This is a genomic window from Laspinema palackyanum D2c, from assembly GCF_025370875.1.
In the GTDB taxonomy this organism is placed as follows: Bacteria; Cyanobacteriota; Cyanobacteriia; order Cyanobacteriales; family Laspinemataceae; genus Laspinema; species Laspinema palackyanum.
In genome coordinates this window covers 57,672-115,342 of record NZ_JAMXFD010000010.1, presented here as the reverse complement: position 1 = coordinate 115,342, position 57,671 = coordinate 57,672, and the positions used below count along the sequence as shown (strand labels likewise).

Annotated in this window: 39 protein-coding genes, 1 tRNA gene and 1 CRISPR repeat array (1 of these 41 only partly in view); of the genes, 25 read left to right on the top strand and 15 right to left on the bottom strand. The window is 48.5% G+C overall.

The annotated features are described in order from the left end of the window. From NG795_RS14130 to NG795_RS14120, 3 genes are all read left to right on the top strand, one after another. On the top strand, nucleotides 1-1,150 hold the end of the coding sequence (locus tag NG795_RS14130; RefSeq protein ID WP_367289307.1) for a DUF3769 domain-containing protein. It extends 1,313 nt beyond the left edge of the window; 1,150 of the gene's 2,463 nt are visible here — the last part of the coding sequence; its start codon lies off the left edge, out of view; the stop codon is at nucleotides 1,148-1,150. 409 nt (nucleotides 1,151-1,559) lie between these two features. After that, entirely contained in the window at nucleotides 1,560-4,715 is a 3,156-nt protein-coding gene (locus NG795_RS14125; RefSeq protein ID WP_367289306.1) for a diguanylate cyclase, read from the top strand. Between the two features lie 195 nt (nucleotides 4,716-4,910). Beyond that, on the top strand, nucleotides 4,911-5,819 hold the full coding sequence (locus NG795_RS14120) for a hypothetical protein (RefSeq protein ID WP_367289305.1): 909 nt from the start codon (nucleotides 4,911-4,913) through the stop codon (nucleotides 5,817-5,819). 385 nt (nucleotides 5,820-6,204) lie between these two features. On the opposite strand, the gene NG795_RS14115 is transcribed toward NG795_RS14120, so the two are convergent. From NG795_RS14115 to NG795_RS14105, 3 genes are all read right to left on the bottom strand, one after another. Continuing rightward, nucleotides 6,205-11,382, bottom strand: a complete 5,178-nt coding sequence (locus NG795_RS14115; RefSeq protein WP_367289304.1) for a nitric oxide synthase oxygenase — start codon at nucleotides 11,380-11,382, stop codon at nucleotides 6,205-6,207. A gap of 464 nt (nucleotides 11,383-11,846) precedes the next feature. Then, nucleotides 11,847-11,966, bottom strand: coding sequence for an HHL1-like protein (locus tag NG795_RS14110; RefSeq protein ID WP_367289303.1), 120 nt, complete (start codon nucleotides 11,964-11,966; stop codon nucleotides 11,847-11,849). 563 nt (nucleotides 11,967-12,529) lie between these two features. After that, a complete protein-coding gene (locus NG795_RS14105) occupies nucleotides 12,530-13,063 on the bottom strand; it encodes a phycobiliprotein lyase (protein WP_367289302.1) in 534 nt (177 codons plus the stop codon). Between the two features lie 430 nt (nucleotides 13,064-13,493). Between NG795_RS14105 and NG795_RS14100 the strand changes: the two genes are divergently transcribed. The 3 genes from NG795_RS14100 to NG795_RS14090 all read left to right on the top strand — a co-directional run bounded on the left by NG795_RS14100 (nucleotide 13,494) and on the right by NG795_RS14090 (nucleotide 15,698). Next, the gene (locus NG795_RS14100; RefSeq protein ID WP_367289301.1) at nucleotides 13,494-14,003 is read left to right on the top strand and encodes a hypothetical protein; all 510 of its coding nucleotides are present in this window, start codon (nucleotides 13,494-13,496) and stop codon (nucleotides 14,001-14,003) included. Between the two features lie 101 nt (nucleotides 14,004-14,104). Next, nucleotides 14,105-14,992 (top strand): hypothetical protein, encoded by an 888-nt coding sequence (locus NG795_RS14095; protein WP_261251356.1) that lies wholly within the window; start codon nucleotides 14,105-14,107, stop codon nucleotides 14,990-14,992. Nucleotides 14,993-15,005: 13 nt separating this feature from the next. Next, nucleotides 15,006-15,698 carry a DUF2996 domain-containing protein gene (locus tag NG795_RS14090; RefSeq protein WP_367289300.1) on the top strand — a complete coding sequence of 231 codons (693 nt, stop codon included), beginning with the start codon at nucleotides 15,006-15,008 and terminating at the stop codon, nucleotides 15,696-15,698. 3 nt (nucleotides 15,699-15,701) lie between these two features. On the opposite strand, the gene NG795_RS14085 is transcribed toward NG795_RS14090, so the two are convergent. Continuing rightward, a complete protein-coding gene (locus tag NG795_RS14085; RefSeq protein WP_367289299.1) occupies nucleotides 15,702-17,150 on the bottom strand; it encodes a protein kinase domain-containing protein in 1,449 nt (482 codons plus the stop codon). Between the two features lie 694 nt (nucleotides 17,151-17,844). Here NG795_RS14085 and acsF point away from each other — a divergent pair. Further along, nucleotides 17,845-18,921 carry a magnesium-protoporphyrin IX monomethyl ester (oxidative) cyclase gene (gene acsF, locus NG795_RS14080; protein ID WP_367289298.1) on the top strand — a complete coding sequence of 359 codons (1,077 nt, stop codon included), beginning with the start codon at nucleotides 17,845-17,847 and terminating at the stop codon, nucleotides 18,919-18,921. A 120-nt stretch (nucleotides 18,922-19,041) separates the two neighbouring features. Here acsF and NG795_RS14075 read toward each other — a convergent pair whose 3' ends face one another. Continuing rightward, complete coding sequence (locus tag NG795_RS14075) at nucleotides 19,042-19,311, bottom strand: hypothetical protein (RefSeq protein WP_367289297.1); 270 nt, start codon at nucleotides 19,309-19,311, stop codon at nucleotides 19,042-19,044. A 22-nt stretch (nucleotides 19,312-19,333) separates the two neighbouring features. Further along, a CRISPR array of direct repeats spans nucleotides 19,334-21,699; the repeat unit is 37 nt; unit sequence GTTTCAATCCCTGAAAGGGATTTAGGGCCATTGAGAC. Between the two features lie 822 nt (nucleotides 21,700-22,521). Between NG795_RS14075 and NG795_RS14070 the strand changes: the two genes are divergently transcribed. Then, nucleotides 22,522-23,424, top strand: a complete 903-nt coding sequence (locus tag NG795_RS14070) for a hypothetical protein (RefSeq protein ID WP_367289296.1) — start codon at nucleotides 22,522-22,524, stop codon at nucleotides 23,422-23,424. Nucleotides 23,425-23,512: 88 nt separating this feature from the next. Here NG795_RS14070 and NG795_RS14065 read toward each other — a convergent pair. After that, nucleotides 23,513-23,583 (bottom strand) — tRNA-Cys (locus NG795_RS14065). A gap of 167 nt (nucleotides 23,584-23,750) precedes the next feature. Between NG795_RS14065 and cpdA the strand changes: the two genes are divergently transcribed. Further along, the gene (cpdA, locus tag NG795_RS14060) at nucleotides 23,751-24,548 is read left to right on the top strand and encodes a 3',5'-cyclic-AMP phosphodiesterase (protein WP_367289295.1); all 798 of its coding nucleotides are present in this window, start codon (nucleotides 23,751-23,753) and stop codon (nucleotides 24,546-24,548) included. Between the two features lie 206 nt (nucleotides 24,549-24,754). On the opposite strand, the gene cofG is transcribed toward cpdA, so the two are convergent. Continuing rightward, a complete protein-coding gene (cofG, locus tag NG795_RS14055) occupies nucleotides 24,755-25,717 on the bottom strand; it encodes a 7,8-didemethyl-8-hydroxy-5-deazariboflavin synthase subunit CofG (protein ID WP_367289294.1) in 963 nt (320 codons plus the stop codon). A 148-nt stretch (nucleotides 25,718-25,865) separates the two neighbouring features. On the opposite strand from cofG, the gene psbA reads away from it, so the two are divergent. From psbA to NG795_RS14030, 5 genes are all read left to right on the top strand, one after another. Beyond that, complete coding sequence (gene psbA, locus NG795_RS14050) at nucleotides 25,866-26,948, top strand: photosystem II q(b) protein (RefSeq protein ID WP_015149763.1); 1,083 nt, start codon at nucleotides 25,866-25,868, stop codon at nucleotides 26,946-26,948. A 193-nt stretch (nucleotides 26,949-27,141) separates the two neighbouring features. Continuing rightward, nucleotides 27,142-30,921, top strand: coding sequence for a PAS domain S-box protein (locus tag NG795_RS14045; protein WP_367289293.1), 3,780 nt, complete (start codon nucleotides 27,142-27,144; stop codon nucleotides 30,919-30,921). A 221-nt stretch (nucleotides 30,922-31,142) separates the two neighbouring features. Beyond that, nucleotides 31,143-32,255 carry a chorismate synthase gene (gene aroC, locus NG795_RS14040; protein WP_367289292.1) on the top strand — a complete coding sequence of 371 codons (1,113 nt, stop codon included), beginning with the start codon at nucleotides 31,143-31,145 and terminating at the stop codon, nucleotides 32,253-32,255. A 130-nt stretch (nucleotides 32,256-32,385) separates the two neighbouring features. After that, nucleotides 32,386-33,258, top strand: coding sequence for an MBL fold metallo-hydrolase (locus NG795_RS14035; RefSeq protein WP_367289291.1), 873 nt, complete (start codon nucleotides 32,386-32,388; stop codon nucleotides 33,256-33,258). A gap of 451 nt (nucleotides 33,259-33,709) precedes the next feature. Then, entirely contained in the window at nucleotides 33,710-35,599 is a 1,890-nt protein-coding gene (locus tag NG795_RS14030) for a M48 family metalloprotease (RefSeq protein WP_367289290.1), read from the top strand. Nucleotides 35,600-36,031: 432 nt separating this feature from the next. On the opposite strand, the gene NG795_RS14025 is transcribed toward NG795_RS14030, so the two are convergent. The 3 genes from NG795_RS14025 to NG795_RS14015 all read right to left on the bottom strand — a co-directional run bounded on the left by NG795_RS14025 (nucleotide 36,032) and on the right by NG795_RS14015 (nucleotide 38,390). Beyond that, nucleotides 36,032-36,568 (bottom strand): hypothetical protein, encoded by a 537-nt coding sequence (locus tag NG795_RS14025; RefSeq protein WP_367289289.1) that lies wholly within the window; start codon nucleotides 36,566-36,568, stop codon nucleotides 36,032-36,034. 232 nt (nucleotides 36,569-36,800) lie between these two features. Next, nucleotides 36,801-37,493: an ATP-dependent Zn protease gene (locus NG795_RS14020; RefSeq protein ID WP_367289288.1), complete on the bottom strand. Its 693-nt coding sequence runs from the start codon at nucleotides 37,491-37,493 to the stop codon at nucleotides 36,801-36,803. A 63-nt stretch (nucleotides 37,494-37,556) separates the two neighbouring features. Next, nucleotides 37,557-38,390 (bottom strand): M15 family metallopeptidase, encoded by an 834-nt coding sequence (locus tag NG795_RS14015; RefSeq protein WP_367289362.1) that lies wholly within the window; start codon nucleotides 38,388-38,390, stop codon nucleotides 37,557-37,559. A gap of 502 nt (nucleotides 38,391-38,892) precedes the next feature. Here NG795_RS14015 and NG795_RS14010 point away from each other — a divergent pair. Continuing rightward, complete coding sequence (locus tag NG795_RS14010; protein ID WP_367289287.1) at nucleotides 38,893-39,864, top strand: AEC family transporter; 972 nt, start codon at nucleotides 38,893-38,895, stop codon at nucleotides 39,862-39,864. Nucleotides 39,865-39,991: 127 nt separating this feature from the next. Here NG795_RS14010 and NG795_RS14005 read toward each other — a convergent pair whose 3' ends face one another. After that, the gene (locus NG795_RS14005) at nucleotides 39,992-40,513 is read right to left on the bottom strand and encodes a phosphoribosyltransferase (protein WP_367289286.1); all 522 of its coding nucleotides are present in this window, start codon (nucleotides 40,511-40,513) and stop codon (nucleotides 39,992-39,994) included. 199 nt (nucleotides 40,514-40,712) lie between these two features. On the opposite strand from NG795_RS14005, the gene NG795_RS14000 reads away from it, so the two are divergent. Together NG795_RS14000 and NG795_RS13995 are read left to right on the top strand one after the other, a co-directional pair. Next, nucleotides 40,713-42,146: an MFS transporter gene (locus NG795_RS14000; protein ID WP_367289285.1), complete on the top strand. Its 1,434-nt coding sequence runs from the start codon at nucleotides 40,713-40,715 to the stop codon at nucleotides 42,144-42,146. Nucleotides 42,147-42,270: 124 nt separating this feature from the next. Further along, nucleotides 42,271-42,948, top strand: coding sequence for a HEAT repeat domain-containing protein (locus NG795_RS13995; RefSeq protein ID WP_367289284.1), 678 nt, complete (start codon nucleotides 42,271-42,273; stop codon nucleotides 42,946-42,948). Nucleotides 42,949-43,080: 132 nt separating this feature from the next. On the opposite strand, the gene NG795_RS13990 is transcribed toward NG795_RS13995, so the two are convergent. Further along, nucleotides 43,081-44,247: a hypothetical protein gene (locus NG795_RS13990; RefSeq protein ID WP_367289283.1), complete on the bottom strand. Its 1,167-nt coding sequence runs from the start codon at nucleotides 44,245-44,247 to the stop codon at nucleotides 43,081-43,083. Nucleotides 44,248-44,628: 381 nt separating this feature from the next. Between NG795_RS13990 and NG795_RS13985 the strand changes: the two genes are divergently transcribed. Together NG795_RS13985 and NG795_RS13980 are read left to right on the top strand one after the other, a co-directional pair. Further along, entirely contained in the window at nucleotides 44,629-44,808 is a 180-nt protein-coding gene (locus NG795_RS13985) for a ribbon-helix-helix domain-containing protein (RefSeq protein WP_367289282.1), read from the top strand. 671 nt (nucleotides 44,809-45,479) lie between these two features. Then, entirely contained in the window at nucleotides 45,480-47,528 is a 2,049-nt protein-coding gene (locus NG795_RS13980) for a DICT sensory domain-containing protein (RefSeq protein ID WP_367289281.1), read from the top strand. 80 nt (nucleotides 47,529-47,608) lie between these two features. Here the strand turns inward: NG795_RS13980 and NG795_RS13975 are convergent, their stop codons facing one another. After that, a complete protein-coding gene (locus NG795_RS13975; protein WP_367289280.1) occupies nucleotides 47,609-47,764 on the bottom strand; it encodes a hypothetical protein in 156 nt (51 codons plus the stop codon). Between the two features lie 218 nt (nucleotides 47,765-47,982). Between NG795_RS13975 and NG795_RS13970 the strand changes: the two genes are divergently transcribed. Together NG795_RS13970 and trpE are read left to right on the top strand one after the other, a co-directional pair. Next, nucleotides 47,983-48,411, top strand: coding sequence for a photosystem I reaction center subunit II PsaD (locus NG795_RS13970; RefSeq protein ID WP_367289279.1), 429 nt, complete (start codon nucleotides 47,983-47,985; stop codon nucleotides 48,409-48,411). A 446-nt stretch (nucleotides 48,412-48,857) separates the two neighbouring features. Then, nucleotides 48,858-50,405 carry an anthranilate synthase component I gene (gene trpE / locus NG795_RS13965; RefSeq protein WP_367289278.1) on the top strand — a complete coding sequence of 516 codons (1,548 nt, stop codon included), beginning with the start codon at nucleotides 48,858-48,860 and terminating at the stop codon, nucleotides 50,403-50,405. Nucleotides 50,406-50,583: 178 nt separating this feature from the next. Here trpE and NG795_RS13960 read toward each other — a convergent pair whose 3' ends face one another. Next, nucleotides 50,584-51,951 (bottom strand): septal ring lytic transglycosylase RlpA family protein, encoded by a 1,368-nt coding sequence (locus tag NG795_RS13960; protein WP_367289277.1) that lies wholly within the window; start codon nucleotides 51,949-51,951, stop codon nucleotides 50,584-50,586. A gap of 188 nt (nucleotides 51,952-52,139) precedes the next feature. Between NG795_RS13960 and NG795_RS13955 the strand changes: the two genes are divergently transcribed. Further along, nucleotides 52,140-53,018 (top strand): PhzF family phenazine biosynthesis protein, encoded by an 879-nt coding sequence (locus NG795_RS13955; protein ID WP_367289361.1) that lies wholly within the window; start codon nucleotides 52,140-52,142, stop codon nucleotides 53,016-53,018. A gap of 133 nt (nucleotides 53,019-53,151) precedes the next feature. Then, nucleotides 53,152-53,400, top strand: coding sequence for a hypothetical protein (locus NG795_RS13950; protein WP_367289276.1), 249 nt, complete (start codon nucleotides 53,152-53,154; stop codon nucleotides 53,398-53,400). 159 nt (nucleotides 53,401-53,559) lie between these two features. Here NG795_RS13950 and NG795_RS13945 read toward each other — a convergent pair whose 3' ends face one another. Next, nucleotides 53,560-53,991, bottom strand: coding sequence for a nuclease A inhibitor family protein (locus tag NG795_RS13945; protein ID WP_367289275.1), 432 nt, complete (start codon nucleotides 53,989-53,991; stop codon nucleotides 53,560-53,562). 864 nt (nucleotides 53,992-54,855) lie between these two features. Here NG795_RS13945 and NG795_RS13940 point away from each other — a divergent pair. After that, nucleotides 54,856-56,073 (top strand): ATP-dependent 6-phosphofructokinase, encoded by a 1,218-nt coding sequence (locus NG795_RS13940; RefSeq protein ID WP_367289274.1) that lies wholly within the window; start codon nucleotides 54,856-54,858, stop codon nucleotides 56,071-56,073. 345 nt (nucleotides 56,074-56,418) lie between these two features. Continuing rightward, nucleotides 56,419-57,525, top strand: coding sequence for a hydrogenase formation protein HypD (hypD, locus tag NG795_RS13935; protein ID WP_367289273.1), 1,107 nt, complete (start codon nucleotides 56,419-56,421; stop codon nucleotides 57,523-57,525). Nucleotides 57,526-57,671 lie beyond the last annotated feature (146 nt).

Below are 57,671 nucleotides of genomic sequence, written 5' to 3'. Positions count from 1 at the left end.
GATTCCTTTATTAAGAGAACGAATCATTCTCGATCGCAGTGATCAAGACCCCTCCTTAGTTCGCTTCGGCTATGATCAAGAAGACCGAGGCGGCGTTTATGCCGAAACCACCGTGATTCCCCTCGGAGGCAGCGGACCCGTTCAAATTAATTTAATTCCGCAATATTATATTCAACGGACCTTGACCGATGGCATTGGCACCCCCTCCCGCTTATTTGGACTCAAAGCGCGGTTGGCGGCGAATCCGACTCCGACGACTTCCATTGTGGGAGAGGCCAGGTTTACGGATTTTGATTTTAATGACGAAGAGGAGAATTTGCGGGGGACATTGCGGGTCCGGCAGATGGTGGGAACTCATGCGGTATCGGGAGAATATAATTATCGCGATCGCCTGTTTAATGGGTCCTTGGGATATCAAACCGTGCATCAAAATGTCGGATTAGTGGTGACTTCTCCCGCCATTGCCCTAGGGGGAACCGGCATCAATTTGAGCTATCAAGCCAGTGCACAATATATTAATGCCGATAGCGATCGCCCGGACCTTCTCCCCCTAGTTCGGGATAACAATCGCCTTGACTCTAGCCGATTTCAAGCCTCTGCTGCCGTTTCTCGGGGCTTTTTACTCTGGCAAGGAAAAGCCTTACCCCGGACAAGGACTGAAGGATTGCGTTATACTCCTGCACCCGTGGTTCCCTACGTCCGACTCTTTGGCGGATTAACAGGAGTTGCTAGTATTTATGGTTCCGATGATACTCAAAATGCCCTCACCGGAAGCATTGGCATTCAAGGGCAATTTGGGCATTTTTCCCGGCGCTGGCTGGACTACACCGGGTTTAATGTGAGTTTGTCGCGCATTTGGAAAGATGGGGAATCGCCCTTTTTATTCGACCGAATTGCGGATTCCAAGGTCCTCACGGCAGGGATCACTCAACAAGTCTATGGACCGTTTAGAGTGGGGGTACAAACCTCGTTTAATTTGGATACTGGGGAACGAATTAATACGGATTTATCGATGGAATATAGTCGCCGGACTTATGCGGTGAATCTGCGGTTTAGTCCAGAACGAGAAGTGGGTTCAGTGAGTCTGCAACTGAATAATTTTAGTTGGTTCGGGAGTGGGAATCAATTTTCCCCAACGGGCGATCGCTAACTCAATTAAAAGGTAGTCATAACGAGTTCGCAATCGCCGCTATGAGCGATCGGTGGAGGGGATGTCTCCGCAACCGGACTACAAAAATGTTAATAAGTAGCAACAAAAATGGGCCAGATACTCCCTTTCTGGTCCTAGGGATTTAATACTGCACTGGCGTCCTAGAGGCTTGATCCAATCGCGATCGGGCCTCCAGTCGGTCATGGTCCTTGCGGTTTTCGGGCAATATTTCACTTCAAACTTCCCTCTGAGGAGGGATGTCGTTTTTTGCGGTCCTAGAGAATAATTATTAGGGGTAGGTGGTTCAAGTGCATTCAAGGGTATTCTCGCTATAAGTAGTGTAGCATTTCTCTCTGATATTTTGTAAAAATATCCCGTATTTCCAACCCTAATTTATTATTTATTTTATATGTCTACTTTAAAACAAATTGCTATGGAGCTTAAAGATTTACCCATTTCCTCTTTATCCCCCGAAACGGCTATTGAGAGAAAAGTAGTAACTGTTTCTCCAGAGACCCCCTTAGACCAGGCCCTCGGGTTGATGCTGCCAGAAAAAACAGCCTGTCCCTTGCCCCCCGCACCTTGGGTAGACTCCAAAACCCGAGAAGACGTCGGGCCCATCTGTTTGTTGGTCATTGAAAATGAGCAACTGGTGGGCCTATTAACTGAATGGGATTTTGTCAGACTAGGCGCTGAAAAAGCCGAGTTAAAATACACCACCGTTCGGGATGTAATGACTCAAAATATTGTTACCATTAAAGAATCAGATTTTAGTGATATTTTTAGTGTTTTAAAGATATTTAGGAGCCATAAAATTCGGCATCTTCCCCTCTTGAACGACGGGGGAAATGTCCGAGGAATCGTCACCCTAGATAGCATTCGTAAAGTGCTAAAACCGGCGGATTTACTCAAGGGAAAACGAGTGGAAGAAGTGATGGCAACCGATCTAATTCATGTGCCACCCACCACCTCCGTTTTCCAAGCGGCTCATTTGATGTCTGAGTATCGACTCGCCGCGATTATTGTCACCGAAAATAGAGAACCGGCCCCAGAGCAAGAGGACCCGAATTCCCCATCATTTTCCTTGCCGGTGGGGGTGATTACGGAACGAGATATTTTGCATTTTATGGCGTTAGAACTCGACCTAGAGAAGATCCAAGTGGGAGATGTGATGAGCGAACCCCTGTTGTGTTTAAACCATCAGGAATCCGTTTGGACTGCTCATCAACAAATGCTGCGACGACAGGTCGAACGCTTGATTATTTGTGGCAATCAAGGGGAACTACTGGGGATTATCACCCAGGGAATTTTAATGCAAACCCTTGACCCCAGTCAACTCTATGGGGTAATTCAGGGATTAGAACAAAAAGTGTGGAAACTCCAAGCGGAAAAAGTTGAATTGCTGCACAGTCGCAATATTCAACTGGAAAGAGAAGTTAACCTTCGCACGAATAAGCTGCATGAACAGGCATCCCGGGAACGGCTGCTGAATAAAATTGCCCTGAGAATTCGGGAATCGTTGAATCTGCATGAGATTCTGAATACGACGGTATCCCAAGTCAGACAGCTTTTAAAAACGGATCGGGTGATTATTTATGAATTTGAACCCGATTGGAGTGGAAAGGTAGAAGTTGAATCGGTGCGGGATAAACACCTGTCAATTTTGGGGCAAACCCTTCAAGATAATTGCTTTAAGGAAACGGCACTGAGCTGGTATCAACAAGGTCAAACCCGGGCGATCGATGATATTTACAACGCCAACTTAAACCCTTGCCATATTGAGTTTTTAGAAGGGTTTCAGGTTCGGGCGAACTTAGTGGTGCCAATTTTGCAAGGGGAAGATTTATGGGGATTGTTGATTGCCCATCACTGTCTCGATCGCAGAAAATGGACCCCCTCAGAAATTGATTTCTTAGAAAAGTTGGCAACCCAAGTGGCGATCGCCATCAATCAATCCACTCTATTTCAACAAGCCCAAACTGAACTCGCTCGCGCCACCCGCGCCGAAGCCGAATTACAAAAATCCAAAGATGAATTAGAAATCAAAGTGCAAGAGCGCACTGCCGAATTAAAAGCAGCAAATGACCAATTGCAACGGGAAATTCAAGAGCGCAAGCAGGCCGAAATGGACCTGCTCTCTAGTCAAAGATTTATCCAAAGAATCGCCGAAACTACTCCGAATATTCTCTATATTTATGACCTTTTACAAGAAAAAGATGTCTATAAAAATCGGTCCATTGGGGAAATTTTAGACTATACCCCAGAACAAATTGAGGAAATGGGAGAAAACATTTTTCAAGAAATTTTGCATCCTGACGATGTAGCCCAGGTTACGGAACATTTCCAACAACGCATCCTCCTCAAAGAGGAAGAAATTCTAGAAATGGAATATCGGCTCAGAGACGCCCACGATCGCTGGCGGTGGTTTATCAGCCGAGATATGGTCTTTTCCAGAAATGCCGAAGGCTTACCCAATCAAATTCTGGGGACCGCCACGGATATCACCTCTCGTAAACGCGCGGAAGAAGAGTTGCAACAAGCCAATTTCACCCTCAAAGGATGGGTCAGCGAACTGGAACTGCGGAACCAAGAGATGGATATGCTGGGGCAGATGAACGAATTTTTACAAGCCTGCTTGAGCGTAGACGAAGCCTACAAAGCCCTGGACACACTGCTGCAACCGTTATTCCCGGGGACCTCCGGTGCCATATTCATGATCAATCAGTCCAAAAATTTGGTCGAGGCGATGGCAAAGTGGGGGGATGATCTGCCCACCCATACCTTCTTTTCGCCGAGTGACTGTTGGGCATTGCGTAGAGGTCGCCTGCATTGGATCGATCGCACCAATGCCGGATTAGCCTGTAAACATATTCACTCGAATAAAAACCCCGCCCAGTCCCTATGCGTGCAGATGATTGCCCAAGGAGAAACCTTGGGAATGCTCTACTTAGCCAGTGAAGACGAGCGATATTTGACCCCAGGGAAGCGCCAATTAGCGCGGACCGTTTCCGAACAGGTGTCTTTGGCCCTAGCTAACTTAAAACTGCGCGAAACCCTGCACCAGCAGAGCATTCGCGACCCCTTGACCGGGTTATTTAACCGGCGGTATTTGGAAGAATCGTTGAATCGGGAGATTCATCGGGCCTTGCGAACCAAGCGATCGCTGGCAATTGTGATGATTGATGTGGATCGATTTAAGCAATTTAATGATACCTTCGGTCATGATGCTGGAGATGCAGTCTTGCGAGAACTCGGAACCTTTTTGCAAACTAATGTCCGCACCTCAGACATTGCCTGTCGCTATGGGGGGGAGGAGTTGACCCTGATTTTCCCCGATGCAGATTTAGAAGATGCCGCCCGTCGAGCCGAGGCCCTGCGCCAAGGGATCAAGGAGTTGAAAATCACTCATCGCGGTCAAGTTCTGGATCAGATTACAATCTCGATGGGCGTCTCAGCTTGTCCCGATTGCGGGACTGACGGTGACGACTTGGTTAAAGCGGCAGATGCAGCCCTGTATCGGGCCAAAAAAGAGGGACGCGATCGCACCGTCGTTGCCTGCCCTTGAGGGCATCTCAGGGAGAAGTCACCCCAGGGATTTCCCAACAGAATCCTTTGGGGAGAGCAAGAGGAGGATTTCCGGGATTCGGACATCCAAAGCTGTTGCTAGGGGCGATCGCAGATGTAGGATTGAGAGACAATCACCCGTGGTCAAACTCGCGCATGATAGAGAAGATTGGGGATACCCGGTAGGCAATCCAACATGAACAAAGCGGCCCAGGATACTGCATTGGAGAGTGCAGCGGCACTGCTGACTCACTATAGTTTCGATCTCGGCGGCTACAGCACTGAGGAATTGATTGCCCAGTGGCTCCTAGACTATCCGTCCGCTTGGGTGCGTTTAGCAACCATTGAGGCGTTATATCAAGGACGGTATAAAGCCCTGTCCGTGACCCACATTTTAGCCTGTTGGAAACGCCGAAATCAGGCCCTCTATCATTTCAATCATGAATTTGAACGGTTAGTGAGTAGTCAACTGCCGAAAGGTTGGAAAGGGAGCGCGGACACAACGGAGAAAATGGCATCACCAGAGGGGTTGACAGAATTATCCCAAACGGGGGTATTCCCCAGAGCAATTCCCAGTTCAGACGTCCGGCACTTGGAACGGCCAACATTTCGCCAGCCTCTGCCGGAGAGTGCGGCATTGGAAACTGTGGCGATCGCCACGGACCCGGAGAATTCTGCCTTAGTGGACTCCGAAGTGCCCATCCCCGCGCCTGCAAGTGATCAGGAACCCGAACCGTTATCCCTTGAGCCAGGAGAGTCCCAAACCCGATCCGCCTCACCCTCCCAGACCCTCAATTCAGGGACAAAAGAGAGGGAAACGACAGAGATCCCCGAGGCGATCGCACCCAACTCCGATGATTTACTCGGGGACCTCTGGCTCGATCGCCCTCAACTGCAACCCATCCGTAACCCAAAACCCACATTCACCGATTTAGAGTTATCCTCGGAGTCCTCCATTGCGATCGAGGAGTCACACCGAGGGGACACAGAGGAGGCGATCGGCAACAACAGTCCCATCCACCAGTTCACCCCCCAAGAAACCTCCTCGGATTTCTACTCCAAGCTCAAAGCCGTCTCCCAAAAACAACCCCAACCGCCCCCCTAAATCCCGTTCGTAGTAACGCCTTCAGTCGTTATTTCCCCGTTCGTAGTAACGACTTCAGTCGTTTCTTCCCCCGGTTCGTAGTAACGCCTTCAGGCGTTCTAAGGGTTTTAAATTTAATCGACCTCTTGCATAAATCTCTTATACGAAATCCGGTATTTAAAGGTCTATAAAAACGGATTGTAGGGGCGCAATGCTTGCGCCCGGGGGAGGGCGCAAGCATTGCGCCCCTACAAATACCCCTTGACCCGGCTTGTTTTTATAGACTTATCAGTACCGGATTCCGTATTAGGGCCCTTTCCATTGGCTTCCCCCTTTTTACATGGGGTACTTTCCAGGGTTAGGATTTTACAAAAATCCTCTAGGCCGCAAATGCTCCTAACAACTACTAACCTACAGAAGTTAGCATCATTTCATCTTCCTGGGTTTGCATTTCCTTAAATACCGGAATCTCTTCTTTTCCTCCCGCAATATCCTGACCCACCACATAAAACTCTAGGGGATAAATCCAGTTTGTATCCATCGGTCCGTGAATTTGAATACCTGTCATGACGGCATATTCAAACATTGATGGATCGACGACACTGAACAAACTTTGGATATCTTTAGAGATAATTTGGGAGGCCAATTTGGTGATTTCAATTAAATTCGGTTTGTCTCCATAGTGAATGTTGGAAAGAATCTTTTGGCGAATGATGGTTTGTTCGACATCCTGCATATCCATTTCTAACATGAGCTTACCGGATAACAGTTCTTTGGCGATCGCCTCCAATGCACCACAAGCATGAGAAACTTTTTGGATGCCGTAACGGTAGACTTTGCCCACTTCCCCATCTTTAGAAATGGCAATGTGAGGCATGGCATAAAAGGCAAACCGCCGCTTGTCACCCACAATGGGCACATGATCAGTAGCAGCAGCTACCGCCGTTTTGCCCATCATCACAAACCCTGCCAAGCTAGAGCAATTGAATGAGTTTCCCCATTTGCGGACTACTTCAGTCAAAAATGGTTCAGTGATTTCATCCCGACAGAGGGTAGTCATGCCCATTGTATTTTTGTTTTCAAAACCGTAATCACCCAACGTTTCATAGGTGATTTGCATATAAACGGGCATGGGTAGAGCGCCTGGGAAGTGCTTCTGGAGAGCTTCGTAAAAGATGGGGTTTGATTCGGGTTTGTAAGCATCTACGGAATCTTTGATGCGATTGAGCCAGAGTGCGGCTTTGGAATAGTTGTTTTTTTGTACCTCTTCGATGGCTTGCTTAAAGTGCAACTGCACCCCCCAAACATCGGTAAAGAAGCGTTTTTCTTGCTTCATCCGGTCAAAGAATTCCACCATTTCTGCATGGGTGAGTTGGCCTTGTTTTTTGGCGATGTTCATCATCACCGCAAACACATCATCCGCCATTTTTGCATCACCACAAACATAGTAATGACACTGGGGATGACTGAGAATTTTCCAGATTTTTTCCGGTTGCTGTTCCATCAAGTTTTGGACATATTGCTTCTGCTCACCCAACCGAGAAAAAGCCACATTTAATTCAGTGAGAACCCCTTGATTTTGCCAAGTTTGCAACGGTTCCTGATAGATAAAATCACTGTGATTGCGGCATCCGAAATATAGACTTGCTTCCCCTAACGGCACTCCTTGGTTTTGCAGTGCTTCTCGATGCTGAAGGAAGGCGATTAAAGGAGAAACTCCCGTTCCGGGTCCTACCATCAAGATCGGGGATTGGGAATCAGCAGGAGGACGGAAAGCCGAAGTAATCACACCAATCCGCACCGAGGAACCCGGTTGCAGTCCAGCCAGATAGTTAGAACAAAGTCCCTGGCGTACTTTACCTGCATCGGTTTTAATTTGCAGTACACCTACGGTGATTTGAATTTGTCGAGGATGGAGTAAGGGACAGGAAGAAATGGAGTACAGCCGAGGTTTTTGCTTGGGTAACAATTCCAACAGGATACCCAGTTCAATGGGGGCCGAAGGAAATTCCTCCAACAGATCCACCACACTAATAAAGTTATCGGTGAGGTTCTTTTTGAGGGCGATACTATCGGGGTTTTCATCCCCCTGGCGCAAAATTTCTAACCAGGTTTCCAGGCGATATTTTTCCTGGGGGTTCTCTACAGTGGAATACAGGTAAGCTAATAACTCCGTAAAGGGTGCTCGCAATCCCAGATCCAGGTCTTCTGAGAAGACTTGATGAACTGTGCTAGGAACGGCAATAGGGGGTTGATCTTCTAAAGATTCACCGCTAGAAGTAACGTATTGAGCGGTAAAGTAAGCATGAGGATTAAGATTGAGGCGATCGCACAATCGCTGTACCAACTCGGGGGGATTGCAGGGATGCACAGCAACGTGATCACCTGTTTCATACTGGAGGTCAGTATTACTCAAATCCAAGGCAATAAAGCGAGTGGAACGACTACCCGCAATCACTTCTTGCAATAGTTCTTGATTGGCAACCACCGGAACAGGAATACCGCCTTCCCTTGCAGACAGGGGAAGTATCGCTTCCTCCAGGAAGGTAACAGCAAGTTTAGGGGTTGAAGTGGCAGTATTACCGGAGGTCGCATCTTCACCCATCACGCGGGAAACTAAGCCCAACCACTGTTTAAAAGTTTCGGCCTGTCCTTTAATTTCATCCCCTTTGTGAATCGGTACAATGCAGTTTGCCCCGGCTTTTGCCAATGCCTTATCTACGGAAATTGCGGCGGCGCAGAATTGTTCATAAACCGTGCTCCCAATGCCCAACACCGAATAATTTAAGCCTTGAAGCGAACCCTTGGGTTGTTGTTGTAACCATTGTAAAAATCGCTTACCTTTGCTGGGCATTTCGCCATTACCAAAGGTGGAAGTAACCACTAATAACAGCTTTTCTGAGGCCAGATTGTTGGTGTTGTATTCATCCAATGCCATGACCTGGGGACGGTAGCGATTGAGTTGACGGGCGGCCTTACGGGCAAAACCTTCTGCTGTTCCGGTTTCCGAAGCATAAAGAATCAAAATCCGGTCTTGTTTATTTCCGTCCTCATCGGCAACCACTGCGAGTTTTTCTAGATCCAATCCATCTTCAACTGCCCAACGGTCCGCGGCATGATGATAGGCCGGTTCTAAATAAAAATCTCGCATGGAATGATGCCATACTGGACATATACTGCCCCCGGTGGCGGGTACAACCCAAGCCCATTCGGCTGGACATTCTCGCCCCGCTTTCTTTTCCCGTAAATCATGGGTCATAAATTGACGGGAGGCGGTTTGGTGATCCACCATTGTCACCTTTGCTTGTTGAAAGGAGTAGAGAATAGCCGTGTTTAGTTCCAAGGCTACGCGATCGCGCCATAACGTTTGTTCAGAACTGGTATCTAATTTCAGAACTTGGGCAATTTCCTCCATTTTGTTATAGCGGTACTCATCGAGGAAATCCCGCATAATCTCGGTATCCATATACCAGCCATTGAAGGGCATACAGCCATAATGGATACCGCCCACATGAACGGAGAAGTTACTAATAGCAGGAATGGCATACCAACGCATTCCCAGGGCTTTAAATTCGGGAATTGTGGGATGTTCAATGTGCACTTCTAGGACTTCTTCCGGTTCCCAATGATACATTTTTGGTGCTTGACCGGGAACTTCAATCACCACAGGGAGGATGTCATAAGCGGTGGGGGGTTGTGGGGGTTGCCACCCTAATTTGATAATGGCCTTGGTTAGATCCAGATTGGCGGGATCGCCCAAAATGCTGCCATCGGGCTGTTGATAAGCTGCATAGCGATAGAGTTGGGAATTCCAAAAGCGCACGCCCCATCTTTCCTTAGGCTGTTTGGGACGAAATACGGTCATGGTGATCTGCAAATTGCCCCCATTGGTGGCAAATTTGACGTGTTCCTGACACTCACGGAACATTTCATCGGGATCCGTGACATGGCGGCGATCGCGCACTACCATATTATTCCAGGCAATTCGTCCTACACATTTTGAGGCGTTGCGCCATGCTACTTGAGTTCCATAGGCCAGTTCTTCATAGCTGTGGGTATAGGTGCCGGTGGCTTTGACTTCCTCTTTAATTTCTTTCCACCGTCTTTCCTTATCTTCTGCTTCCCATGCCTGTTCCGATGCAATCACATTTAGGAACTGTTTGGCTTTTTTCAGCAGCCGTTCTTGATTGATCATAGGCATCTTAACCACGTTCACTACGCGATCGAGCAATATCTGCCACCCCTGCCGTAGTTCTGGGGTGAAATTAGGTAAATATCGGTCAAACAAGATAAATAGGGTATCAGAGATCGCAGAATAGGCACAGCTAGGCACATCTGCAAAGCTGTGAACTTGCCCCAAAAACCGCAGTTCCTGCAACATCTCATCACTGCTACCCGTCTTCAGACAGCGCACTAGAAATTCTAAAGCTTGGAATAAATGTAGGGATAGATAATCCATATCTGCCCGCCCAAAAATCGGCAATACAAATGGATATTTCTCAAATAAAATTTGGTAAAATTCCATCCCCATTTGCTGCTTGTTCTGGCTAAACACCTCCCAGCAAGCTGCCATTTCTTTGAGTGTTTCCGGTGGTAATGCAGCTTCATAGTGATGGATCGCCTCTACCATCGGCAAAATTATATGGGTAGTGAAGAACTTGTAGAGGGCAGAATTCTCACTTTTGCTCAAATCTTCGCGGTCATATTCTTCTAAATAAGCCGTTGAGGGTAGCATCCACATCCACACCTGTCGCGCCTTTAACCAATGTTGAGGACGCATTCCCGTATCAGCAAAGAAACTTCCATATTCTGCTACGGTTTTAAAACCATGTTCCTGTTCTGGTGGCACACCTGTTAAGGGTTCTGCCAGGATAATTTGAGTTTCGGGTTGCAGTTGGTGAATGGCACAGTCGAACAACTCATAAAAAAAGTCGCTCATACTGTCAATGGCTTCACCAAATAAATACTCTAATTCTGGTTCTTCTAGCAGTAAGCGCTTGAAAAATTTCTCCATTTGGAGTTCTTTCCAAGCGCGCAATTTGTTCCATACATCTTTGACAATGACTTCTTCTGGCGGTGTCAGTATTGTGGGTTGAGGAAGCTCAAATTCTGCTTTTTCTGCTGTACCTTGAGTTCGCCGACGAGAACTATTTTGTTTGCTAAATACTGTAATGGTGTTGCTAATGGTTTCACTGCTGCTTTGGGTTAGACGGGCTTTCAGTTTTAACTCCGGGGCTTGTTCCCAGGTGGTGATGGGAAATTCCAAATCAGCATTACGTTCACCTTTTAGACAATCTTCTGTCGTAAATGTAACGGTTCCTGCATCTTGCCAGGGATGAGTAATGTCTCCTTCTCGATAGCAAAGGGTAATGGCGATCGTGCAGTCCCCTTGATTCTTTAAGTCCACTAGCCAGTTGGGCTGCATTCGGACAAACAACTCCTTTTCCAGGGAAGTCTCTCCCTCATGAGAGATTACCTGTACTCGACACTTGTACTTATAGCTATTACTAACCGGAAAGTCAGTAGCAGAAATTTCAGTTAGACGAATAATGCTCTGGTTATTAAGGGTTTCTAGTTCTTGCATCTTTACTTATCTTTACCTATAGAGTTAGAACAGGCGTAAGGAGACTCGGATAGTTGCAAATGAGACCCAACATTTTCGATTTTAATCTCTCCCCTTACCTCGGTTTGCCAGACGGGGATTAATTTGGGTTTTGCTCTCATTTAGCATGGGAAACAACATTAAACGACTCGGTGCAATGGCAAAAGCTGCCGGAATTCATCTGATTATTGCCACCCTAAAGCCCAGACAATAACGGGGTTACACCGAATTTCCTCTCAAATTTACCCGGAAGAGTTGCCCTGAGAACTGCTACTGACGCCGACTACCCTATTATTTTAGGCGGACAAGAAACATCCGCTACTTATCTGCTCGACAAAGGAGATTTACCCTACCCAATGGGCTCCCAGTTATATCGATTGCAAAGCCTATTTGCTTCAACGATTGACTTATCCCAGTCGGGATAGAGGGGCCTATTCCCGGCAACCTCATCTAAAAACATGAAATTCGGGCCTTTCCCCTTCTTTCATTTTCTCATACTTCTGTGCTGCCGCCGCCCGCTTTGCTGTGCATTTGCCGGTTTTCTTTGGGCGGTTGCACTTTCCCAAATCCCTGCTATGTAGTCACTTTGCCTTCCTTTTGGGTGGTATTCACGAAAGTGTAGAGTATTTCTCAGAATTCTGCAATCCCCTTTCAGGATTTTAAATGGCTTGGTTCAGAGGGACCCCACTCTATTTTCCCGTTTGTAGTAACGACTTCAGTCGTTATTTCCCCGTTTGTAGTAACGACTTCAGTCGTTATTTCCCCGTTTGTAGTAACGACTTCAGTCGTTATTTCCCGATGTTCGTAATTCAATCACCCAGTATTCCAAACCCAATGCAACCCTTGTCGGCAAAAATAATCGAGGGAGTTTTCATCAATTATTCTAATGCTTATCCCTTTAAAGTGATTGATGATAGGGCTAAGGAACCACTGAAGTCTGGACGTTGAACATAAGAGAAGAGAACGACTGAAGTCGTTACTACGAACAGTTAAGAACGACTGAAGTCGTTACTACGAACAATTAAGGAACGACTGAAGTCGTTACTACGAACAGTTAAGAACGACTGAAGTCGTTACTACGAACAATTAAGGAACGACTTCAGCGTAAATGATTGACAGGTGGATAGATTTAAGCTTCCTTGGGTTTTCCGCCCATGCGAATTTCACTGTAGAAAGAAGCTAGACTAAATCCATCCGATCGCTTAACAACATGAGTTCTTAGGCGCAAATTATCACTGGCAAACCAGATCCGTTCTTCTGTATAAAGATTGTCAGATTCCGCAATGAACGTCACTACATCATCACTGCCAATAATGTAACGACTCTGAGTTGGTAATGGCTCAGAAGTCGGGGATTTGCGAAGCAATTGGCCTTCATTCGGTTGAGAACCATTGCCGATCGCCACTAAAAGAGTTGAACCCGATTGTTTCGGTTCAGAGTCGCTGGGTTTATTTTCCCATCGAATCCGCACGCCACCTAATGCCTCTGCCGGATCAATGCCATGCTCTTGACAAAGGGCGATCGCCTCTGGGTCCTCCGATGACAAGGCATCCAGCCAAAGGTCAGTTGTGCCTGCTACAGATTTGACCGCAGGGAGATCTTGACAGGTTCGTTGGGAAAACCACTTCCCGGCACTATGTTGGAAAAACTCGATAATATCCATCAACGACGTAGGAGTACGAGGGCCTTGACTTGAACGGGACTTACGGTTGTACCCAATCGGTTCAGATCAATACTGTTGACCCATCCATAGCCTGGGGTGCATAACAGCCAATCCCGTAAGTCCGCTTTTTAATATCCTATGCTGAATCGTGCCTTCGTGACTCTAAGATTCTGTTGGCCCATTCTGCCAAGGGACCTCTGGGCCTCTCTGGGCCGATCGCCACTGCTACTCCGGTATCCAGGAGCAATTGTAGGGTGGGCACTGCCCACATAGCTGTTCGGACGGGGCATTGCCCACCCTACAATTGCTGGGTGAGGTCTCCTCCAAGGGCCTCTCTGGGCCGATCGCCACTGCTACTCCGGTATCCATGAGAAATCCCCGGTAAAATGGCAGGTATTACCTACGGTTCAAAACAGAACACTAAGAGAAAATGATGAAATTACCTCGTCTGCGTCAGATTTTACTCTCATCCTGCTTGGGATTGTTACTCTTGGTGAGTGCTTGCGGTGAAGTCCAAGAACCTTCCCGGTGGGATGGCGCACAGCAACAAAGTACAGAAGTTAACAGCGCAGCGGGTCAACCCGTCCCCGGCAGTTCCTTTAACCGCCTATTTCCCTCAGCCAGTGGGGGATATAGTCTCGTCTATACCCAAGAAAAAGAGGGGTTTGCCGAGGCCAAATTGCAACAAGGGAACCAAGATATGGCGATGTTATCCATTTCTGATACCGTCACCAATCCCAGTGCAGTGACAAAATTCCAGCAGAGTAACACCCGAGTCGGTGGATATCCGTCTTCGTCCCTGACGCCGAACGATACCGCGATTTTAGTGGGCGATCGCTTCCAAGTGAAAATCCAATCGCGAAATCCCGCCTTTACCGCCAGCGATCGCGAAACCTGGTTGCAGCAATTTAATCTCAACGGACTCCAGCAACTGAAATAATAAAAATTCCCCGTTCAAAGGCTAACCGATAGCAAAAAGCCGACTCTTACCCGTCCAAAAAATTACCATTTCACCTATTCCCCCTACACTAGGAGACTCCTGTGAGCAAAACAATCTTTCAGTTGGTTGACGAACTCCCCACCAATAACCTAACGGTTCACTCCCTGCGAGCCCTCGATTTTGTCGTTCCGGGTCAGTGGAATAACCTTGTGGGATTTGAAAACACCATTAAAAGCGTTACTGGCGTAACGGATCAAGCCGTCATCCAACAAATTGGCGATCGGGCCATCCAACTTTACAACGACAAATCCCAAGGCTATCAACGCGCCCTCTGGATCTACCAAACCGTCGATAGTTTTGGGGGAACCCTCGGCGCTGCCGCCCTCGCCAACAAAGTCGGAGAAAAAATCGGCTTACTCGGCTTCCTTAACAAAATTACCCCCCGAGCGGACAAAGCGCAAACCATCGACCTCTCCCTGAAAGTCGTCGCCGAATTAATTGCCTTTTGCCAAATCAACGGCATCCCCGGCGACAGCATCGGCGATTTTGTCAACTCCCTCGGCAACTACAGCGGCGAATCCCTGATGCGGATGACGGCCCTCGTCTGCTTTGATGGTCTGATTCCCCTGGGTCCCAACTTTGTCATGAAAGCCCAATCCGTAATCAGCGGATTGAATCCCGGCGACTTACAAGAAAATGGAATGTTTAAAAAACTCAGTAGCATGATTCCTGGAGGAAATCCGGCGGGTCAACTGGGTTTTATTGGGCAAAGTTTCGCCTCCACCTCCGGTTGGATGAATAACTTTGTCGCCTCTCGCGGATTAACTCCCCAAAAAGTTGCCAACAGCCTTCAGCAATTTATCGAAGTATCCGATGATAAGTTGGACTATTTAGCGGCGTTCTTGGATATGTCCACCAATTACTATGAGCATACAGGGATTCAAACCCTAGCTCATCGGTTGATTGAACGAGCCGTTGCCGAGATTTAATTGAGGAGAAACCATGTCAGCAGACAAACCTAACTCAGAGGAAGCATCCACAAATCCGACGACTCCCCCGGCGAATCCGAATGCGGGAGAATCGGTGACTCCAGCCGCCTCTAAAGAGCAGGCCCCGAGTATCGAAGAACCCCAAGCAACGGATATGCCAACGGCAAACACTCCCGATCCGGCGAGTGCTAATCCGGAAGAGAACCCGAATGCGGCAGCGGAACCCAAAGCCAAAAAACCAGCAGCCAAAGCTGCTGCTAAACCCCCAGGGAAGGCAGCTAAGGGAGAGGATGCCAAACCGGAAGCAGCCGCGAAAAAGGCGAAGGCTCCAGCCGTAGAAGATAAACCCTTTGCGGAGTTCATCGAACAGGATTATATCCCGGCCTTGAAAACGGCCCTCGCCCAAAAGGGGATTGAGGACCTACAAATCGCTTGGTCCAAGCAAAAAGTGACCATGCCCGGTTTTACCTCAGAGGAAAGCTGGGCGCAGGTTAAGGGGGATTGGTTGAACGGATCCCGTCATTTCCGGGTTTATTTCCCCACGGAGGATATCAAAGGACCTAGAGCGTTTTCCTGCTTTGAGCGGGTCAGCCAACCGAGCACTTTAGAGCCCTTCTTGATTGACGAACGTAAGATTGACCTCGATGGGTTGGTCTTTTATGTCGTGCAAAGACTGACGGCTCAAAAGTGGGTAACTCGTAATTAGTCCTCACAATTCGTTGAATCGATAGATGACGACTCCGGAAACGGGGTCGTTTTCTACGCTGACATAACCGGCGGACACCATCTGGGTGAGGGCTTGTTCGACTTCGCTAAAGCCCCGATTAGTGTCCATGACAGCTTGGGTGACGGAAAGGTAGCCCCCTCGGACTTGGGCGGCTCTCACCAGGGCGATCATGAGTTGATCTTGGGTTTGCAGGCTGAGGGTTTGGCTAATCGCATTTTGGGGAGCTAATGGGACTCCAGTTTCGGATATTCCGAGTTTTTTTCTCATCTTGTCTTGGTATTTATCCACCATCCCCGGCATAATAAACGCATCCACCATTTGACCTAAAAAGAACAAGTTCCAGGTACAAAACCACAGGACTCCGGTGACGTATTTGCCGTTATAAAACCGATGCAGGCCCCCCACTCCAAAAAAGCCTGCCATCCATAACAGGTAACTGACCCCGAGTCTGACGGATTTTTCTTGCTGCAAGCGAGTCATTTGCTCCCCTAACTCCTCCACGGATGACAAGGCATTCTTCGGGGGGGTGAGGGCGGGTTTCGGGGCAGATCCGGTGCGGTTTAAATCGGCAAGGACTTGGGTGACGGAACTATAGCGCCGAGATAGGGGCTGTTGCAGCATTTTGTCCAAAACCCGCCGTAAGGAATCGCTGACGGGATTATCGACGAGATAGTCCGGCCAGATCCAGGCCCCTTCTCGGGGGTCGAAGAGTTCAAAGGGTTCGATTTGGGTCATCAAATGGATGCAGGTGATTCCCAGACTGTAGATATCGCTGGCAAAGGTGGGTTTCCCGATCGCCTGTTCAGGGGCTGCATATCCGGCGCTACCGATGACGGTGCCGCTTCTGCCGATACTGGTGCCGGTGACGGCTTTGGCGGAACCAAAGTCTACTAAAACAAGTTGTCCGTCACTGCGCCGCCGGATGATATTTTCAGGTTTGATATCCCGGTGAATCACCTGGCGATCGTGGACATATTGCAGGACTGGGAGTAAGTTATTCAACAGTTGGCGAATTTGGGAGTCGGTGAACGGACCAGAGAAGGCCAGTTCGTCTGCCAAATGTTGTCCATCGATGAATTCTTGGACTAAATATTGCCGTCCTTCCTGTTCAAAGGTTGCCAGCAAGTCGGGTATTTGGGGATGTTGTCCCAGTTGTTCGAGTTGGATGGCTTCTTGGCGGAAGAGTTGGGAGGCTTTGGGGGAATTACTGTTAATCTGGGCGTCGGGGTGGAATTGTTTGATGACGCAGCGGGGTTTGGAGGGTTTGTATTCGTCGATCGCCAGAAAGGTTCTGCCAAAACCACCCGCCGCGATCGGTTGGATGGCACGGTAGCGATCGCCCAACCTTAACCTCGCGCCACAATTGGCACAATATTGCGCCCCATCCTGGTTCTGGGGCTTCTGACATTGAGGATTTAGGCAGAAACTCATAAACAATAAGCGATAGTGATGCCTGTGCTTTCATGTTGGCACAACTCCCCCTCAAGATGCTTGTCCTCCTCGGAGGAATCCTCACCCCTCCCCCACGTCCAAGGGTAGGTTTTTACGCTCACTGCACCTGATGGTCCCCTCCCCTTAGCAAGGTCCGGGTTAGGGTGGGGTCCACGCGCAAGAGCGAGCGCTCCTCACTTAGAATGGCTGGGTAGGAGGGTCCACGGGCAGAGGTGGCGATCGCCTCTCATGAGTGCTTGACGGGGCGGTAAGCGGAACTATCCCGTAGGGAAGCGCCACGTCACGGAGACCCCACCCTAACCCGGACCAAGACACAGGGGAGGGGACCGGAAAATCACTTGTAAGCCCCTCCCCCATGCCCCTCTGAACCCCTTCCCCGACGATGGAGAGCCTCAAACAGCCCTCCTCTCAACCGCCTTTCTCTCCTCGGTGGGCTTTTCCCTGGCGAATTTTTCCCCCAAACTTTACAAAAATTGACGTGGTTTTGTGAATTTTTACCCCTTGGACTGTTCCCAAAGTCTCATACCCTGGTAGACTGGAGTTCGTAACCAGGCATCATTCATCAAAATGCCGAGCGATCCGCATCAAGAGGTCGCGCCTTTGGCGTAGCTTCTGAGTCGGTCTCCACCTCGCCTAAAGCAAATCAGCTATAACACCACCCTCACCGACACCTATGGTAGATTCCCTAAAGAAACCTGCGTTTGAAGAAATCCGCCCGGGGGTTAAAGCTCCCGCCAAGGACACCATCCTGACGCCGCGCTTCTACACCACGGACTTTGATGAGATGGCGCGGATGGACATCTCCCCCAACGAAGACGAACTCCAAGCCATTCTCGAAGAGTTCCGCGCCGACTACAACCGGCACCACTTCGTTCGGGATGAAGAGTTCAACCAATCTTGGGATGGGATTGATGGGGAAACTCGTCAACTGTTCATCGAATTTCTGGAACGCTCTTGCACCGCTGAGTTTTCTGGGTTTCTTCTTTACAAGGAACTCGCACGCAAGCTCAAAGACAAAAATCCGGTTCTAGCTGAGTGCTTTTTGCTGATGTCCCGAGATGAGGCACGTCACGCCGGATTCCTAAACAAGGCGATGAGTGACTTCAAACTATCCCTGGATTTGGGATTTTTAACCAAAAGTAAGAAATACACCTTTTTTAAGCCGAAATTCATCTTCTACGCGACCTATTTATCGGAAAAAATTGGGTATTGGCGCTATATCACCATTTATCGGCATTTGGAAGCGCATCCTGAACATCGGATTTATCCAATTTTCCGCTTCTTTGAAAACTGGTGTCAGGATGAAAACCGCCACGGCGACTTCTTTGATGCCTTGATGAAGGCCCAGCCTGAAATCTTAAACGATTGGAAAGCAAAACTGTGGAGCCGTTTCTTTTTACTCTCGGTTTTTGCTACCATGTTTTTGAATGATATTCAGCGTTCCGGATTCTACGCGGTGCTCGGTCTCGATGCGCGTGAGTATGATATTCACGTCATCCGCAAGACAAATGAAAATGCGGGACGGGTTTTCCCGGTAATTTTGGATGTGGATCATCCAGAGTTCTTTGCCCGATTGGATACTTGCACGCAAAATAATGCTAAAATAGCAGAAATCGCAGGTTCTAACCAGCCTAAGATCGTGCAGTTTTTCCAGAAGCTACCCCTTTACATCTCAACTGTCTGGCAAATCGTGCGGCTTTATTTGTTGAAGCCTATTGATAAAACCGCAGAACAAGGGTTGGCTCACTAGATAGTTTTCCGGTTTCGCTCCTCTGTTGTTTCGTCTTTCGGCTCTGCTGACCGCAGAGCCGTTTTTATTGGTTATAGGAGGGTTGCCGGTGGGGAGCTCTACTTCATGAAAGCCAGAGGTCTAATCGGTGGATTCAGCAAAGAGGGGCCAAGCAAAAGGACGATTGCGATCGCCCACAATCCGTTCAAAGGTCGCTAAATTTTCCGGGGAAAGTTCCTTTTGCCCGCGCAGATCCAGCTTAATCTCAAAGTTCATCTGGTCATAGTAGTTCCTGTGGATCTCTTGCACTTGTTGTTGCGCCTGCTGTCCCCGATACTTCCCAATCATGGCATTGGTCCCGCGACTTCCGACAATGTGATGATGTTCAGGCTTCCAATACTCCCCAGGCAAAGTTAACCCCCGGAATTTGCCAGTTTCAATCCCTGAAAGGGATTTAGGGCCATTGAGACCCTTGATTCCAGAAAAAGAGTCTTGCAAGCAATCTGAGGTTTCAATCCCTGAAAGGGATTTAGGGCCATTGAGACCAAGGGAGGAGCCGGATTTGGCCAGGTAAACCTGTTTCAATCCCTGAAAGGGATTTAGGGCCATTGAGACCGGGACCAAAAGTAGGAGTACAGCTTCTTTTGGTCGTTTCAATCCCTGAAAGGGATTTAGGGCCATTGAGACCAACAATGGCATTATCAAGCTACAAGAATCCTTCGTTTCAATCCCTGAAAGGGATTTAGGGCCATTGAGACTCGGTTAGGCTCTTTTGCTGTCGTGTATGATGTCTCTGTTTCAATCCCTGAAAGGGATTTAGGGCCATTGAGACCTGCGGGTTTGAGAGATACGCCAAGGCTTCAGGTTTCAATCCCTGAAAGGGATTTAGGGCCATTGAGACAAATGGTCCATCCTTGGTCTTCGCATACCGAAGTGTTTCAATCCCTGAAAGGGATTTAGGGCCATTGAGACGAATTAGAGAAAAAAGTTGAGGACTGGGAGAAAGTTTCAATCCCTGAAAGGGATTTAGGGCCATTGAGACCAGGCTATTGAAGCTGAACAGGTTCAACGGTCTCGTTTCAATCCCTGAAAGGGATTTAGGGCCATTGAGACAAATAGTGGAATTCGCTCCATTCACACCGGCGCGTTTCAATCCCTGAAAGGGATTTAGGGCCATTGAGACCAACCAATTCCCCAACCGAAGAAGAACCAATCAAAGTTTCAATCCCTGAAAGGGATTTAGGGCCATTGAGACGGATGAAGGCTCTACAGTCTTCCTCGCTTCCTCCAGCCCGGTTTCAATCCCTGAAAGGGATTTAGGGCCATTGAGACATTTCCGGGTTCGCTGTTGAGGCGAAGATTCACCGCGTTTCAATCCCTGAAAGGGATTTAGGGCCATTGAGACGAGGATAGCCTTCCGGCTGGCTGGCAATTGGTTAGTTTCAATCCCTGAAAGGGATTTAGGGCCATTGAGACCCCAAACTTATTTATTTGGCAGATTGAATCCCAGGTTTCAATCCCTGAAAGGGATTTAGGGCCATTGAGACGAGAGTAAATCCAGTGCGATCGCTCAATCCGAATCAGTTTCAATCCCTGAAAGGGATTTAGGGCCATTGAGACTTACGCGGATCCGCGTTCTGCCTTTGGCCTGCCTTTGTTTCAATCCCTGAAAGGGATTTAGGGCCATTGAGACCTGGGTTGTTCATCGCCATCCTGGTAAAGACAGCTGTTTCAATCCCTGAAAGGGATTTAGGGCCATTGAGACATCCGCCCTGTAGCCTCTCCGAGCGCACCACCCAAGTTTCAATCCCTGAAAGGGATTTAGGGCCATTGAGACGAATTGAGAAAGTTCCGTCAGCCGCCCCAAGATGAAATTTGTTTCAATCCCTGAAAGGGATTTAGGGCCATTGAGACCCAGCAGGTCGCGGCATGGTTGGGTCATTCTCCCGCCATGTTTCAATCCCTGAAAGGGATTTAGGGCCATTGAGACGGGACCCAATTCTCACAGGTTTATGGCTGTATATGCCGAGTTTCAATCCCTGAAAGGGATTTAGGGCCATTGAGACTACTTCGCGCACAAACCGCAGATTTAGGACATGGGTTTCAATCCCTGAAAGGGATTTAGGGCCATTGAGACTTGATGAAGCCCTGGGGCTAACAATGCGAGAGAGGGTTTCAATCCCTGAAAGGGATTTAGGGCCATTGAGACTACACCGAGCGGGTTTCGAGCTTCGATTTGTGCGTGTTTCAATCCCTGAAAGGGATTTAGGGCCATTGAGACGGGGGATTATGCCAAATCCATTTGTATCTCCCAAATCATTAATCGTTTCAATCCCTGAAAGGGATTTAGGGCCATTGAGACTGATAACGAAGCGATAGAAAGAGGAGAAATAATTTAAGTTTCAATCCCTGAAAGGGATTTAGGGCCATTGAGACTCCCGGCTGTTAATCGCGTCTAAGAATTTTTCCATGTTTTGTTTCAATCCCTGAAAGGGATTTAGGGCCATTGAGACTGAATTTATTGAGGAACTTGAGCGGACATTCAACGTTTCAATCCCTGAAAGGGATTTAGGGCCATTGAGACTCAAGGTTTTCGGGGTTAACATACAGTCCATGAGGTTTCAATCCCTGAAAGGGATTTAGGGCCATTGAGACCATCGAAACCCCCGCCAACTTCCCAGCCCATGATTTGTTTCAATCCCTGAAAGGGATTTAGGGCCATTGAGACAAAACTTTGTTGCCGATGAGCGTTATAGAAATAGGTTTCAATCCCTGAAAGGGATTTAGGGCCATTGAGACAGCCGGTGGTTGAAACCTTTGGTATATGAAGTTTTCAAGGTGCATTTTCGCGAACATGGAATAAAAATACCATTACAGAGGCCAAGTTGTAAATAGGTCGGGTTCATTTTACTCTTAAATCATCTCCCCATATAGGTTTCAACATTTGCGCGAACCGAAAGACCGGGTGAATAGCGCTCAAAGCTTGAGCTGTCAAGGATTTCAGGCTCTATTTTGGAACCCTTGATTTCTACAGATTAGGGTTCGCGCTAAAAAGAGGGTTGAATCTGTCGGTTTGACTCGGGTGGTAGGTTTTATTTTTATTTTATACCCTTGGCTCAGGTTTGGAATCGTTTAATTTGAGGAGACTAGGGAACTAGGTGAGAAATTGAGTTGTTTTCCGTCTTACAAAGGGAGAGCGTCGATCGCCGCAAAATCAACTCATTTCCTGATATCCAGTCCGGTTAATCTGGCCTAAACCCGTAGGCTTGGAGGGTGAATTCACGCGGGCAAGGCAAGAAATCGGGAATAGGCTGTGGAATAATCAGGCAAAATAAATGCAATGTGAGAATTTCAGGCAACTGAGTACCCGATTATTGTATAATTCTTGTAGTTATCGCCAGAGATGGGAGGCCGATCGTCCTTAAACCCCCTGGGTAACTCAACGGGCGATCGGCCTTGATGACAAGTTATAATCGCGATCCGATGCCTAGACCGAGTTTAAACCCGGTTTGGTCCATTCTGCTAATAACGCCACCCCTTTCCAGACTCAACCCTCCCAGGTGGCGTATTTGTTCATGTCATACTAACCATGCCGTTGCTCATTCATCCGAGTTCAAGACTATGCCTAATCCAACCCATCGGGACTCCCTGCCGATGCCAGATCCGGTTTCCTCTCCCTGTACAGTCAAGGGAAAGCAGAGAACCCAGGAAAGCAGTAGAATTTCTGAGTCTGTGCCATTGTTTCAATCCCTGAGTTCCCTTTTCCCCAGAAGACTAAAGGGTTATCCCTTCAAGTGCAGTGTCGGTTTGGTTTATCTGGCCCTGCATCTGGCCGGGAATTGGGGCGGGACTCCTGTGGCATCGGCGAGGCCCCTGTTAGCCCAGGTTGATAACTCCCCCCTGGATTCAGAACCCTTGAACTCCCAGACCCTGGACTTGAGTCCGGAAATCATCGAAGGCAGTCCGGTCCTCCAACGGTGGTTACAAGAAGTGCCAAATGTCTTAGAAGAGATTCACAATGACCCCAGTTTTCGGACCCGAGTGCGGGTGGGATATGCCCAAGTCACCTCCTCCGATGACGGCAGTGGCGTAAATGTCGGGGTAGAAGATCTATTCCTCGGGGACACCCGATTAACCGTCAGTGGAGATTATTTTGCCGGAAGTGGGGGATTTTCCGGTGGCGGTGCTCAGTTGCGTTATTATGTGCTGCCCTTGGGAGGGTATTTCAATCTAGCACCCGTGGTGGGATATCGTCACATTGAGGGAGAATCTTACTCCACCAGTGGAGTGGAATTGGGGGGACGCGCTATGTTGGTGCTCTCGCGCACAGGTGGGGCAGATTTGTCTTTAGGATATAGCGTGGTGGGGATAGGTGGTGATCAGACTGTCGGGGTGGGGACTTTGGCCGTCGGGTATGCCATCACGCCTCAATTTCGCCTCTCCACGGATATCCGGCGTCACGATGCGGATGGGGATAACGATACTCGCTTTGGGATTGCCCTGGAATGGATGCCCCGACTTTAACCTCGCAATGGCCCTGTAGGGGGAGCGATTTGACCCCAAAACCAAAAATCGCCCGGGAAGGCGACTGCGAAATGCTTTGATTTTACAAAGGCGGCACCCGGATTCGAACCGGGGGTAAAGGTTTTGCAGACCTCTGCCTTACCACTTGGCGATGCCGCCGCTTTTGTGTCATGAATTTCTATTGTAGCAGAGTTTGGTCAGGACGCAAGAGCCGTGGGCAAAAATCTTAGTCCAGGCGATCGCCTCTGTTGGTTGGGGCATTCTGTTCATCGGGATTGACATAGTACCTGTATGATTAATGGAGTTGCCCGTTTGTTTGCCTAGCAATGATCCCAGCCCCTCCTTTGCGATTAGCTCAAATCACGGATCTTCATTTATTTGCCCGCCCCGATCGCAAATTGCTTGGAGTCCCCACCCTTTCATCCTTTGAAGCGGTTTTAAGGGGATTACTCTCCCTGAATTATGCCCGAGATCTTCTACTAATCACCGGAGACCTCTCTCAAGATGAAACCCCGGAATCTTATCAAGTTCTCCGGGATTTAATCCGTCCATTGCAAGTTCCCACCTACTGGGTTCCCGGCAATCATGACAATCTCTCCGTGATGGAGTCGGTTTTAACCGAGTCTCCCTTTTGTGCGGACAAATCCTTTGAAATGGGCAATTGGCGCTTTATCTTGCTCAACTCTCAGATACCCGGGGCCGATGGAGGACGACTCTCAAGGACGAGTTTGGAGTGGTTGGACTGGGAGTTATATAAAGCGGGAAAACAGCCCACCTTTATTGCTCTGCATCATCCCCCGTTTCCCGTAAACTCGGAATGGTTGGACCAAATTAATCTGGAAAATGCTGAGGCATTTTTTGCAATTTTAGACCGTTATCGCAATGTGAAATTGGTGGCTTGCGGTCATGTTCACCAAAATTTACTGTTTTATCGGGAAAATGTGGCTTATTTTGCCACCCCTTCGACTTGTGTCCAGTTTATGCCGAAAAGTATTGAATTTGCCCTAGATGATGCGGCCCCAGGGTTTCGCTTATTTAATCTCTATCCCAATGGCACTTGGGAAACTAAGGTGGAACGAGTGGCGATCGCCGCGCAACCGGATTTAACTGCCCTGGGATATTAACAAAAACCCGCACCCTCAAATGTTTGTAGTAACGACTTCAGTCGTTACCCCGTGATGAAAGCGTCAGCTTTCGTCACGCCCCACCTCGTTGGAAGATCCAGCCCCTAAACCGGCGATGAAGTCACTGATGGTGCTTGTCATGGCATCAGCCATGACAAGAGAGCAACGACTAAAGTCGTTACTACGAACATGAGCCGGGTTCCGTCTTAATCATATCCAGCCTGGATCAGGTGCGATCGCAGCCGAGGACTTAACCCTTGATGATATTGCGGATAAACCGGCGATCGCTCGACTAATTCCCACCCGGCGGGTTCTAATATCCGTTTCAGTCTATCAACCTGGAGATGAGGATAGTCCGGATTAACTTCATCCGTCGGTCCGATTCCGCCTAAATCTCGGCATCCCGCCTCTAAGCAAGCTAATAAAATCTCCGGTTCCTCAATTAAATTGGGCGGGACTTGCAAGGCGACTGCCTCGGGTAAAATCTGTCTAGCTCTAGCAACCTCTGCGGGTAATTCCCTCAAGTCGAATCTGGGGGCCTCCCCGCTTTGGTGAGTTCCCAGGCGATAGGGTTGGATAATCACTTCCTGGATATGGCCCCAGCGCTGGTGAATTTGACCGATCGCCTCTAAAGTCCCTTGGCGATCGCCTGGAGTCTCCCCAATTCCCAATAATAATCCCGTTGTAAAGGGAATTTTCAGTTCTCCCGCCCATGCTAATTGTTGCAGTCGCAGGGATGGCACCTTGCTGGGGGCGTGACGATGTACGGTTTCCCCCAAACTCGGGGTCACCTGTTCCACCATTAATCCCATTGAAACATTAACGGTTTTCAGCTTTGCCATTTCCTGAAAACTGAGGGGACCGGCATTGGTATGGGGCAGAAATCCTAGTCCCAGGGCCAATTCACATAACTCATAAAGGCGATCGCACCAGTCTGGACGCTTCTCAGAATTCGGATGCACTTCGCCACTGAGAATTAAAATTTCCTTAATCCCAGTCCCCATAAGAGATTTCAGGATTTGTTCCGCCTCGGGTAATTCTAACCAGGGGCTTTTACCCGGGTCCTGACGAAAGTTGCAGTAGCTACAGCGGTTAAAGCATTCGTAGGTTGGAACCAAGGTGTAGGCGGGACTGTAGGTGATCCGACGGGAGGCAGAAGGAGTCAGCATGGCAATTGATAAGAAAATCTAATAGCAATAATCAGGAAAAATTTTTATGAAAACCCTTTACAAAGCTTAACAAGTTGTGTAAGGTAGTAAGCAAGGTAGAGAAACCTCTACCGACTACCTCGAAAACCTCATAGCAATCATAAGAAATATGACGACAACCTTACAGCAGCGCGAGAGCGCCAATCTGTGGGACCGCTTTTGCGAGTGGGTCGCCTCTACCGAAAACCGCCTATATATCGGCTGGTTCGGTGTGTTGATGATCCCCACCCTCTTAAGCGCCACCGTTTGCTACATCATTGCCTTCATCGCCGCTCCCCCCGTTGACATCGACGGTATCCGGGAACCCGTTGCTGGTTCTTTGCTGTACGGAAACAACATCATCTCTGGTGCTGTTGTTCCTTCTTCTAACGCAATTGGTCTGCACTTCTACCCGATATGGGAAGCAGCCAGCTTGGATGAGTGGCTCTACAATGGTGGCCCTTACCAGCTCGTGATTTTCCACTTCCTCATCGGCATCTTCTGCTACATGGGTCGTGAGTGGGAACTCTCCTACCGCTTAGGAATGCGTCCTTGGATCTGCGTCGCTTACTCTGCACCTGTTGCAGCCGCTTCCGCAGTGTTCTTGATCTACCCGATCGGACAAGGTTCTTTCTCTGACGGTATGCCCTTGGGTATCTCTGGAACCTTCAACTTCATGTTGGTGTTCCAAGCTGAGCACAACATCCTGATGCACCCCTTCCATATGTTGGGTGTTGCCGGTGTGTTCGGTGGTTCCTTGTTCAGTGCCATGCACGGTTCTTTGGTGACCTCCAGCTTAGTTCGTGAGACCTCTGAAACCGAATCTCAAAACTACGGTTACAAATTCGGTCAAGAAGAAGAAACCTACAACATCGTTGCAGCTCACGGCTACTTCGGTCGTTTAATCTTCCAATATGCTTCCTTCAACAACAGCCGTTCCTTGCACTTCTTCTTAGCTGCTTGGCCGGTTGTGGGTATCTGGTTCACCGCTTTAGGTGTGTCCACGATGGCCTTTAACTTGAACGGATTCAACTTCAACCAGTCGATCATTGATTCCACTGGTCGTGTGGTCAACACCTGGGCCGACGTGATCAACCGCGCTAACCTGGGTATGGAAGTGATGCACGAGCGTAATGCTCACAACTTCCCCCTCGACTTGGCTGCTGGCGAAGCAACTCCCGTTGCTTTGACTGCTCCTTCGATCAACGGTTAAGTTTTAACTGAAGATTTAGACTGACTCTATACGCGACATATAGTCAGTCTGTAAGATAAAAAGCGTCCCTATACAGGGGCGCTTTTTTATTGGCTAAAAATAATGAGGGGGGTTTATATTGAGGGAAGGACAGGGGGTGTTCATAAGATTAAGGGTTAGAGACAGGTCAAAGCATGGTGAGGGAGAGTGTTGCATGAGTCGGATTTTCGATGAAGTTCAAGAGGGAATTTTATTTATTAATGTTCGGGGCGATCGCCTGGATTATTTGAACCCTGCGGCAGCGCAACTGTTTGGGGGAACGGTGGCGGGGTTTGAGAAGCAGCCGGAGTTGTGGATACAGGGAATTGAACCGCAATGGCGATCGCAGGTGGTTCAAGCTTTAGCGCAGGTTTGGGAAACCGAAACCGTGGAGGTGAACTACTCCATTGTGGGGATTGACGGGCAACCCCGGGACCTGCACAGTAAATTTTGGGCGATCGCCGATGATGAGGGGACGCCGGTGCGGATTGAAGGCACCCTCAATGAACGTCGCCAACCCGAGGAACTGGAAACAGCGATCGCACAATGGTTCAATTTATCTCTGGATTTACTCTGTATTGCCGGGACGGACGGTTATTTTAAACAATTAAATCCGGTATGGGAAACGATATTAGGATATAGCACAGAGGAATTGCTCTCCATCTCATTTTTAGAGTTAGTCCATCCCGAGGATGTCGCCTCAACCCTGGAACAAGTGGCGAAACTTTCAACCGGCGAAAATAGCATTTATTTTGAAAATCGCTATCGGTGCCGAGATGCTTCCTATAAATGGATTGGTTGGAGTTCCTCTAGTCCGGGAGGGGACCTGATCTATGCCGTTGCCCGGGACATTACCGATCGCAAACAGATGGAAGCGCAACAAGAGCGTTTACTCGCCTCGGTACAAGAAAGTGAAACCCGATATCGCTCAGTTTTAAGTGCGATGAGTGAAGGGGTCGTCATGCAAGATGCCAATGGCATTATTTATACTTATAATGAAAGTGCCAGACGAATTCTCGGCTTGAGCCTGGAACAGATGATGGGATGGACCGCCATCGATCCGCGCTGGCGGGCAGTCAGAGAAGATGGTTCGCCATTTCCATCGGAAGAATATCCCCTCGCGGTTACCTTAAGGACTGGGGAGTCTTTTCGCGATCGCATCATGGGAATTCACAAACCCGATGGGAGTTTAACCTGGATTTTGGTCAATTCCCAAGCCTTGTTTCGTCCCAATGAAACCGAACTGTATGCCGCAGTCTGTACCTTTACCGATATCAGCGATCGCATCTCTGCCGAAGCCTTAGTGCGAGAAAGTGAGGCCAAATTCCGGGCGGCATTTGAGCAGGCTGCTGTGGGCATTGCTCATCTGGGACTTGGGGGGAACTGGGTTGATGTCAATCGAAAATTATGCGACAGTCTCGGATATAGTCGCGAAGAATTACTCACTCTCACTTATCAAGATATCACCCATCCGGAGGATGCGGAGTTTGATGGGGAGGCCGAGCGTCAGTTGTATGACGGCGAAATCAATAGCATCATCTTTGAGAAGCGATATCGGCACAAAAACGGTTCCACCGTGTGGGTGAATGTGACTGCCTCGATGATTCGCAACGGTGCCGGAGAGCCTCAATATTTTCTGGCGGTGATCGAGGATATTAGCGATCGCAAGCAAGTCGAAATCAGTCTGCAACAAAGCCAACGAGTCCTAGAAGAAGCCCAAGAAATCGCTCATCTAGGCAACTGGGAGTTTGACGTAGCAACGGGAAAAATAACTTGGTCCAAAGAACTGTTTCGGATTTACGATTTTGATAGGGAACAGGAAGCGCCTTCCTTTCCCCAGCTTTTGCAAAAGCTTCATCCCCAAGATGCCGAAGCACTGAAAAACCGGGTAGAAAAAGCAGTCACCTTGGCGATTCCCTATGAATTAGAGCATCGCATTATTCACGGGAATGGTTCCATCCGGTACGTCCATGCCAAAGCAAAAGTTGAGCAGAACTCTCAAGGGGAAGTCGTGCGACTATTTGGGACCGTTTTGGATATGACGACCCGCAAAAAAATCGAACAGGAATTACAAGAACGAGAGCAGTTTTTGCGGGCGATTTGGGAAGGGATAGATTATAGTATTTTTGTTCTGGAAGTTTTAGAGGGGGATGAATTTCGCTTTGCCGGGATTAATCCCAAAATGGCAGAATCTGCCCAAGTTCCGCTAGAAAAAATGCTCGGAAAAACCTTGAATGAAGCCTTGCCACCGGAGATGGCAGCCCTGTGGCGTCCTCGTTATCTCCAGTGCGTCCAGTTGAGGAAAACCCTCTCATTTGAGGAGCGTTTTGTGGCAGAGGGCATCGAAAAATGGTGGCTGATGACCTTGAGCCCCTTGGAGGATAATCACGATCGCATTGATCGGATTATTGCCACCACCATCGATATCAGCGATCGCAAACAAACCGAGCTCGCCTTGCAACAGAGTGAAGCTCAATATCGAGAATTAGCAGAACGGGAAGCCTTGCTAAATCGGATTGCCACGCAAATTAGAAACTCATTAGAATTGGATACTATTCTCGATAGTGTAGTCCAGGAACTCCAACAGGTGATGGAGATTGACCGATGTCACTTTCTTTGGTATCGAGACAATGAGACCGAACCTTTTTGGGAAGTGGTGGCAGAATCGAGAAATCATGGATTAATTAACCTGATTGGCTGTTATAGTATTGAACAAGCAGGACCAATGGTCAATGGACTCTTAAAGGGAGAAATTCTAAAATTTGATGATATCAACGAGGTGAAGGATTTTACCCTTCATGAGTTTTTGAGGAAACTGCAATATGGGGCAATATTGGCGATGCCCATTCAAACGGAAACAGGGAAAATTGGAGTTATTTCTTGTACTTGTCACCACCGGACTAAAGCTTGGAATCGGGAGGATATGGAACTGTTAGAAGCCGTCTGCGACCAACTGGCAATCGCCATCAATCAAGCCGAACTTTATACTCAAGCTCGGCGATCGGCCCAAATTGCCGAAGGGAAAAGCCAGGAGTTGCAACAAACTTTACAGGAACTCCAACGCACCCAAAGCCAGTTGATTCAGACCGAAAAAATGTCATCCTTGGGCCAATTGGTGGCGGGGGTTGCCCATGAAATTAATAACCCGGTGAATTTTATTTATGGGAATCTCACTCATGCCGATGATTATATGCAAGATTTGTTAAACCTGGTGGGGCTTTATCGGGCCCATTATCCTGAGCCAACTCTGGAGATTGAGGAAGAAATCGACAGAATTGATTTGGATTATTTAGTCGAAGATTTTCCGCAAATCCTCGCCTCCATGAAATTAGGCGCGAATCGCATTCGAGATATTGTCAAATCCCTGCGGACTTTTTCGCGGTTAGATGAATCAGACATGAAATCCGTGGATTTGCATGAAAATATTGATAGCACCTTGATGATTTTACAAAATCGGATCAAAGGTAAGAGCGATCGCCCCTCGATTCAAGTGATTAAGGAATATGGGCAGATTCCGGAGATTACCTGTTATGTGGGGCAGATTAATCAGGTATTTATGAACGTTTTGGGGAATGCGATCGATGCCTTGGAAATGAAGGGAGAAGATGGGGTCAACACGGGTCCAGTTGCTGCCGTTCCAACAACGGTGCAGTTGCTGGAACCGTTCATTCGGATTACCACCACCCTGATTGAGGGCAACCGAGTTAAAATTGCGATCGCCGATAATGGGATTGGCATGAAACCCGAGGTGATTAGCAAAATTTTTGACCCCTTTTATACCACAAAACCCATTGGCAAAGGCACCGGATTGGGGTTAGCCATTAGCTATGAAATTATCGTCGAAAAGCACGGGGGGACCATGCAATGCCTTTCTGAAATCGGCAAAGGAACAGAGTTTATTATTCAAATTCCCCTGGAACAAACCCTCAATCTGGGAAACCCATCTGGAGAATGAAACCGGCTGTTTGAGTTCGGAACCGTAGGAAATCATTGCCCAGATTGCTTTAGTCAGACCCCATCCGGTACTCGTAGGACTGAAAAACCGTGGATTGGCGGGAATTCGCCTCAACTCAAGCCAATTTCCCGTCCCTAATCCACAGAAGAGGGAGACTAACGCTGACGAAACGGTGCAGTTTCGGATAAAATACAAGTTCTAACGCTGTTTGAGCATCAATCATGGGAAACACTTTCGGGCATCTGTTTCGAGTCACCACCTTTGGAGAATCCCACGGTGGGGGTGTAGGGGTCGTTATTGATGGATGCCCACCCCAACTCGATATTAGCGAAGCAGAAATTCAAGTTGAACTAGACCGGCGCAGACCGGGACAGAGTAAAATTACCACACCGCGCAAAGAATTAGACACCTGCGAAATCGTCTCTGGGGTTTTTGAGGGGAAAACTTTAGGGACACCGATTAGTATCTTGGTGCGAAACAAGGATGTCCGGTCCCAGGATTATAACGAGATGACGGACACTTACCGTCCCTCTCATGCCGATGCCACCTATGATGCCAAATATGGGATCCGCAACTGGCAAGGGGGAGGGCGATCGTCAGCGCGGGAGACGATTGGCAGAGTCGCCGCAGGTGCGATCGCCAAGAAAATCCTCCACCAAGTCGCCGGAGTCGAAATCATCGGCTATGTCAAGCGCATCAAAGACTTAGAAGGCATCATCGACCCCAACCAAGTCACCCTCGCTCAAGTCGAGAGCAACATCGTCCGATGTCCTGATTCCGAATGTGCCGATCGCATGATTGAACTCATCGAACGCATTGGCAGAGAAGGGGATTCTACCGGCGGCGTCGTCGAATGCGTAGCGCGTCACGTTCCCAAAGGGTTGGGAATGCCCGTATTTGATAAACTCGAAGCCGATCTCGCCAAAGGGGTGATGTCTCTGCCTGCGAGTAAAGGATTTGAAATCGGGTCCGGATTTGCCGGGACCCTGATGAGAGGTAGTGAACATAATGACGAATTTTATACCGATGAGCAGGGCGAGATTCGCACCCGCACCAATCGTTCTGGCGGAATTCAAGGGGGAATTTCCAACGGAGAAAATATTATTATTCGAGTTGCCTTTAAACCAACTGCTACAATTCGCAAAGAACAGCGAACCGTAAACAGCTTAGGCGAAGAAACCATCTTAGCAGCTAAAGGACGGCATGACCCCTGTGTGTTACCCAGAGCCGTGCCAATGGTAGAAGCAATGATGGCTTTAGTGCTTTGCGATCATCTTTTACGCCATCAGGGTCAAACCGGCACATTCAGACCAAAACCGGGTCAAGCAGGGTAATATTTACCCTCTTTAACGGGTTAGATTGAGACATCGAGGCATCGGGCGATCGTCATCCCTTTCCCCGGTCCCATCGTTGACACAGTTAAGCTAGTTCCACTTGTTCAAATACACAACCGTAAGAGCCTGTATGGAAACGAACCCTTCCTCTGAGTTTGTTGTCCAATTCTGGGGCGTTCGAGGCAGTATTCCGACCCCCGGAAAGGACACTGTTCGCTATGGCGGTAATACCTCCTGTGTGGAAATGCGAATTGGTGGAAAACGCCTGATTTTTGATGCGGGTACGGGATTGCAGGTTTTAGGACAAACCTTGCAAAAAGAAATGCCTATAGAAGCCTATATGTTTTTCACCCACTACCACTGGGATCACATCCAGGGCTTTCCCTTTTTTACCCCCGCCTTTATTCGCGGCAATAGTCTACATATTCATGGCTCAGTTCCCCTAGATGCCGTATCTATGGAACAGCATTTTGTCGAAAGAATTCTCCATCCCAATTCCCCGGTTCCCCTAGAAGGAATGCAGGCGAATTTGAAATTTTCACAAATGGTCTGTGGTGAACCGTTTCATGTGGATGATATCTACTTTGAAACCGGACCCTTAAATCATCCCAATAGTGCAATGGGGTATCGCGTCACCTATAAGGATCATACAGTCTTTTACTGTACCGATACCGAACATTTTCCCGATCGCATGGATGAAACAGTTCTACACATGGCACGCAATGCAGATTTATTGATTTACGATGCCATGTACAGTGATGATGAATATAATAATCCCAAATCCCCCAAACATGGCTGGGGACATTCCACCTGGCAGGAAGCCGTCAAAGTCGCTAAAGCCGCTGGGGTGAAAAAACTGGTCATTTTCCACCACGACCCCAGTCACAATGATGCATTTCTCGATAAATTGGATGGGGAAGTTAAAGAAGCATTTCCCAACTCAGTTCTTGCGCGCGAAGGATTAGTTTTAGATGTCTGTGAATCCGTTCTAGCTGCGGTCTAAAACCCCGGTTTACCTAGATAGAAGGCGCGTCCATTTGTGCTTCTCTAGTCTCCCTTGACCCATTCACAACAAATATTTGGCATTTTGACAACAATTCCCTCTCTATTTTAGGCGAGGGAATTTTATTAAACAAAGGCCCAACCCCCCTATCTAAACCGGGTGCAGCTACAAGAATTAAACTAAACTATAGCGGAGGGAAATAAAGGGTTTTAAATAGACTTTTAAACCTGTTGTTGTATCAACTAATACCAATCTAACTTCACTCAATCCTGAGCAGGTAATCCGCTTTTTCACCCCAGGGATATCCCCCTGCAATTGAGGCGAATTAAAATAAAATTATCACCCTTTTGCCCGTTCCTAAATTTTATCTCTACAATAGGGAGCAGTATCGCCGCGAAACTCCACCCCTGCTTTAACAGTCTTCCCTCAAAATCCACCCTAGGTTGCTAAGATGAAACTCCTCTGGAATTCCTGGCTCGTTACCCTTAGCTGGGTACTCCCCATTGCAACACCTGCACTTGCGGAATTACCCCTTCCATCCCCTTCCCGATTAGCGCAAGCGAACACCGAAACCCGATCCACCTTACCCACCAGCGAACCGACCCCCGAAACCGCATCGGAGGAACCCCCACTGGTAGAAGAGGACTCGGAATCTCCTCCCCCTGAAACCTCAGACGAAGCAGAGGACCTGCCACAGGAGGAAGAGGACCCAGAATCGCCCAATGCCGACACCTCAGACGAGGCAAAGGAGACATCGGAAGCAGAATCCACGTTAGATCCAGAACAAGCGGCAAAACAAGCAGAAAGACGCCGCCATTTGGAACGGTTGGCAGAAGCCGATCGCCTGTTTGTCGCCGGAGACATTGCCGCAGCAGAGGCTATTTATCAGGAAGTCAAACCGCCTTTTTCCAGCAATCGGCAGCAAGCGGCAATTTCTACCCTCCCCGAACCCCTGACGGATCCCGAACAACTCTCCCCCGCCTCGCGGGTGTACTGGCGCGAAGCACAAGCGGGATGGGAAAGTCAACTAGAATCTCGCATCTTTGTTCCCCTAGAATTCCTCGTAGAAGCTTCCCCCGAATTTCTACCGGGACATTTATTACTCGCCGAAGCTTACACGACTTACGCAGAACCGCAAAAAACTGTGGAAGTCTTAGAAAGAGCAACTACTTTTTATCCCAATAGTCCGGAATTGTTGCGGGTAAAAATTGAAGCTCTTGCTGCAACAGAACAATGGCTAGAAGCCTCGATCGCCGCCCGTCAATTTGCTCTACTTAACCCCGATCATCCCGATGCTGAAGAATTTGCCACTTTAGCCGAAGATAACTTCAGTAAATTTCGCGGATACATTCGGAAAGTGATCGCGGGAAATGCGATCGGGAATGTTGTAACCGGGGCGATCGGTGTTGCCTTAACCGGCAATCCTCTCGGTGCATTGTCTGCCGTTGAAACCTTAGTCATGTTAGCCCGAGGAGAATCTGCGATCGGCAGAAGTATCGCCAATCAAGCCGTTGAACAGTTAGAAATGGTTGAAGATGAACAAATCGTCGCCTACGTTCAAGAACTTGGCGCAAAACTCTCCAAACTCTCGGGACGGGATGATTTCGAGTATGAATTTTATGTAATTAAAGATAAAAATCTCAACGCCTTTGCACTTCCCGGTGGTAAAATATTCGTCAATGCCGGAGCTATTCTCCACAGTGACACCGAAGCCCAATTAGCCGGATTAATCACCCATGAACTTGCTCATGCAGTCCTGTCTCACGGCTTTCAAATGGTCACTCATGGCAACTTAATCAGTAACATGGCACGATATGTCCCCTTCGGAGGGACATTAGCCAATCTCCTAGTCCTAGATTACAGCCGGGATATGGAACAACAAGCGGATGTACTCGGAACCCGATTACTCACCTCTGCCGGTTATTCTGCCGATGGATTGCGAAATCTCATGGTGAAACTGAAAGAACAATATGGGGAAGGAAGTTCCTTTTGGAAATTCATGTCTTCTCACCCCCCCACAAAAGAACGAATTGCCGATCTCGAAACCCTAATTGAACGGGGAGGTTATAATCGCTTCGCCTATGAAGGGGTAGAAAGACATCAAGAAATGCGTCAGCGTGTGGCTCAATTGCTCAGAGAAGAACTCTCCGAGGAAGATTTAGTCAAGCTGGATATAGAATTAGAGGAGGTTGAAAGTGAAGAAACTGAAGGGGAAGAGTTAGAGTCGGATGAGGATGAAGTGAACCCGGAAGGGGAAGAGTCAGACTCTGATGATGATAAAGCAAACCCGGAAGAGGAAAAATTAGACTCTGATGAGGAAGAGGAACCAGAGGCGGAATAAGGATAAATTTTCTTAGTTCGTAGTAACGACTTCAGTCGTTATCTTTCCCAGTTCGTAGTAACGACTCCAGTCGTTATCTTCTCTTATGTTCGTAGTAACGACTTCAGTCGTTTCTTGGGCTGATCGTGAGTTTCATAGCACAAGGGTATTAAATAATGCATCTCATTCCTGTGTAGATATAGAATACAGCGAGTGGGAGCATCTTGCTCCCTATTTGTTGTAGCATAGGCAAGGATAATTTTTAAAAAAATTGTTCTTAATAGTGGTTTCCGGAAGAACGACTGAAGTCGTTACTACGAACGGAGATAAGATAACGACTGAAGTCGTTACTACGAACATAAGAGAAGATAACGACTGAAGTCGTTACTACGAACTGGGAAAGATAACGACTGAAGTCGTTACTACGAACTGGGAAACTCCCTTTTTCTTAAATTAACGAACAGGTTGGAAACCTTCTACAAAATTCAGCCAACTGTCGATTTTATTTCCTTCAATTTTTAAAATTGGCACTTGTACGGTGTTGGTCACTCTACCCGTTAAGCGAGGTCCAAATCGGGTAATCGTTGTAGGTTCAGATCTACCTAAACCGTAAGCTTGCCGAATATCATCCGCCAAAGCGCAAGTAATATCAAATCCTCCCATATCTATCGAACCATTTCCTGCTTTGTAATGCCAAAATATGAAACCTTCCCGCGACCCTCTACACTCCCAAATGGTCACTTCAAACATTTTAGCAAGGTGGAGTTCATATCGACGTAAGCGGCTATCATTGCCATAGACTGGAGTGCTTGTATCCGTATCTGGGACAATTAACTCGGCAGAACCGCCGTGATATTCACTCCCGACACCCATGCTAAATATACTGGTAATGGGAAAATCTTGAGCCAATCCCAAAGGGGCGATCGCCATCAGTGCAGCAGTCAGTGTCACCGGGTTTAGGAATGTGGCAATTTTCCAGGATTTCTTCATCGGTTTGCCTCGAATGAAATAAAGCAGCTACTCCCGGTGCGAGATCTCCATTGGTCAAGGTTTCGCACGGCAGCAGGCGTTCTAAGGTGGAAAGCCTTTTTCAACGTTGCCCAATGGCAATATATCATAACTTGACTAGCCCATAGGCCGGAAGTCAAGAAAAATTGATAAAACTTGATAAGTCGAAAAAATGGATATTAATGCTATTTTACAACTTGATTTTTCTTCTGAGTTATTCGGACTTGATGGGAATCCGACTGTCTAAAATTTGATAACATTCACTCACCGCTAGTCGCTGTTCCATTGCGGTGACTAAGGCTTGATAGGCATCTAAATGAGATTCTATGAGGGTTTTAGCTTGCAAAATTGCCCACCGTTCTTTGAGTTGAGCATCGGTGGAAGATTTGCGGTTTTGGGCCAAAATTGCTTTTAATTTGGTTCTATCTTCTGCACCGCCTTCGGCGCGCTCATACGTTAAGGTTTCAGCGGCAATCCCTGCCATCCAGACGATGCAGTAGCGGTCAAATAATTGGGCTGAGAGGCTGCCTTGTTGGAGTTCGCTGAGGAGTTCTTGATCATCAAATTGCACGCCACCGCCAGCGGATTGGCCTTGTTTAAAGGCTTCCCAGGCATTTAAGGCATAGCTGGTGATGGGAATTTCTAATAAGTAGGCGACTAAAAAATGTCCGGCTTCATGACGCACAACGCGCGATCGATGATCTTCGGACAGTCCAGCAAAAACATCAACGATGAGGTTTGCACCTTTTCCTTGCCAACCGAGAGTATCTAGGGTGAAAAATCCTAATAGACTGGCGGTGGCGATCGCCCCAATCAGAGGAGATAGCTCTATGATAGGTCCAAGCAATACGGAAAGGGTCATCAAAAAAACCGAAATTGCCACCAGATTAAGCGCGGTTTGACTCATGATTTAAGGGTCAAGATGGGGAGGAGCAACAGTTTAGGAACATGAAAGCAACGGAAAATTCAGTTAGGGTTGAGTCTCTTGGACTTCTTGGACTTCCTGGGTTCGGGCTTTATAGAAAGTTTCCAGACTGTGGCGATCGCCGACAAATCTCCAATGCCAGGGTTCATAACTCACCCCTTGGGAATTTCCTTTGGGAAAGGATATCTCAAAACTATAATAGGCCGCATTCTCTTTCATCCATTGGAAAGCGGGGGTATTTTCAAAGCTCGGACTCAAATCCGTCGCCGGAACATTGGCATCGCCAATATCAACCGCATAACCCGTATGATGTTCGCTGTACCCGGGAGGTGCGCTGACTTCGGCGCGTTCCATAGCCACCTGTCCCCGTTGCGCTTTCACCTCAAAAAACAGATATTTTTGGTCTTCCTCGCTGCGAAATCCAGAAATCGGCACCAGAGAAACCCCTTGCGATTGCGCCGCCTCTTTCATGTCCAAAAACGCTCTCGCTGCTGCTTGACGCATCAGGATTCTACCATCACTGGAAATTGGTTGAAGGTCTTCGGGAGGGGCTTCTTGATAGGGGAGGTGACCCAGTAACGTCTCTGTTTTTGTGGGGTTTGGGTCCGCAGGGGCATTAGGGTCCGGGGCGTCAGTTTGCTCAGTTTGAGCCACCTCCGAGTTATTCAGGAGTCCGAGCGTTCCCCCCTGCCATGCGATCAGGACCCCTGCAACTAGGGCAACTGTCCCAGCAATCACGGCAATTACAATCCATTTGACCGATTTGGACCCCTGAACGGGAGAGACTTTCTCAGAGGTATCTCTAACCGCTTGAGGAATGTCCTCCCCCATAAATGTCGAGGTTTTCGACGCTTGTCCCGACACAGTTGCCTTATTCAATGACTCGACTCCTACAGATTGACTCGGATTGCCTAAACTATGATAATGAACGGCTGCGGAAGCGGTGATGGATCGGTGGACATGATCCTTCATGGGTTGAGCTTCCCTCTCCCCTACGGGCTTAAAAAAGCATTCTACCGAATCCTTGGAGATCGGGACCGACAAAGGACCATTTGTGATTTGTCATTTGTAAAGGGACCAGGGACCCGTGACTAGGGACCCGTGACCAACAACCCATGACCCGTGACCAACAACCCATGACAAAAATCCCCGGTTTAGCGTCAAGTGCTACGGACTCACCCCTTGGTTCTATGGCAATATTAATCCAAAATTGCTGCATGATGGACTCTTGATTTCACTGTTGAGAGTCGGTGCAAGCGGCGTTTGAATTGGGATGTGCTACGTCACCGTTATCCTGCCCATTGAGACGCAGTGAAACAACTCGTTTGAATCTGGGGATAACCCCCCAACTTAATGAAAACTAATCCTCCCTTAAATTATTATGCTCGTTCTGGGAAGTCAACTCCTAAAACTGTACCTCCAACTTGGGGGATTAGCGTTATTGGGATTTATTCTCGGTCGGCTGTTGCCTCCGAAAATCCCGCTCTATATCGGCAAATTTCTGTTTTGGATTGGTGTTCCCATCGGGGTGATTGCTTTCGTCCGTCGCTCGGATTTGTCGGGTTCGATCTGGTTAGCACCGGCGATCGCCTGGGTGGCGATTCTACTTGGAGTGGGACTGAGCTGGATTTGGCTCAGAAGTAAAACCAATCCCGGTTCTGCTTCCCGAGAGCAGGGACAATCATCCCAATGGTCTCATCTACCCACTCAAGGCAGTTTTGTCCTTTCCACAATGGTCGGTAATACTGGCTTTATTGGCTATCCCGTCGCCTTGGCATTAGTGGGAGAACAATATTTTGCCTGGGCACTATTTTACGATTTGTTGGGGACCGTCGTCGGCGCTTATGGTTTGGGTGCCATATTAGCTGCTCGATATGGAGAGGGGTCGAAAAGTTACAAACAGTTTATTCATGCCATTGTCTACAATCCCACCCTGTGGAGTTTAGGGTTTGGGTTATTGGTGCGTGATATCCCTTTACCCTCCCTATTGGAAAACGGTTTACAGCGGTTTGCTTGGAGTGCGATCGCCTTATCCCTGATTCTCTGTGGCATGAGACTGAGCCAATTACACTCCTGGAGTAGTCTCAAACCCGCCTCAGTCAGTCTCGTGATTAAAATGCTAATTGTACCCTTGTTCCTAGGCATTATCCTATCTTTTTGGGGACTCGATCGCCCTGCATTGCTGATTCTGGTATTACAAACGGCCATGCCGCCAGCCTTTGCCACCCTAGTCCTCGCGGAAACCTACAATCTCGATCGCGATTTAGCCGTAACTGCCTTGGGACTCGGTTCCGTTGGCTTATTAATTACCCTACCGATTTGGGTCTTAATGTTTGGCATTCCCACCATTTAAGCTAAAACTAACCCTGGTGAAATGTAGGGTCGAGAACGTAAATTGACCCTACATTTCCAGGGAATGCCTAAGTTCTAGCCCAGCCCCATTTCCCCGAATATTTTCGCCCTAAATTCGAGATTTGAGATTAACTTGCGATAGTTTGATAGCTGTGAGCCAGTTGCTCTGCGGTGATTTGTTCATACCCTTCAAACGGTTGATGAATCCAAGGATTATCCGTGAGGCCATCAACATAGTAATCGGGTTTAATCTCCGAACAAGCTTTATACCAGAGGACTGCGGTGCGAATCTCCTGGATTTGATTTTCATAATGGCAATTCAGCCAATGTTGGGTTTCTTTGAGAGAAATTCCCGTATCTACCAGGTCATCGACCAATAAAACATGAGGGCCGAGGGTATCGCCGATCGCCGTTAAGTGGCGGGCAATCTTCAACGCGCCTCGGTGTTGGCCGTCAGCACCCCCATAAGAGGCGGTGGACAAAATCCCTAACGGGCGATCGTAAATCCGGGCGAGGATATCCCCAACCCGCAGGCCGCCTTTGGCAATGCAAACGATCTGGTCAAAATGCCAATTGGACTGATAAATTTGGACCGCAAGCTGCTCTATTTTTTGGTGGTACTCGGCCCAACCGATATAAAGGTCACGCATGGGGGCAATTTTTCCAACAGTAGCAACAGGAAGCAGGAACAAAGGTAATAGATAAAATTAGCATAAAATTGACAAAGCGGATTGTATGCCACAATACAGAAAAGCGCCGATGAAATTTGTATCGTCACTGGCGCTTGTTGTCCTCCTCCAGCAATTGCAGTCATCCTGGCAGGCTCTTTCCCCGGAAAAAACAAAGTTCATGAATCACTCGTCCCCTTCCGATCCAGCTTCCGACAGATCCCAGCCCGAAAAACTCAGCCTCTCCACAAAGCTGGCTTATGGAGCTGGAGATATGGGGGCTGGGATCACCACAATTTTAATCTCGTTTAGCCTCTTGATATTTTTAACGGAGGTGGCGGGTTTAGACCCCGGATTGGCAGGAACAGTCCTGATGATCGGCAAAGTGTGGGATGCCATCAATGACCCGATGATCGGGATGTTGAGCGATCGCACCCGCTCTCGCTGGGGACGCAGGCGATCGTGGATGCTCTTTGGTTCCCTACCCTTTGGGCTGTCTTTTTTCCTACATTGGTTAGTCCCTCACTTCAGTGCTGACCCCCAGGTGAATCAGTGGGCCCTGTTCATCTATTACATCCTGGTCAGTATCTTTTTCCAAACCGCTTACACCGCAGTCAATCTCCCTTATACAGCCCTCACACCCGAACTCACTCAGGACTACAACGAACGCACCAGTCTCAACAGCTTTCGGTTTGCCTTCTCCATTGGGGGGAGTATCTTAGCTCTCATTTTGGGTGTGGTCTTGACTCAACGGATTCCTGACCTAAAACAGATGTATGTCATCCTAGGAGGCATTTGTTCGATTCTATCGGTATTCCCCCTCTATTGGTGCGTCTTCGGAACCCGAGAACGGTATCAAACCCCAGCAGAACCCACAAGTTTATCCTTGATTTCTCAGTTCAAAATTGCCCTGAGCAATCGTCCGTTTCAGTTTGTGAGTGGGATTTATCTTTTTTCCTGGTTAGCTCTCCAATTAACCACAACAATTATTCCCTATTTTGTCCTGAGTTGGATGCGGCGAGATTCATTCTTTGAGGTGGCCTTAATTGTGCAAGTGGTGGCGATTATTATGCTATTTGTCTGGAGCGCAATTAGCAAAATTTGGGGGCGGAAAGCTGTTTATTTTCTGGGCATGGGGTTTTGGATTATTGCTCAAGCGGGACTCTTCTTTTTACCTCGCGATCGCATGGATTTGATGTTCTTCCTGGCGGTCCTAGCCGGTGTTGGCGTGGCAACAGCTTATCTCGTTCCTTGGTCCATGCTCACCGATGTGATTGATTTAGATGAATTAAATACCGGCCAACGTCGAGAAGGAATCTTCTATTCGTTTATGGTCTTTTTACAAAAACTGGGGTTAGGATTGGGGATTTTCTTCGTAGGACAAACTCTCAAATGGTCGGGTTTTATAGAATCCGCTGGAAGTACCACCATTCCCGAACAACCGGACTCGGCTTTGTTCGCTATTCGCATGGCGATCGGGCCTCTACCCACCCTGTTTTTAATCGGGGGTTTAATTTTGGCTTATTTTTACCCCCTCTCTCGGGAAGTTCATGCGGCGATTTTGTTGCAGCTTTATGAACGGAAGCACAAGGCTTCTGTTAAGGAGCCCGAATAAACCATGAGGTGACGATCGCCGGTTCGGAAATCCCTCCCTGAACAGGGCCAATTTTCTCCCGATCCTGCGGTCCTCGCTCTATAATAAAAAAGTGAATGTAAAGTTATGTAAATTTTCTGAATCTATGACCCTGTTAAGTTTAGAAGAAATAGCCGTCAAGTTGGACAGTGAGAATTCCGGCGATCGCATGGTGGGCTTGGCTTCCTTGCGGAACGTCCCCGCTGCGGATGCCTTCCCCTTTATCGAAAAACTCCTCAACGATGAGAACCTCCAAGTGCGATCGATGGCCGTCTTTGCCCTAGGCATTAAAGCCACCGCCCAATCCTTTCCAATTCTGGTCAAAATCCTCGAAGGCGAACCGGATTACAGCATTCGTGCCGGTGCAGCCGGGGCCCTGGGATATCTCGAAGACGAAAGAGCCTTGGAACCCCTAGTCCGCGCATTCTATGAAGATACCGATTGGCTGGTGCGCTTTAGTGCCGCAGTCTCCCTGGGAAATCTTAAGGACCTGCGGGCCCAGGATGTATTGCTCAGTGCCTTAGATAGCGATGAAATCGTCTTGCAACAAGCGGCGATCGCCGCCCTTGGGGAAATTAAATGTATTGAAGCCGTTGATCGCCTCTTGCGTTTCGTCCAGTCCAAAGATTGGCTGGTGCGTCAGCGCCTCGCCGAAGCCTTGGGACATCTCCCCAGTGACCAAAGCATCTCCGCCCTCAAATACATGGCAAAAGATAGTCATTTCCAAGTTTCTGAAGCAGCAACCTTCTCTCTGAAACGATTAGCTGATGCAACGACCCTTTAATGAGGGCGATCGCCAAATTAACCTCTCCCTAGAGCACCTCTTCCAGCAGTCGGACCCTAGAATTGAGGAGTGGGAGCATCTTGGTCCCTACTCCTCAAGTAGAGAAAGATGCTCCCACCCAAAACTCACCCCTTAAAAATGGCGAGAATTAGAGGAAGAATCCCCTTGAAAATCCTGAATAAAATGAGAGATAGCCGAGACTAAATTGGTGTACAGCATCCCATCGGAAGCCCGGTAACCTCGACCACTCCATCCGGGCAAATCCAGGGTCTCCGCCAACTGACCAAAGTCTGAGGCGATCGCCCAGGTTTCCTGTGCCTCGGACGGTTCCTCTGCGGCGACTTCCCCTTCCCCTTGACGATAGCGCTGGAGTTCTTCCTCTTGCTGGGCCACCTTTTGAGTCATCCGGTCCAACTTTTCCACCAAAGGCTGATAGGCTTTTTCTAAGTCCGCATTCACCACCTTAGCGGCTTCCTCATTAAAGGTATTTTCCCAGCTTTCTTGTTTAGACTGTTCCAAAGCTGCCTCTAAATCCGCAATGCGTTCATCCTTGAGTTGATTCTCCCGATGCAACTGAGCAATCCCTTCTAGTTCTGCTTGTTTTTGTTGCAATTCGGCGGCAAGTTCGGCATTTTTAGCTAAGAGTTCTTCCCGCCGTTGCTGTGCTGCAACGACTTCCGCTTTCGCCGCCAGCAATCCGGCATCTCGCGCCTTGCGAAATTCTGCCTGTACTCGGTCCTGGAGCTCTTTTTCTAACTGAATTCGCAAGGTGGCCAGTTCTTGGTCCTTTTTGGCGATCGCCTCGGCGATTTTTCGGTCTACCTCTTCTTGACTAAACTTGCGAGAGGAAGGTTTGCGGGCGATCGCCGGTTTGCCGGTGCGTTCCGTGCGGACCCGTTGTCTAATCATGGTGGCACTGGGGCGATCGCCGGAGGTTAAAATCTTTTCGGCGAGGCGATCGGACCCGCCACTGAGGGCCGCTAATGCAGAAATACTCCATCCCGCCATCTCGTCAATCCGGTGGGGAATCCGCTGCACCAGTTCCGCCACTTTGATTAAATTTCCGGCGAGATATTCTGATCCATCAAAATAGCGATCGACCCAGACTTTAAATAAGACTTTTCCCAACCGTTGCTTCGTTTCCAGCAAATCGCACCCGTTCTCAATCTGCTGAATGGTCCCGGTTTTGATGCGATCGCGGATCCGGGACACCACCGCCTCCGCCTCTTCTACTACATTGGCGGGTAAATTTCCATAATCTAGGGGAGATGGGTTGATACCTTCCGTCGTCTGTGCCATAATTGTCCTTAATAGTTTAAGTTTAATAGTCCTTAACGGTTCTGGATTGTCCTTAGATTGTCCTTAACGGTTCTGGATTGTCCTTAACTGTTCTTAACTGTTCTTGTGCTTACGAGAATGGTCCTTGTGCGTTAAGAACCTCAGTGTGGTTAGACCTGAGAGTTTCAAATGATTTTGATCCCCTATCCGTGGCTTGAATAAGCGGTTAGGCTTAACATTTCCCCGCGTTCTGTCTTGCCGGACAGGGCGCGGTTTTTCCTTAATGGCTAGTTTATCACAACAGGGTACCTCACCGAAGCAGATTGGTTCCCTATTTGTCAAGTTAACGTCCATTGTAGCTCCCACGATGTATCATGAAACTGTTGACATCGAGACAAAACCGTGAGTAAACGAGTCCATGTAACCCTTCCCGATGCCGTCTATGATGCCCTCGAACGGTGGGCTGACAGTCAAGGACGGCCTGTGGCTAACTTGGCCGCATTTATTATTGAGAAAACTGTAGAAGGAGCCAATAACGATGGGAAAATTCCGCCTCCACCCTCATCACCGGCGAAAAATTAGCGGCAATTCTGAGTAAAGATTGGATTGCTTTGATCCCATCCGGAGCGTTGGCGGTTAATTATCAAGTTGCGCTCGGTTTTAGGGTTAGGGCGAGCGACTGGGGACGTTCCCTCGAAATCATCTGTGGGTCGGCATTGGTTTATCCGTTGACGTTCCTTGATTGGGTTTTTAATGGGTTGATTAAATATTAAATAGGTTGAATTTTCGGTAAGATTAACCGTTGAAGTGGTAGGGCAAATCTATCTATTCTCAATGAATTGTACTATTCCTCCCACTCCTTTGAAAAAAAATCTTTATTTAGAATTTAGAGTGGCTATAGAAGAGAAGAAACCACAGCAAGTCGTTACTCCAAATACAGAGGATATGAAATAACTCCTCTTGATTTTGTTCAGGGCTTGATCTATATTTTGGGGTTAAATTTGGGGTAAATGAAAGGAAATTGATGAGAATTTATACCTAATCTTGGGGAAGAAATTCTTAATTTTCAATCAACAATCTGAAATACAGCGTTTTTTTGGGGAATCTCGCAGCAGTTTGGCGGTAGTCGGCGCATGGTGCGATAACGTTGTTATAGGGAAAATATTACAGTTTCGGCAATAACGGGACCGCCTGAACATTGCCGTGCAGATTACAAATCGTTGTTGCCTACACTGGAAATAAAGACAAGATAAATGAGCATTCCTACTTCGGTGCTGGAAGAGTTGCTGCACGCCTTGCCCCTGCTGAGAACTCAAATTTATTTCAAGTCTTCTTTAACCGCACTATCCCATGCGATGGAAGATCAAGTCCTAGCGGGGGTGGAGCCAGCGTTGGTGATTGCCTGCTTCCAACGGGAGCGATTTTATCGTCAGGAAGCACACCGATATCGACGGATCAGCAACAAGACGGATCAAGTGTATGTCCTGGCGGCACCGGAGACGGAATTTCAAAATAGTTCACAGATCCAGGAGGCGATCGCCTTTGAACCGGATGATGGGTTAGCGAAAGAGTGGCACTTGGTGGTGCTTGCGCCGAACTATTCCACTTGTTTGGTTTGTCGTGAAAAAGAGGTAGTTCCGGTGAAGGCATCGGATCTGCCATCGATGGATCAATCCAGACGGTTTGAGGGAATTTGGACCTTTGACCGCCAGGTTTCGAGTACCGTGGCGCGGTTATTGTTAGAGCGAGTGCGGGTGTATCGGCCAGAGTTGGAGGAGAAGATCGAACGGGCGATCGCCACCTATCGATTGAGCGACACCGACAAGGCCCTGGAAGCAGCAGCGAGATTCCAGGATGTAGACCCCGGACCCTTTGTGCAACGGTTGGTCACTTACCTACAGGCGGGCCAACATAAATTGGTCAAAACCTATCGCTCAATGGCCGCGCAGGAGCGTCGGGAACGGTTAGTCAACTCCATTACCACCGCCATTCGTCAATCCCTGAATCCGGCGGATATTTTTCAAGTCGCCGTGCGAGAACTCGGCGGAGCCCTAGACGTTTGTCGGTGTTTAATTTATCGCTGCAAAGCTACGGATCAAGAAGCAGCGATCGCCTATGAATTTTTAGGGCGATCGGTCAAGTCCCTCACCGGAGAAGTTTGGCCCTTGCAGGAGAATCCCCTATTTCAGGAAGTCGTCGCCTCTGGGGAACGAGTCGCCGTTGAAAACAGCAGCACAGATACCCGGATTACCGGATCTAAGCGCTTGAGGACCTTAGTCCAGGAGTGGGAAATTGAATCCTGGTTAATGGTGCCCGTGCTGTATCAGAATCAACTCGTGGGAATGGTCGAATTGCACCACTGTGGCTGTGAGTACAGAGAGTGGGATGCAGAGGAACTGACAATGGTAGAGGCGATCGCCACCCAAGTTGGGGTCGCCACCCTGCAAGCGGAAGCTTATGCCAACCTAGAAGACTTGAACGAACAACTCGCCGCCCTCGATCGCACCCGCAGCAACCTAATTGCCATTACCGGACATGAACTGCGCACCCCCCTCTCCACCATTCAAGTCTGCCTAGAAAGTCTCGCCTCCGACCCCGATATGCCTCCGGAACTGCGGCAAGTCATGCTCAGTACCGCCCTAGACGATGCCGAAAGAATGCGGACCCTCGTGCAAGATTTCTTGACCCTATCGCGCCTAGAAAGCGGACGAGTGGAATGGAACACCGAAGTTCTACCCTTGCACGAATGCCTATCCTTAGCCATCAGTAGCGTTCGCACCCGAGCCAACAGTGAAGCAGGAGCCTTACCCACCTTGAGCCTAGAAGTGCCCGAGGATTTGCCCTTGGTGCGTGCCGATGGGGAGTGGTTGGTGGAGGTGCTCTCGAAACTGATTGATAATGCTTGTAAATTTACGCCTTCCGGGGGAAAAGTGACCATTTTGGCCCAACCCCTCGGAGATCGGGAACTGGAGGTCAAAGTGGCGGATACGGGACGAGGGATTAGCAGCGATCGCCTCGAAACCGTCTTTGATCGCTTTTACCAAGAAGAAGGAGCATTGCGTCGTTCCACCGGAGGCACGGGCCTAGGATTAGCCATCTGTCGGCAAATCGTCACCGGCTGGGGAGGGCAAATTTGGGCTAAATCTGGGGGGAAAGATTGCGGCAGTCAGTTTCATTTCACCATCCCGATCGCCACCGACAGCAGTTCCGAAGTCACCCCCAACCCCCGCAGTAAAAGCAAATCTCCAAAAGGCGATCGGTCCTCCGGCAGTTCCCGCAATCGCCGGACACCGATTCGGTAGCAAGGGAGGATGGTTTTCATGTTTGTAGTAACGACTTGAGTCGTTTCTTCATGTTTGTAGTAACGACTTCAGTCGTTTCTTCATGTTCGTAGTAACGACTTCAGTCGTTTCTTCATGTTCGTAGTAACGACTTCAGTCGTTTCCGCGTTACGAAAGCGATCGCCAAGTAACGCCCCTTGAGAGGCGATCGTTCCAGTCCCCAAACAGGCGCTTAAGCCGCTCATGGTGCGTGTCATGGCGTCCGCCATGACACGCGGAAACGACTGAAGTCGTTACTACGAACATGGACCCCATCTCCCCCAACCTCCCCAAACCTGACCGACAGATCACCAATAACCAACACAAAACGACCCAAATCTAAAGAACTGTTACAGATCCTTACGAAATCTGTAGGAGCAGGCGATGTCAGTGGTACGATGCCCTAAAAATTGTTTCAAAATATCCGGAGTAAGATATGGCAGAAACCTTGAAAGGACAAGCCCCAAAATTTGGGGGCAGCACTGGCGGTTTGCTCAGCAAAGCGCTCGTGGAAGAAAAATACGCAATCACCTGGACCTCTTCCAAAGAGCAAGTGTTTGAAATGCCTAGCGGTGGCGCTGCTGTGATGAACGCAGGGGAAAACCTCCTCTACCTGCCTCGCAAAGAGCATTGCCTCGCATTGGGGACCCAGTTCCGGACCAAGTTCAAGCCCAAAATCGAAGACTATAAGATTTACCGGGTTTATGCCAATGGTGAAACCGAGTATCTCCATCCGAAAGATGGTGTCTTCCCTGAAAAAGTGAACGAAGGTCGTGCTTACTACGGCAAGAACGATCGCAAGATTGGCGACAACCCCCAACCTGCGAAAATCAAGTTCAGCGGTAAGAAGCCTTACGATCCGTAAACACCAGGCACTTGGGGGCGATCGCACAGGAAGAACCAGCCTCGTGCCGTGAGTTCCGAGTCAGGGTCCCCTAACATTTGAGGTCACCCGACTTGCGATCGCCCGCAATGTTTGTGTAACGTTTTTTCATCTGAAATTTCAATGGCTAATTGCTAATTGCTCAAAGTTTTTTGGCAATGAGCAGTTAGCCATTGTTTTGGGAATATAAAAAAGAGCAGATGGGTAAGAGATGTTTGTAGTAACGACTTCAGTCGTTACCGCGTGACTTGGCATCCGGCCAAGTCACGCCCCTTTGTAGGGCATCCAGTCCCCAAACAGGCACTTAAGCCCAAAAAGTTGCCTGTCATGGCGATCGCCATGACAGGCGGTAACGACTGAAGTCGTTACTACAAACATGAACCCCATCTCCCCTATCCTCCCCCATCCTCCGGCAACATCAAGACCTTATGATTTTTCCAGATTTTTCTCAATTTACTGAACTCGCCAAACAAGGTAATTTTGTCCCCGTCTACCAAGAATGGGTTGCGGATCTGGATACCCCTGTCTCAGCGTGGTACAAAGTCTGTGCAGGACAACCGTATAGCTTTTTGTTGGAATCGGTTGAAGGGGGCGAAAACCTTGCCCGGTATAGTTTTCTCGGCTGTGACCCTCTGTGGATTTTGGAAGCCAAAGATAACCAAACCATTCAAAAACATCGCACCGGACAGGTGGATGTGTTTGAGGGGGATCCGTTTGAGGCGTTGGAAAACTGCCTGAAGTTGATTCAACCTGTGAAATTACCCGAATTGCCGCCGGGAGTGGGGGGTTTATTTGGGTTTTGGGGATATGAATTAATTCGGTGGATGGAACACCGGGTCCCAGTCCATCCTGCGGCAGAAACCGATGTGCCCGATGGATTGTGGATGCAGGCGGATAGTTTGCTGGTGTTTGACCAAGTGAAGCGGAAGATTTGGGCGATCGCCTACGCGGATTTGCGAACTTTGGATCCGCGATCGGCTTATGACCAAGCTTGCGATCGCGTGCGGGGTTTAGTCAAGAAACTCCAGGAACCCCTGTTAACAAAAGACACCCTGTTGGAATGGACTCCACCCTCCAGACCCTCAGATTCGACCCCCCGGAAAGCGTTGCACTATACGAGCAATACTTCCCCGGAAAAATACTGCCAAAACGTTTTAAAGGCAAAGGACTACATCAAAGCCGGGGATATCTTTCAAGTCGTCATTTCTCAGCGCTTATCGGCGGAATATGAGGGAGATCCCTTTTCGCTATATCGGTCCTTGCGGTTAATCAATCCCTCGCCTTACATGGCTTATTTCAATTTCGATGACTGGCAAATTATCGGGTCCAGTCCGGAAGTGATGGTCAAGGCGGAACTCACTCCAGAAGGGTCCCGGTTAGCTACGGTGCGCCCGATCGCCGGAACCCGACTGCGCGGACAAACCCCCCAAGAAGATGCCGCCTTAGCCGAAGATTTACTCAATGACCCAAAAGAAGTGGCTGAGCACGTCATGTTGGTGGATTTGGGTCGCAATGACCTCGGACGAGTTTGTGTTAAGGGAAGCGTCAGGGTCGATGAGTTAATGGTGATTGAGCGCTATTCCCATGTGATGCATATTGTCAGTAATGTGCGGGGGGAATTGGACCCGGAAAAAACAGCATGGGATTTATTAAAAGCCTGTTTCCCGGCAGGAACTGTCAGTGGTGCACCGAAGATTAGGGCGATGCAGATTGTTCATGAGTTGGAAGGCTGCCGCCGGGGTCCTTATTCTGGGGTGTATGGGTATTACGATTTTGAGGGTCAGTTGAATAGTGCGATCGCCATCCGAACAATGGTGGTCCGCAGCAATGGCAATGGCAAACATACGGTTTCTGTCCAAGCCGGTGCCGGTTTGGTGGCAGATTCGGTTCCTCAAAGTGAATATCAAGAGACCCTGAATAAAGCGCGAGGGTTATTAGAGGCGATCGGCTGTTTGGGAGGGTCTGCGGAAGGGTAAAGCTTGAAGGAAGATGTTCGTAGTAACGACTTCAGTCGTTTCCTCGTGACGCGCTTAAGCCACGTCACCAGTAAAAACTGGGGATAACGCCTGAAGGCGTTACTACGAACTGGGGAAGATAACGACTGAAGTCGTTACTACGAACATCCTCCCCATCCTTCCCATCTCCCATGACAACTCACTTCGCTTTGGAGGGGGTGGGTTTCATAAATGTGGCCTCATAAGAGATAACGCCGGTTTCTTCACTGCCTAGAACCCTGGCGGCACCGAGGGAGAGGTCTAAATTACGGGGGGGAATATAGGGTCCGCGATCGTTAATCCGAACGATGATCATGTTGCCATTTTGAAGATTTTTGACTTTGAGATAGGTATCGAAGGGTAAGGAGGGATGTGCTGCTGTCATGTCCTCTTGGTCATAAGTTTCGCCGTTGGCGGTGAGACGACCGTGAAAATAAGGGCCGTACCAAGAGGCGGTTCCCTGAAGTTTCCGGGGGGTCTCGACTAAGCCGTACATCTGCGCTTGTGCTTCGGCGATGGGTAAGGGTTCAGCGCCTAACGCTTTGCGGAGATTATTGGTCCATTCCACGGTGAGCAGGTCCTGGTTATGGGGGATAGACTCGACGACATCCTCGGATAGGAGTAATAAGGTGCGATCGCCCCCTTGGATGGCTCTAATGCCGTTGACTGTGGTGGGGGTCAGTTGTGCCGGATCGCGATCGCCCTGCTGTAGCCATTCTTGGATCCGGTGAGCGAATAAGTCGGCTTGGATGCGATCGGGTAATTGAGCAACCTCGTATCCCTGAACCAAAACTTGAAATTCTGAGGGGTTTGTGAAAACGATCTGTTTCGGGTTTTTCTCCGAAAACCAGGAAACCGTTTGTCCCAATCCAAAGAGATGCCGAGACTGCCACCAATTGACTCGGGTCATGGGGCGAGAGGGACCAGGGGCAACGGAGACAGCTTTCACCTGAACGGATGAGTCCAGACTGGGTTTGGTTTTTACATCTAAAGAGTCTTCAGGGAAGAAATTAGACAAAAGTTGTCCCATTCCCGGGGTGGATTTTTTCGACTTCTGGGAAGGGCCACTGCTAATCAGGGTGGCTTTTTCCGGCAAGTCCGGTGGGGTTGAGAGAAAATTTTGTTGTCCCAAAGCTTTACTGGGACTAGAATTCATTACAGGTGGATTAACAGTACATTGTCCCTTTTGAAGGCGATTGTCCCAGTTGAGCGCTTTTGTGAAGATTTGCCTGTTTCTGGAGTCACCTGGGCTGTGTTTTCCCGGGCGATCGCTGATTTGAGCCAGGTGAGCAAACAGCCGATGCTCACCCGAAGCCCCCTTTAATTTCAACCGAGGGCGGTGCTTTTTCCCCGAGGCATTACCGCCTCGGACAAGCCGGTGAGGAAGGTCCCACCGATGACTCAAACCGGATAAAACTTCGAGCGACAGCGGATTTTTCAGGGCAATGGAGGCATTCCCTAATCCTGGGCTGTATGCAAGCAACCCGCTCAAACAGCAGGTCATCCAGACCAGTCCCATCAATGGCATAAGCGTTTTTATTAAGGGGTCAACAAATTTATCATCTGAGCGAATTCCTAACACCATATCTCGAACTCCCTCAGAGATCAAGTGGGTCTGGGGATCGATTCGGTACTCAGATAGAGACCGCAATGGACTACGATCCCCGGTGAGAGCTAACTGTAACGAAATCTGCAACCAAGGCAAAAATGGACAAGATTAATTTTTACATTGTTGATGTTTTCGCAGAAGAAAAATACCAGGGCAATCAGTTGGCTGTATTTACTGGAACCCAGGGCCTGACTGGGGAGCAGATGCAGCAAATTGCTAAAGAAATGAATTATTCCGAGACTACTTTTGTGCTGTCCTCGGACCAACGAGAAGGGGGATATGATGTCAGAATTTTTACTCCGGCCCAAGAAGTACCTTTTGCCGGTCATCCGACTTTAGGGACTGCTTTTATTATTCAGCGAGAGATAATTCAACAGCCGGTAGAACGGGTTAATTTGAATCTGGCGATCGGGCAAATTCCAGTGACCTTGCACTATCAACAAGAGACTCTGGATATTTTATGGATGCAGCAAAAACCGCCGACGTTTCATCAGACAATTGATGGGGAACCTGTGGCAGAGGTTTTAAATTTAGAAGTTGGGGATCTGGATTTGCGGTTTCCGATTCGAGAGGTTTCGACGGGGATTCCTTTTCTAATTGTGCCGTTGAAAACTCATGCAGCATTAAAAAAGGCCAAAGTCAATCGAGATAAGTATTTTAAATTAATTGAGGGAACTGAGGCGAAATGTATTTTTCTGTTTTGTCCCGAGACGAACAAACCGGAAAATGATCTCAGTGCCCGAATGTTTGGGGATTATTTAGGGGTACCCGAGGACCCGGCAACTGGGAGTGCGAATGGGTGCTTGGCGGGATATCTCGTGGAGTATGGATATTTTGGGGAGGGTGGGATTGATTTGCGAGTGGAACAGGGATATGAAATGGGGAGACCGTCGCTGTTATTATTGAAGGCGCATAAAGAGAACGGCGAGATTTCTGTATCCGTTGGCGGTAAGGCGATCGCTGTTGCCAAGGGGGAATTTGTATAAAACTAGGGGTTGCATGGGTGATTCCAAACTGAGTAAGCTTTAAAACAGTCCCGTTGTCGTGCTAAGAATAGAAAGATTGGTATTCTAAATTAAGGGTAGGATACCCGTACCACAAGAGAATCGGAGAAGGAAAATGGCAAGGCCGACCAAAGCACAAATGTCTCAAAGCTGGGATAGTCGAAAACCCCCAGCATTTAAAGATTTGAAAAAACGCCAGATGGAATACTATATGGGTGCCAAGCTGATTGAAGTCGGAGTTAATCCGAAATCAGCCATCTTTCGTTGGTCTTTAGAAACCAGCGGTAACCGGGAAACCTGGACCTATAGCGCTTACTGGGGGGAGTCTAAAGAGGAGTTGTTGCAACAAGAGCGATCGGAATAGATTGGGATCGGGGAGATGGGGAGGATGGGGGAGATGGGGAGGATGGGGGAGTTGTAAAGTTGTAAGCTGTTGCCTGTCTAAAGGAGAGCGAGCAATCGAGCTTCGCTAAAATGATCCAGTTGAAATGCATTTTTCAGATTAACTCCCTTTCTCCCTTTATTAGGGGTGAATTCTGGACGATTGGGGGATAGTTTCGATGACTTGGGTAGCGATCCCCGCTAAATTTTCGTCGCGAGTGAGGCCCATGATATAAACATACAGGGGATAGGTGCCAACTTGATACACTTTGATATTGTGCAAGTAATAAGTGAGGTAATTATAGAGGGTCCGATATCTGCCGATGAGGGTTTGATCTAAAAGAAAACTAAAACTGCCGATTCCTGATAATGCAGGCGCGAAGAATTCATCAATCGTGAGGGTTTGAACCGGGGTGTTTGGCGGGTGATAAGTGAGTTTTAGCAGTTGCTCAATGGTTACCCTATTCGTATCCCAGGTAATAACCTGGAAGGGAAACTCCGACTCACTCAGCCAAAATAATCGATTCGTGAGTTCCGCTAGTTGTTCAGTAAGGGGAGTATTGATAGGGTTCATGTCTCAGGGAGAATAAATAGAGCAAAACGACTTATTATAGTACCAGAACAGTTGAAATCGGGGGGAAAGGAGCTATCCTCGGAAGGAAACCCTCGGGAGCGTCCTGGATTGTCCTGGATTCAGTTAATTTTTCCGCAGAGAACTCGGCCAAAAGTGAGGGATGGGTAACAAATATCATCTCGGGGGTAAAGCGAATTGGGCTAACAACCGATAGAGGCAATAGGTAAATCCTGGGTGAACACCTGGGGATAGTATATAATCAGCTAGGCTTGCTGCTGCCCCGGGGAGTTTTCCGCGCCTTGGAGAGTGGAGCGGGAGTTAGGGAGAGACAAGAAAAGGGGTAAATTGCGGTGATGGTGAGGCCCTGGGGTGTTTTCCCCTTGACAATCGTCAAGAATTCTCAACATTTTTAAACTAGATCTTCAAGCATAGCATAAAATTCCTCTGGCGTAAATTTATAAAAAAAATCTGTATTTAAGCGGGTATCGGAAAAACTGTTATAGAATTTACAAGAGAGCGAAAAAATCACATAAAAGAGGGGAATATTGGGGGAAAGCAGCCTAGACTAGATGGGTCAAGGAGTTAACCTCAATGGCGCACTCATCAAAATAAGTGGTGAAAGATTGTGCAGTGCAGGCGTCTTCCCCACGATCCAACTTTTTTCGCTCAAGAGAGACCCTTGCTTTACTGAAAGACCGCACCCTAGGTTCTGCCTCAAATCCCCGTAATAGCTCACTCAAGAAACGAGGGCAATTTGCTAAAATTGAAGGGCAAACATAAAGTGAAAATAAAAAAGCGATCGCGGTTACTTTTTAAGGGCAGGGAGTTCGGAATAAATTAGGAGAGTGAACAGGTAAACGCACTATGACACACCCAAAAAAAAGAATTGGTATTCTGACCAGTGGCGGGGACTGTCCCGGACTGAACGCCGTAATTAGAGCGGTGGTCAAATGCTCCTCCCGCAAGGGATGGGAAGTCTATGGCATTCCCTACGGCACCGACGGATTCATCGATGTTGCCAACGGAACCCGCCAACCGGAGGACATGAAATTGAATGAGCATGGGTATGATATCCCGGGATTGTTACAGGGTCTTGACGTGCTGCAATTTCTCAGTGGCAGCGTTCTAGGAAGTCTGAGCAAAGGGAATACCGAAAAACCGGAAGTTGCACAACAGATTTTAGAAGGTTATAAACGCTTAGAACTCGATGGCTTGGTGGCGATCGGGGGCGATGGTAGCTTGGACATTATCTATGATTTGGCGGTCAAAGGCAATTGGAATATGATCGGGGTTCCCAAAACCATCGATAACGATGTCCCCTTTACGGAACGTGCAGTTGGATTCCAGACTGCTGTGGATACCGTTACCGAAGCGCTGTACAACCTCACCTTTACTGCGGCAAGTCATGAACGAGTCATGGTAGCGGAAGTGATGGGACGGGATGCGGGACATTTGGCACTCCACGCGGGAATTGCTGGGGGTGCCGATGTGATTTTAATTCCGGAACTGACTCCTCTGCTTGACGAAAAGGCGATCGCCCAGATCTGCGATAAAATTGCCTCCCTGCGTCAGGATAAGCGGAAATTTGCCCTAGTGGTTGTTGCGGAAGGGGTCAAACATGAAGATCGCCGACAACATCGCAATATCGGCGACTATCTCGCGCAACAGATTAAACTCTATAGCCAGAAACTTTGTTCCCTCGATCGCCCGGAATTTTGCGGTTTAGACGAAATCGACACTCGGGTAACGGTTCTAGGTCACTTACAGCGTAGCGGGACCCCATCCTCCTTCGATCGCATCCTAGCCACCGCCTTTGGCATCAAAGCGGTTGAGTTAATCGAACAAGGTCATTATAACCGCTTAGTGGTCTGGGAAGGCGGGAAAGTCGAAAGCAAACCCTTAGACTTAGTGATTCAACTCGTCCGACAGTGCCACCAAGAAAAACGCTGTGCCTCCCCGGTTGATCCGAATGGATTCATGGTACAAACCGCCCGCGCACTCGGGATTTATGTGGGAGATGCCTCACATTCCGTAGAGTACAACGGTAGCAACGTTCCTGCCACTCCAACTGCTGTGAGTTAGACAGTAGGGAGGATAGGGAGATTAGAGTCGTTCTGGTAACTCGTGTGTAAGCTGTCCTCCTGGTTCGTAGTAACGACTTCAGTCGTTTCTCTCGTGTTATGGCGGATGCCATAACACGAGCAATCGGAGGGTCTACAGCCTGTCAGATTGGGGCCTGGAGCTTAAGCCTGACATGGGCGTTACTTGGCGGATGCCAAGTAACGCGGTAACGACAGCAAGTCGTTACTACGAACAGGGGAAGATAACGACTGACGTCGGGACATTGAATATCTCCCCCATCTCCCCATCAACCCAGGACAAAAGACATAAGACAAACAACATAAGACAAACAACATAAGACAAATTATGAAATTTGTAGATGAATATCGCGATGCTACAACGGCTCAAGATTGCGCCAAGGCGATCGCGCAGATTACAACTCGTCCCTGGACGATTATGGAAATTTGTGGGGGTCAAACCCATGCGATCGTCAAATTTGGCATTGATGAACTACTCCCAGATAACATTACTTTAATTCACGGTCCCGGTTGTCCCGTTTGCGTGACTCCCATTGCTCTCATTGATCAGGCGATCGCCATTGCCTCCCATCCCGATGTCATTTTCTGTTCCTTTGGGGATATGTTGCGCGTTCCTGGCACCACTCAAGACTTGCTCAGTATTAAAGCAACTGGCGGCGATATTCGCATCGTTTATTCCCCCGTAGATTGCCTAAAAATTGCCCAAGAGAATCCTAATAAACAAGTCGTATTTTTCGGCGTGGGATTTGAAACCACTGCACCGGCAACGGCGATGGCAGTCTATCAGGCAGCGCAACAAAACATCCCGAACTTTTCCATGTTAGTGTCCCATGTTTTAGTCCCTCCAGCAATGGAAGCGATTTTATCGGCACCCCACCGCAAAGTGCAAGGATTTTTAGCGGCGGGTCATGTTTGCACCATTATGGGATATACCGAATACGAGGCGATCGCCCCCAAATATCAAGTCCCCATCATCGTCACCGGATTTGAACCCGTTGATATTTTACAAGGGATTTATCTGTGCATTAAACAACTCGAATCCGGACAAGCACAAGTCGAGAATCAATATAGTCGTTCCGTTAGAAAAGAGGGCAACCAACCCGCCCAAAACATCCTCAAAGAAGTCTTTGAAATCGTCCCTAGACAATGGCGAGGCATTGGCGAAATTGCCCAAAGCGGATTAAGTTTAAAACCAAAATATGCTCAATTCAATGCAGAAAATCGATTTGATTTAACTGGAATTCAAAGCGAAGAATCCCCCGACTGTATGAGTGGATTAATCCTGCAAGGTGTTAAGAAACCTCATGATTGTGCAGCCTTTGGCAAACGCTGCACTCCAGAACATCCCCTCGGTGCACCAATGGTTTCATCGGAAGGAGCTTGTGCCGCTTATTATCGATATCGACAACAAACTGCCGTGGTAGCGAGGGTTTAAAAGAGAGATTTGGGAGAGAGAATGCTGAAAATATCGATTCGGTGGACTCAGGGTTACAGATTTGGAGTGCGTTCGCGAAGCGTGCCGGAGGCATCACATCTTGCTCGCTAGGAAAGTGGAGAAACGGTCGATTGTTTCAGGATACC

Bases quoted from the DNA above. Each gene is read 5' to 3' on its own strand.
- NG795_RS14125 (WP_367289306.1), top strand. From the start codon at position 1,560: ATGTCTACTTTAAAACAAATTGCTATGGAGCTTAAAGATTTACCCATT.
- NG795_RS14120 (WP_367289305.1), top strand. From the start codon at position 4,911: ATGAACAAAGCGGCCCAGGATACTGCATTGGAGAGTGCAGCGGCACTG.
- NG795_RS14115 (WP_367289304.1), bottom strand. From the start codon at position 11,382: ATGCAAGAACTAGAAACCCTTAATAACCAGAGCATTATTCGTCTAACT.
- NG795_RS14105 (WP_367289302.1), bottom strand. From the start codon at position 13,063: ATGGATATTATCGAGTTTTTCCAACATAGTGCCGGGAAGTGGTTTTCC.
- NG795_RS14100 (WP_367289301.1), top strand. From the start codon at position 13,494: ATGATGAAATTACCTCGTCTGCGTCAGATTTTACTCTCATCCTGCTTG.
- NG795_RS14090 (WP_367289300.1), top strand. From the start codon at position 15,006: ATGTCAGCAGACAAACCTAACTCAGAGGAAGCATCCACAAATCCGACG.
- NG795_RS14085 (WP_367289299.1), bottom strand. From the start codon at position 17,150: ATGAGTTTCTGCCTAAATCCTCAATGTCAGAAGCCCCAGAACCAGGAT.
- acsF (WP_367289298.1), top strand. From the start codon at position 17,845: ATGGTAGATTCCCTAAAGAAACCTGCGTTTGAAGAAATCCGCCCGGGG.
- NG795_RS14070 (WP_367289296.1), top strand. From the start codon at position 22,522: ATGCCTAATCCAACCCATCGGGACTCCCTGCCGATGCCAGATCCGGTT.
- cpdA (WP_367289295.1), top strand. From the start codon at position 23,751: ATGATCCCAGCCCCTCCTTTGCGATTAGCTCAAATCACGGATCTTCAT.
- cofG (WP_367289294.1), bottom strand. From the start codon at position 25,717: ATGCTGACTCCTTCTGCCTCCCGTCGGATCACCTACAGTCCCGCCTAC.
- psbA (WP_015149763.1), top strand. From the start codon at position 25,866: ATGACGACAACCTTACAGCAGCGCGAGAGCGCCAATCTGTGGGACCGC.
- NG795_RS14045 (WP_367289293.1), top strand. From the start codon at position 27,142: ATGAGTCGGATTTTCGATGAAGTTCAAGAGGGAATTTTATTTATTAAT.
- aroC (WP_367289292.1), top strand. From the start codon at position 31,143: ATGGGAAACACTTTCGGGCATCTGTTTCGAGTCACCACCTTTGGAGAA.
- NG795_RS14035 (WP_367289291.1), top strand. From the start codon at position 32,386: ATGGAAACGAACCCTTCCTCTGAGTTTGTTGTCCAATTCTGGGGCGTT.
- NG795_RS14030 (WP_367289290.1), top strand. From the start codon at position 33,710: ATGAAACTCCTCTGGAATTCCTGGCTCGTTACCCTTAGCTGGGTACTC.
- NG795_RS14025 (WP_367289289.1), bottom strand. From the start codon at position 36,568: ATGAAGAAATCCTGGAAAATTGCCACATTCCTAAACCCGGTGACACTG.
- NG795_RS14020 (WP_367289288.1), bottom strand. From the start codon at position 37,493: ATGAGTCAAACCGCGCTTAATCTGGTGGCAATTTCGGTTTTTTTGATG.
- NG795_RS14010 (WP_367289287.1), top strand. From the start codon at position 38,893: ATGCTCGTTCTGGGAAGTCAACTCCTAAAACTGTACCTCCAACTTGGG.
- NG795_RS14005 (WP_367289286.1), bottom strand. From the start codon at position 40,513: ATGCGTGACCTTTATATCGGTTGGGCCGAGTACCACCAAAAAATAGAG.
- NG795_RS14000 (WP_367289285.1), top strand. From the start codon at position 40,713: ATGAATCACTCGTCCCCTTCCGATCCAGCTTCCGACAGATCCCAGCCC.
- NG795_RS13995 (WP_367289284.1), top strand. From the start codon at position 42,271: ATGACCCTGTTAAGTTTAGAAGAAATAGCCGTCAAGTTGGACAGTGAG.
- NG795_RS13990 (WP_367289283.1), bottom strand. From the start codon at position 44,247: ATGGCACAGACGACGGAAGGTATCAACCCATCTCCCCTAGATTATGGA.
- NG795_RS13980 (WP_367289281.1), top strand. From the start codon at position 45,480: ATGAGCATTCCTACTTCGGTGCTGGAAGAGTTGCTGCACGCCTTGCCC.
- NG795_RS13975 (WP_367289280.1), bottom strand. From the start codon at position 47,764: ATGACACGCACCATGAGCGGCTTAAGCGCCTGTTTGGGGACTGGAACG.
- NG795_RS13970 (WP_367289279.1), top strand. From the start codon at position 47,983: ATGGCAGAAACCTTGAAAGGACAAGCCCCAAAATTTGGGGGCAGCACT.
- trpE (WP_367289278.1), top strand. From the start codon at position 48,858: ATGATTTTTCCAGATTTTTCTCAATTTACTGAACTCGCCAAACAAGGT.
- NG795_RS13960 (WP_367289277.1), bottom strand. From the start codon at position 51,951: ATGCCATTGATGGGACTGGTCTGGATGACCTGCTGTTTGAGCGGGTTG.
- NG795_RS13950 (WP_367289276.1), top strand. From the start codon at position 53,152: ATGGCAAGGCCGACCAAAGCACAAATGTCTCAAAGCTGGGATAGTCGA.
- NG795_RS13945 (WP_367289275.1), bottom strand. From the start codon at position 53,991: ATGAACCCTATCAATACTCCCCTTACTGAACAACTAGCGGAACTCACG.
- NG795_RS13940 (WP_367289274.1), top strand. From the start codon at position 54,856: ATGACACACCCAAAAAAAAGAATTGGTATTCTGACCAGTGGCGGGGAC.
- hypD (WP_367289273.1), top strand. From the start codon at position 56,419: ATGAAATTTGTAGATGAATATCGCGATGCTACAACGGCTCAAGATTGC.